This is a genomic window from Nocardia anaemiae NBRC 100462 (genome assembly GCF_001612725.1).
GTDB lineage: Bacteria > Actinomycetota > Actinomycetes > Mycobacteriales > Mycobacteriaceae > Nocardia > Nocardia anaemiae.
Window position 1 is genome coordinate 1 of the sequence record NZ_BDAZ01000020.1, and the last position, 57,192, is coordinate 57,192.

Annotated in this window: 53 protein-coding genes and 1 pseudogene (1 of these 54 only partly in view); 25 read left to right on the forward strand and 29 right to left on the reverse strand. The window is 66.4% G+C overall.

Annotated features, from left to right (window positions below; all coding sequences use genetic code 11):
* A partial coding sequence (locus NA5_RS13935; protein WP_174555232.1) for a hypothetical protein occupies positions 1–1,073 on the reverse strand: 1,073 nt, incomplete at its 3' end.
* The gene (locus NA5_RS13940; protein ID WP_062985810.1) at positions 1,070–1,426 is read right to left on the reverse strand and encodes a hypothetical protein; all 357 of its coding nucleotides are present in this window, start codon (positions 1,424–1,426) and stop codon (positions 1,070–1,072) included. The genes NA5_RS13935 and NA5_RS13940, both read right to left, overlap by 4 nt.
* Before the next feature lie 290 nt (positions 1,427–1,716).
* On the opposite strand from NA5_RS13940, the gene NA5_RS13945 reads away from it, so the two are divergent.
* The gene (locus tag NA5_RS13945; RefSeq protein WP_062985815.1) at positions 1,717–2,235 is read left to right on the forward strand and encodes a L,D-transpeptidase; all 519 of its coding nucleotides are present in this window, start codon (positions 1,717–1,719) and stop codon (positions 2,233–2,235) included.
* Positions 2,236–2,296: 61 nt separating this feature from the next.
* Here NA5_RS13945 and NA5_RS13950 read toward each other — a convergent pair whose 3' ends face one another.
* Both NA5_RS13950 and NA5_RS13955 read right to left on the reverse strand, forming a co-directional pair.
* Positions 2,297–3,892 carry an MDR family MFS transporter gene (locus tag NA5_RS13950; protein ID WP_062985819.1) on the reverse strand — a complete coding sequence of 532 codons (1,596 nt, stop codon included), beginning with the start codon at positions 3,890–3,892 and terminating at the stop codon, positions 2,297–2,299.
* Positions 3,889–4,521, reverse strand: a complete 633-nt coding sequence (locus NA5_RS13955; RefSeq protein WP_157110397.1) for a TetR/AcrR family transcriptional regulator — start codon at positions 4,519–4,521, stop codon at positions 3,889–3,891. Before NA5_RS13955 ends, NA5_RS13950 begins: the two co-directional genes overlap by 4 nt.
* Before the next feature lie 371 nt (positions 4,522–4,892).
* On the opposite strand from NA5_RS13955, the gene NA5_RS13960 reads away from it, so the two are divergent.
* Positions 4,893–5,738: an AfsR/SARP family transcriptional regulator gene (locus NA5_RS13960; protein ID WP_169811297.1), complete on the forward strand. Its 846-nt coding sequence runs from the start codon at positions 4,893–4,895 to the stop codon at positions 5,736–5,738.
* On the opposite strand, the gene accC is transcribed toward NA5_RS13960, so the two are convergent.
* Positions 5,735–7,084: an acetyl-CoA carboxylase biotin carboxylase subunit gene (accC, locus tag NA5_RS13965; RefSeq protein ID WP_062985825.1), complete on the reverse strand. Its 1,350-nt coding sequence runs from the start codon at positions 7,082–7,084 to the stop codon at positions 5,735–5,737. The two genes, NA5_RS13960 and accC, sit on opposite strands and share 4 nt — an antisense overlap.
* A 15-nt stretch (positions 7,085–7,099) precedes the next feature.
* On the reverse strand, positions 7,100–8,791 hold the full coding sequence (gene accA / locus NA5_RS13970; protein ID WP_062985827.1) for an acetyl-CoA carboxylase carboxyl transferase subunit alpha: 1,692 nt from the start codon (positions 8,789–8,791) through the stop codon (positions 7,100–7,102).
* Positions 8,792–8,957: 166 nt separating this feature from the next.
* Here accA and NA5_RS13975 point away from each other — a divergent pair, with 166 nt between their 5' ends.
* From NA5_RS13975 to NA5_RS14005, 7 genes are read left to right on the forward strand one after another with little or no spacing between them, the layout of a single operon-like run.
* Positions 8,958–10,226, forward strand: a complete 1,269-nt coding sequence (locus tag NA5_RS13975; protein ID WP_062985829.1) for a beta-ketoacyl-[acyl-carrier-protein] synthase family protein — start codon at positions 8,958–8,960, stop codon at positions 10,224–10,226.
* Positions 10,223–11,440 (forward strand): ketosynthase chain-length factor, encoded by a 1,218-nt coding sequence (locus NA5_RS13980; protein WP_062985831.1) that lies wholly within the window; start codon positions 10,223–10,225, stop codon positions 11,438–11,440. The genes NA5_RS13975 and NA5_RS13980 overlap by 4 nt, the downstream gene beginning before the upstream one ends.
* A 10-nt stretch (positions 11,441–11,450) precedes the next feature.
* Positions 11,451–11,696, forward strand: coding sequence for an acyl carrier protein (locus NA5_RS13985; RefSeq protein WP_218020094.1), 246 nt, complete (start codon positions 11,451–11,453; stop codon positions 11,694–11,696).
* Entirely contained in the window at positions 11,693–12,631 is a 939-nt protein-coding gene (locus NA5_RS13990; RefSeq protein WP_062985833.1) for an aromatase/cyclase, read from the forward strand. The genes NA5_RS13985 and NA5_RS13990 overlap by 4 nt, the downstream gene beginning before the upstream one ends.
* Positions 12,628–13,563, forward strand: coding sequence for an MBL fold metallo-hydrolase (locus NA5_RS13995; protein WP_062985945.1), 936 nt, complete (start codon positions 12,628–12,630; stop codon positions 13,561–13,563). The genes NA5_RS13990 and NA5_RS13995 overlap by 4 nt, the downstream gene beginning before the upstream one ends.
* Complete coding sequence (locus NA5_RS14000; RefSeq protein ID WP_062985835.1) at positions 13,551–14,810, forward strand: FAD-dependent oxidoreductase; 1,260 nt, start codon at positions 13,551–13,553, stop codon at positions 14,808–14,810. Before NA5_RS13995 ends, NA5_RS14000 begins: the two co-directional genes overlap by 13 nt.
* Positions 14,811–14,812: 2 nt before the next feature.
* Positions 14,813–15,571 carry an alpha/beta fold hydrolase gene (locus NA5_RS14005; protein WP_062985837.1) on the forward strand — a complete coding sequence of 253 codons (759 nt, stop codon included), beginning with the start codon at positions 14,813–14,815 and terminating at the stop codon, positions 15,569–15,571.
* A 21-nt stretch (positions 15,572–15,592) separates the two neighbouring features.
* Here NA5_RS14005 and NA5_RS14010 read toward each other — a convergent pair whose 3' ends face one another.
* Positions 15,593–15,949: a winged helix-turn-helix transcriptional regulator gene (locus tag NA5_RS14010; protein ID WP_062985839.1), complete on the reverse strand. Its 357-nt coding sequence runs from the start codon at positions 15,947–15,949 to the stop codon at positions 15,593–15,595.
* A gap of 134 nt (positions 15,950–16,083) precedes the next feature.
* On the opposite strand from NA5_RS14010, the gene NA5_RS14015 reads away from it, so the two are divergent.
* The gene (locus NA5_RS14015) at positions 16,084–16,578 is read left to right on the forward strand and encodes a luciferase domain-containing protein (protein WP_062985842.1); all 495 of its coding nucleotides are present in this window, start codon (positions 16,084–16,086) and stop codon (positions 16,576–16,578) included.
* 29 nt (positions 16,579–16,607) lie between these two features.
* Entirely contained in the window at positions 16,608–16,997 is a 390-nt protein-coding gene (locus NA5_RS14020) for a lipocalin-like domain-containing protein (RefSeq protein ID WP_062985844.1), read from the forward strand.
* Positions 16,998–17,006: 9 nt separating this feature from the next.
* Here NA5_RS14020 and NA5_RS14025 read toward each other — a convergent pair whose 3' ends face one another.
* Together NA5_RS14025 and NA5_RS14030 are read right to left on the reverse strand one after the other, a co-directional pair.
* The gene (locus tag NA5_RS14025) at positions 17,007–17,477 is read right to left on the reverse strand and encodes an acetyl-CoA carboxylase biotin carboxyl carrier protein (protein ID WP_062985846.1); all 471 of its coding nucleotides are present in this window, start codon (positions 17,475–17,477) and stop codon (positions 17,007–17,009) included.
* 12 nt (positions 17,478–17,489) lie between these two features.
* Positions 17,490–18,272, reverse strand: coding sequence for an SDR family NAD(P)-dependent oxidoreductase (locus tag NA5_RS14030; RefSeq protein ID WP_062985949.1), 783 nt, complete (start codon positions 18,270–18,272; stop codon positions 17,490–17,492).
* Positions 18,273–18,431: 159 nt separating this feature from the next.
* Here NA5_RS14030 and NA5_RS14035 point away from each other — a divergent pair, with 159 nt between their 5' ends.
* The 3 genes from NA5_RS14035 to NA5_RS14045 all read left to right on the forward strand — a co-directional run bounded on the left by NA5_RS14035 (position 18,432) and on the right by NA5_RS14045 (position 20,334).
* Entirely contained in the window at positions 18,432–18,851 is a 420-nt protein-coding gene (locus NA5_RS14035; protein WP_062985848.1) for a nuclear transport factor 2 family protein, read from the forward strand.
* Between the two features lie 36 nt (positions 18,852–18,887).
* The gene (locus tag NA5_RS14040) at positions 18,888–19,499 is read left to right on the forward strand and encodes a malonic semialdehyde reductase (RefSeq protein ID WP_062985850.1); all 612 of its coding nucleotides are present in this window, start codon (positions 18,888–18,890) and stop codon (positions 19,497–19,499) included.
* Positions 19,500–19,629: 130 nt separating this feature from the next.
* Positions 19,630–20,334, forward strand: a complete 705-nt coding sequence (locus NA5_RS14045; protein ID WP_062985852.1) for a class I SAM-dependent methyltransferase — start codon at positions 19,630–19,632, stop codon at positions 20,332–20,334.
* A 55-nt stretch (positions 20,335–20,389) separates the two neighbouring features.
* Here NA5_RS14045 and NA5_RS14050 read toward each other — a convergent pair whose 3' ends face one another.
* Complete coding sequence (locus tag NA5_RS14050; protein ID WP_062985854.1) at positions 20,390–21,613, reverse strand: aminotransferase family protein; 1,224 nt, start codon at positions 21,611–21,613, stop codon at positions 20,390–20,392.
* A gap of 382 nt (positions 21,614–21,995) precedes the next feature.
* Between NA5_RS14050 and hrpA the strand changes: the two genes are divergently transcribed.
* Positions 21,996–26,234, forward strand: a complete 4,239-nt coding sequence (gene hrpA, locus NA5_RS14055; RefSeq protein WP_063813364.1) for an ATP-dependent RNA helicase HrpA — start codon at positions 21,996–21,998, stop codon at positions 26,232–26,234.
* 413 nt (positions 26,235–26,647) lie between these two features.
* Here the strand turns inward: hrpA and nrdR are convergent, their stop codons facing one another.
* The 3 genes from nrdR to NA5_RS14070 all read right to left on the reverse strand — a co-directional run bounded on the left by nrdR (position 26,648) and on the right by NA5_RS14070 (position 29,143).
* Positions 26,648–27,124, reverse strand: a complete 477-nt coding sequence (nrdR, locus tag NA5_RS14060) for a transcriptional regulator NrdR (protein WP_062985856.1) — start codon at positions 27,122–27,124, stop codon at positions 26,648–26,650.
* A 172-nt stretch (positions 27,125–27,296) separates the two neighbouring features.
* A complete protein-coding gene (locus NA5_RS14065; protein ID WP_062985858.1) occupies positions 27,297–28,550 on the reverse strand; it encodes a hypothetical protein in 1,254 nt (417 codons plus the stop codon).
* Between the two features lie 152 nt (positions 28,551–28,702).
* Positions 28,703–29,143, reverse strand: a complete 441-nt coding sequence (locus tag NA5_RS14070) for a hypothetical protein (RefSeq protein WP_157110398.1) — start codon at positions 29,141–29,143, stop codon at positions 28,703–28,705.
* A 228-nt stretch (positions 29,144–29,371) separates the two neighbouring features.
* On the opposite strand from NA5_RS14070, the gene lexA reads away from it, so the two are divergent.
* A complete protein-coding gene (gene lexA, locus NA5_RS14075) occupies positions 29,372–30,082 on the forward strand; it encodes a transcriptional repressor LexA (RefSeq protein WP_062985862.1) in 711 nt (236 codons plus the stop codon).
* Between the two features lie 15 nt (positions 30,083–30,097).
* Here the strand turns inward: lexA and NA5_RS14080 are convergent, their stop codons facing one another.
* Positions 30,098–31,735, reverse strand: a complete 1,638-nt coding sequence (locus NA5_RS14080) for a carboxylesterase/lipase family protein (RefSeq protein WP_157110399.1) — start codon at positions 31,733–31,735, stop codon at positions 30,098–30,100.
* 143 nt (positions 31,736–31,878) lie between these two features.
* On the opposite strand from NA5_RS14080, the gene NA5_RS14085 reads away from it, so the two are divergent.
* The 5 genes from NA5_RS14085 to NA5_RS14105 are packed head-to-tail and all read left to right on the forward strand — an operon-like array spanning position 31,879 to position 37,206.
* On the forward strand, positions 31,879–33,237 hold the full coding sequence (locus NA5_RS14085; RefSeq protein ID WP_062985866.1) for a cytochrome P450: 1,359 nt from the start codon (positions 31,879–31,881) through the stop codon (positions 33,235–33,237).
* A gap of 22 nt (positions 33,238–33,259) precedes the next feature.
* A complete protein-coding gene (locus tag NA5_RS14090; protein WP_245672225.1) occupies positions 33,260–34,168 on the forward strand; it encodes an alpha/beta fold hydrolase in 909 nt (302 codons plus the stop codon).
* Positions 34,152–35,009, forward strand: coding sequence for an SDR family NAD(P)-dependent oxidoreductase (locus NA5_RS14095; RefSeq protein ID WP_062985870.1), 858 nt, complete (start codon positions 34,152–34,154; stop codon positions 35,007–35,009). The genes NA5_RS14090 and NA5_RS14095 overlap by 17 nt, the downstream gene beginning before the upstream one ends.
* Entirely contained in the window at positions 35,006–36,541 is a 1,536-nt protein-coding gene (locus NA5_RS14100; protein ID WP_062985872.1) for a flavin-containing monooxygenase, read from the forward strand. Before NA5_RS14095 ends, NA5_RS14100 begins: the two co-directional genes overlap by 4 nt.
* A 35-nt stretch (positions 36,542–36,576) precedes the next feature.
* Positions 36,577–37,206 carry a TetR/AcrR family transcriptional regulator gene (locus NA5_RS14105; protein ID WP_245672226.1) on the forward strand — a complete coding sequence of 210 codons (630 nt, stop codon included), beginning with the start codon at positions 36,577–36,579 and terminating at the stop codon, positions 37,204–37,206.
* Here NA5_RS14105 and NA5_RS14110 read toward each other — a convergent pair.
* Positions 37,203–37,868 (reverse strand): class I SAM-dependent methyltransferase, encoded by a 666-nt coding sequence (locus NA5_RS14110; RefSeq protein ID WP_063813366.1) that lies wholly within the window; start codon positions 37,866–37,868, stop codon positions 37,203–37,205. The genes NA5_RS14105 and NA5_RS14110 overlap by 4 nt on opposite strands.
* 247 nt (positions 37,869–38,115) lie before the next feature.
* On the opposite strand from NA5_RS14110, the gene NA5_RS14115 reads away from it, so the two are divergent.
* A complete protein-coding gene (locus NA5_RS14115) occupies positions 38,116–38,790 on the forward strand; it encodes a formylglycine-generating enzyme family protein (protein WP_084484110.1) in 675 nt (224 codons plus the stop codon).
* Here the strand turns inward: NA5_RS14115 and NA5_RS14120 are convergent.
* Positions 38,770–40,314 (reverse strand): aldehyde dehydrogenase family protein, encoded by a 1,545-nt coding sequence (locus NA5_RS14120; protein ID WP_062985878.1) that lies wholly within the window; start codon positions 40,312–40,314, stop codon positions 38,770–38,772. The two genes, NA5_RS14115 and NA5_RS14120, sit on opposite strands and share 21 nt — an antisense overlap.
* A 143-nt stretch (positions 40,315–40,457) precedes the next feature.
* Here NA5_RS14120 and NA5_RS14125 point away from each other — a divergent pair, with 143 nt between their 5' ends.
* Entirely contained in the window at positions 40,458–41,486 is a 1,029-nt protein-coding gene (locus NA5_RS14125) for an AraC family transcriptional regulator (RefSeq protein ID WP_062985881.1), read from the forward strand.
* 49 nt (positions 41,487–41,535) lie between these two features.
* Here NA5_RS14125 and NA5_RS14130 read toward each other — a convergent pair whose 3' ends face one another.
* Together NA5_RS14130 and NA5_RS14135 are read right to left on the reverse strand one after the other, a co-directional pair.
* Positions 41,536–42,336 carry a MerR family transcriptional regulator gene (locus NA5_RS14130; protein ID WP_062985883.1) on the reverse strand — a complete coding sequence of 267 codons (801 nt, stop codon included), beginning with the start codon at positions 42,334–42,336 and terminating at the stop codon, positions 41,536–41,538.
* Entirely contained in the window at positions 42,333–42,839 is a 507-nt protein-coding gene (locus NA5_RS14135; RefSeq protein ID WP_062985955.1) for a VOC family protein, read from the reverse strand. Before NA5_RS14135 ends, NA5_RS14130 begins: the two co-directional genes overlap by 4 nt.
* A gap of 124 nt (positions 42,840–42,963) precedes the next feature.
* On the opposite strand from NA5_RS14135, the gene NA5_RS14140 reads away from it, so the two are divergent.
* Positions 42,964–43,587 (forward strand): hypothetical protein, encoded by a 624-nt coding sequence (locus NA5_RS14140; protein ID WP_062985885.1) that lies wholly within the window; start codon positions 42,964–42,966, stop codon positions 43,585–43,587.
* A 6-nt stretch (positions 43,588–43,593) separates the two neighbouring features.
* Here NA5_RS14140 and NA5_RS14145 read toward each other — a convergent pair.
* The 9 genes and pseudogenes from NA5_RS14145 to NA5_RS14180 all read right to left on the reverse strand — a co-directional run bounded on the left by NA5_RS14145 (position 43,594) and on the right by NA5_RS14180 (position 52,384).
* Positions 43,594–44,374 (reverse strand): annotated as a pseudogene (locus NA5_RS14145) (alpha/beta fold hydrolase).
* A gap of 224 nt (positions 44,375–44,598) precedes the next feature.
* A complete protein-coding gene (locus NA5_RS14150; RefSeq protein WP_062985887.1) occupies positions 44,599–45,744 on the reverse strand; it encodes an acyl-CoA dehydrogenase family protein in 1,146 nt (381 codons plus the stop codon).
* Between the two features lie 182 nt (positions 45,745–45,926).
* Complete coding sequence (locus NA5_RS40335; RefSeq protein WP_157110400.1) at positions 45,927–46,070, reverse strand: hypothetical protein; 144 nt, start codon at positions 46,068–46,070, stop codon at positions 45,927–45,929.
* Positions 46,071–46,149: 79 nt separating this feature from the next.
* Entirely contained in the window at positions 46,150–47,049 is a 900-nt protein-coding gene (locus tag NA5_RS14155; protein ID WP_062985889.1) for a lysophospholipid acyltransferase family protein, read from the reverse strand.
* Between the two features lie 110 nt (positions 47,050–47,159).
* Positions 47,160–48,623, reverse strand: coding sequence for a GTPase HflX (hflX, locus tag NA5_RS14160; protein ID WP_062985957.1), 1,464 nt, complete (start codon positions 48,621–48,623; stop codon positions 47,160–47,162).
* A gap of 214 nt (positions 48,624–48,837) precedes the next feature.
* A complete protein-coding gene (gene dapF / locus NA5_RS14165) occupies positions 48,838–49,731 on the reverse strand; it encodes a diaminopimelate epimerase (protein WP_062985959.1) in 894 nt (297 codons plus the stop codon).
* Between the two features lie 27 nt (positions 49,732–49,758).
* Positions 49,759–50,604: a TrmH family RNA methyltransferase gene (locus NA5_RS14170; RefSeq protein WP_084484111.1), complete on the reverse strand. Its 846-nt coding sequence runs from the start codon at positions 50,602–50,604 to the stop codon at positions 49,759–49,761.
* Positions 50,601–51,518, reverse strand: coding sequence for a tRNA (adenosine(37)-N6)-dimethylallyltransferase MiaA (miaA, locus tag NA5_RS14175; protein WP_062985893.1), 918 nt, complete (start codon positions 51,516–51,518; stop codon positions 50,601–50,603). The genes NA5_RS14170 and miaA overlap by 4 nt, the downstream gene beginning before the upstream one ends.
* Complete coding sequence (locus NA5_RS14180) at positions 51,512–52,384, reverse strand: class III extradiol ring-cleavage dioxygenase family protein (RefSeq protein WP_443093737.1); 873 nt, start codon at positions 52,382–52,384, stop codon at positions 51,512–51,514. Before NA5_RS14180 ends, miaA begins: the two co-directional genes overlap by 7 nt.
* Positions 52,385–52,561: 177 nt before the next feature.
* Here NA5_RS14180 and NA5_RS14185 point away from each other — a divergent pair, with 177 nt between their 5' ends.
* Positions 52,562–53,992, forward strand: a complete 1,431-nt coding sequence (locus NA5_RS14185) for a DUF349 domain-containing protein (protein ID WP_062985895.1) — start codon at positions 52,562–52,564, stop codon at positions 53,990–53,992.
* 606 nt (positions 53,993–54,598) lie between these two features.
* Here NA5_RS14185 and NA5_RS14190 read toward each other — a convergent pair.
* Complete coding sequence (locus tag NA5_RS14190; protein WP_245672231.1) at positions 54,599–55,222, reverse strand: Rv2732c family membrane protein; 624 nt, start codon at positions 55,220–55,222, stop codon at positions 54,599–54,601.
* Between the two features lie 533 nt (positions 55,223–55,755).
* Positions 55,756–57,192 carry the 3' portion of a tRNA (N6-isopentenyl adenosine(37)-C2)-methylthiotransferase MiaB gene (gene miaB / locus NA5_RS14195; protein ID WP_174555233.1) on the reverse strand. Its footprint extends 120 nt past the window's final position, so the window shows 1,437 of its 1,557 coding nt (coding positions 121–1,557); its start codon lies beyond the right edge, outside the window; its stop codon occupies positions 55,756–55,758.

Genomic DNA, 57,192 nt, shown 5'->3' on the forward strand with positions numbered 1-57,192 from the left:
GGCGCGGGCGCCGGGGTCGGCGCGGGCGCGGGTTTCGTCGCGGTCGAGCCGCCGAGCGGGAACGCCGAGTTGGTTCCGGTATTCGGCATGGGCTTCGACTGCCCCGATCCGCCACCGAAATCGATGACATTCGAGGGCTTGCCTGGGCTGTCACCACCGGTGGGCGAATTCGTGGTGCTGCCGGGATGGATGAGTTCGGGTATCGCCTTGTCGATGGCCTTGTCCGCGGACGCGGCCGCGGTATCCATGGCGTGCATGCCCACTTCGGCGATCTTATCGATGAGGTGGGTGCCGATATTGACCCCGGCATCGATGGCGGCGGTGCCGACCGAAACGCCCGCGTTGATCAGATACTGCTGCAACTGGAGTTGGGCAGCCTGCACTGGATCCAGTGGCGTTGTCGTCGTCACGCCCGTTGTGGTCGTGCCGTTCGTCGTACCCGGCACGACGGTTTGCTGGGTGGTGCCGACACCCTGCGGTGTGGTCACCGTGAGCGGTCCCATCGCATCCAGCCGGGCGGTGTGGCCATCCATTTCCGACTGCGCCGTGCTGACCGCGGTGACCGCGTCGCGTAGCGCCTGGGTCGCCCGCGCGATCACCGCGTCGGTATCGGAGGACGCGCTCGCGGTGCTCATGATCTGCTTCGCGTCGCGACGGAAGTCCGCGATGATCTGGTCCACCTTTTGCGCGGCCCGGGCGCTGGTGGCATGGGCGTCCCCGAGCACCGACAGGTACTCGGGTCCGCGATCGGAGATATCACCGATCTGAGTTTGTGTGGTGCGCAGCGCCGGAACGGCATCGTCCGCGGCGCGGGAGGTCCAGGTCGATTCGAGGGCGTGCAGGCCCTCGCGGTGCGGGCCCTCGGCATCTGCCGCCTGCGTGGACGCCGCGGACAGCGCGTCGACGACGGACCGGTCCGGAGTCGCGACGCCGCTACCGAGCGAGGCGCGCAATTGCAGCATCGGTTCGACCAGCGCCGCCACGATCGGCGGATCCACATGCGGATCGATAGGCGTGCTTGCGGGGGTATCGGTGGCGTTGTTCGCGGGGCGCCGTCGAAGCAGTCGTCTCATGCCCGCGCCTCGCTGACGCTCTGCTCCGGCATGTGCAGTGCCTCTTCTTGCCGGGCAAGTGCGCCCGCGGAATCGACATCGATACCCTGCATGTTCGCGCTGTAGTCGCCCAGCACCTGCCCGTAGGCGGCGACCAATTGTCCCGCGGTCGAGAGCGCCTGCACGTGTTCGTTCACCTTCTCGGTGAACCGGGCCACGAATCCGGCGCCGACCTGACCGAGGTCGGCGACCAGCCGCTCGGGATTCACCGCGCCACCCGCGACCGCCGATGCCGAGGCCAGCTGTTGTGACACCGTATTCGCGATCGCGGTGTAGGCGGCCATCGCCGCCGGGTCGAGCTTCAGCGCGTCCACTGTTCCCCCTTAATACGGAAACCAATCTGTCGCGTCACATTTCGACACTCCGAGCGTACTTGGGACCCGGGCAATGCGCGCGCGGATCCCTTCGTTCCGGTGGAGTCTATGCCGCCGGATCCATCGCTTATGCGGCGCCGGTCCGGTTCCGCAGAGGCCCGAGGTACGAAAACGGAAATGATCACTTTCACCCCGCGCCGGTTCTATGCTTGTCGCGACGAGGTTGGTCCCATCTCCACCCTGGCGACCAACGCCCAGGGTGCCGCCACCGGTTAAAAGGGGTCAGAAGCGTGAAGAACAGCAGACGTTTTCGAGAGTTGTCGGTCAGATCCGCGGTGCTTGTCGGTGCCGTTTCCGCCGGGCTCCTGATGGCGGGAACGGCACAGGCCGAACCGTTGTGGCCGGGTGGACCGGATATCGGCACACCGGCGATCATCCCGCCGATTCCGCCCGCCCCGGTCTACGCACCATGCGGCGAGACCGCGCGTATGTGCATGCGGCTGTCGACGAACGAGGCCTGGCTGATGGACAACGGCAAGGTCACCTATGGTCCGACCCCGATCTCGCACGGGCGGCCCGGATATGAGACGCCGCCCGGCGTCTTCAAGGTCGCCTTCAAGCGCGAAGACTTCTGGAGCACCATGCACAACGCTCCGATGAAGTGGGCGGTCTTCTTCAACGGCGATATCGCCACCCATATCGGCCCCATCGAGGAGCAGTCACACGGCTGCATCCGCATGACCCCGGAGGGTGCCGAAGCGACCTACCGCTATCTCAACCCCGGTGACGTCGTCGAAGTCGTTCGCTGACACCGGATTCGCGGATGCGAAGGGGCCCGGGCGGATTCCGCCCGGGCCCCTTCGCATACCGTCAGTGTTCGCCGACGAGCTGTCGATCCACGTCTTCGGCCATGACCGCCTCGCCGCGCGCGACCATTCCTGCCTCATCGGCGAGTTTCAGATGGGGGATGAACAGGGCGAGCACGAAAGCGATTACCGCGCCCGGGATCAGGTACCAGAAGCCGGGGACCAACGCGTCCACGTAGGCGCCGACAATGGCATCGTGTAGGCCGTCGGGAAGATGCCTAACCACCGAGGGCACCAGCGCGCCCGGATCCAGCTTCGCGGCAGCGGCTTCCGGGCCGTGGGAGACGAAGACATCGGTGAGGCCCTCGGTCAGGCGGTTGGTGAAGATGGAGCCGAAAATCGCCACACCGAGTGCGCCGCCCATTTCGCGGAAATAGTTGTTGGCGCTGGTGGCGGTGCCGATTTGGTCGGGGGCAACGGCATTCTGGACGACCAGGACGATGATCTGCATGATCAGACCCAGGCCCGCCCCCATGACGAACAGCATGGCGGAGACGACCCACATAGCAGTGTCCGCGTCCAACCGGGTCAACCACAGCAGATCCGCGAACATCAGGACCGCGCCGAGCGGTGGATAGAGCTTGTAGCGGCCGGTTTTGGTGATCATCGTCATGGAGGCGACCAAGGCGATCATCAGACCGACCATCATCGGAATCAGCAGCAGACCCGATACCGAAGCCGAAGCGCCCGTTGCCATTTGCAGATAGGTCGGGATGAAGGCGAGGGCGGCGAACATCACCAGGCCGACCACGAAGCCGATCGCGGAGGTCAGCACGAAGGTGCGATTGCGGAACAACCACAGCGGCAGCATCGGCTCTTCCGCGCGCGCCTCCGCGAGTACGAACGCGGCGACCACCACGATGAACGCCGCGATCATCGTGACCATAACCATTGAGCCCCAAGCGTATTGCTTGCCACCCCAGTCGGTGATCAGGATCAGCAGCGTGGTCGCAGCCGACATCAACACCACACCGAGATAGTCGGGCCGGGTCTTGGGCCGATGGCTGGGGATGCTCAGGTAGCGAAAGGCGATGAACAGCGCGGCGATTCCGACCGGCACATTGATCCAGAAGCACCAGCGCCAGCCCAGCTGGTCGGCGAAGAAGCCGCCGAGCAGCGGACCCGCGACCGAGGTGATGCCGAAGACCGCACCCATCGGGGCCATGTACTTGCCCCGGTCCTTGGCGGGCACTACATCGGCGATGATGGCCTGCGCCAGAATCATCAGTCCGCCACCGCCGACGCCCTGCAGGCCGCGGAAGGTGATGAACTCCCAGAAACTCGTCGACGCGGCGGCGCCGACGGAGGCCACGGTGAAGATGGTGATGGCGAACAGGAACGGCCAGCGCCGCCCGAACAGATCACCGAATTTGCCGTAGATCGGCATCATGATGGTGGTCGCGAGCAGATATGACGTTGCGGTCCAAGCCATATGGGAGATGCCGCCCAGATCGCCGACAATGGTCGGCATCGCGGTGCCGACGATGGTCTGGTCCAGGCTCGCCAGGAACATCCCCGCGATCAGCGCGCCGAAGATGAGCCAGATCCGCTTCTGGGTCAGGACAATCGGCGCAGGTGGCGATTCAGCCGTGATGGTCATCTCTCGCGTCTCTCTTTCTTGCCGTCGTGCTGTTCGAACAGCCGCGCCGCCATTGCGCAGTGTTCGCGTACTGCCGCCGCCAGCGATGCGGTCGGATCTCCGACCGTGGTCATCGCTGCCCGCGTGGTGATGTTTGTCACGAATCCCGCTGCCAGACCGGCGAATTCGGGAGAAACCGGACTGCCGAGCCGAGCAGCGAGCAGGTCCGCGAATACGCTCTGCAAGCGGGCACCCGAGGCGACGAAGGCCGCGAGCACTCGCGGCTCGGTCTTGATGATCTCGGTAACCAGCGCGATGCCCTCGCGCACCTCGCTTTCGGATTCGAATCCGTGCACGAACAACCAGGTGAGGTCGTCCATCAGCACGCCGCTCGGCCCGCCCGCGATGAACTGCTCGCGCAACTGCGGAGTGCCGATCTCGCCGATCGGCCCGACTACCGCGTCCATTTTCGTCTCGTAGTAGTTGAAGAACGTGCGGGGCGAGACCCCGACCGCTCTCGCGATGTCCTCGACGGTCGTCGCGTCCAGCCCACGCTCGACCGCGAGCCGTCGTGCGGCAAGACAGAGATCGAGCTCGGTCTGGCGCTTCTTCTGCTCCCGCAATCCGATCGGGCGCTCGTCGTTGGACATGCCGCCAAAGTAGCACAGACTGCAATTTTTCAGAAACTGCAAGTTCAGCGAGGCGGCCACGCGGCTGCGCGGCCCAGCCGGACGGCTCCGAGTGCGAAATCCATTCGGAGGCGAATCGCCAGCTACGCGCAACCCGGAGCCAGCGCCATCCCCAATTGTCCTGATGCGCGAATCTGCTTGGTAGAACGGAGAATTAGCGTATCCTCCCAGCCGAGTTAACTCGGATATAACTCAAGATTCATCGACTTGATACGTGATTTTCGATAGTGTTGATATCGCCTACAGCGAGGTGGGATTTCGAGAACTCACGTCGGTCGGGGGGCATAACGCCCGTAGGAGAACTCCAAGTGAAATACCCAGTGTGCGCTCGCGTGTTAGGTCCATTGACGCTTGCTCTCAATAATCACAACGCAACGCCGACAGCGCAGAAACAACGCCAGCTGCTCGCCTTACTACTCGTCAGACACGACACCGTCGTTCCGGTGACCACACTGGTCGAAGAGTTGTGGAACGACGATCCGCCGCGCAGCGCCGTCACCGTCGTGCAAACCTATGTGCTGGGAATTCGAAAGAAGATGGCCGAGCAGCTCGGCATCGGACAGGCGGAGGTGGCCGAACGATTTCTCCGGACACGCAGTAAAGGGTATTCGTTCGACGTCAAGGACTGCGTCTTCGATTTGCGCGACTACCAGAGCATGTCCGAGGCCGCGCGCTGTGCCGCCAAGGCGGGCGACGACTATCGGGCGGTGGATCTGTTCACCGCCGCGGAGGCGCTGTGGACCGGTCCGGCGCTGGTCGATGTGGAGGGCGGCATTCCGCTCGCCGCGGAGATCTCGCATCTGGATCACCTCCGGCTGACCAATATCGAGTTGCGCGTCGAGGCCGAGCTGCGGCTCGGCCGATATCGCGAAGCCTGCCCCGACCTGGCTCGACTCACCATGCAGCACCCGCTGCACGAGCGGCTGCAGGCGTATTACATGTTCGCGCTGAGCCGGGCGGGGCAGCGCGCCCGCGCACTGGAGTCCTACCAGCGGTTCAGTAGGTCGATGCAGCGCGAACTCGGGCTGGATCCGTGCCAGAAGCTGCAGAAATTGCATCAGGATATCCTCGCCGCCTCCGATGTATCGGTCAGTGCCATGCTCAACAGTCGACACGCGGGATACCTCATCGGCTGGTACTCCCCCGAATTCCGCTCGGCTCGAGCAAAACCGGCCTAGTCCGCCCGCAACATCTCGTCCACCAGTGCGGTCGAATGCGTCGCCGACCGCATGGCCGGGTGGTCGAGTACTTCCCGCAGAAAATCCCGGGTCGTCGCCACGCGCGCACCCGAAATCCGGAATTCGGCCAGGGCTCGTCGCATGCGTGCGAGCGCCTGGTCCCGGTCCGGCGCCCAGACGATCAGTTTGGCGAGCAGCGAATCATAGTGCGGCGGGATCGAATATCCGGCATGCACATGTGTATCGACGCGCACGAACGGACCGCCGGGCGGTGTGAATTCGGCCACGATTCCGGGTGCCGGTGAGAATTGGGCCGCCGGGTCCTCGGCATTGATCCGGCATTCAATTGCCGCACCGTTGAGGGAAATATTGCACTGTTCGATGCTGAGCGGTTGCCCGGATGCGATATGGATCTGCTCGGCGATCAAATCGATTCCAGTAACCATTTCGGTCACCGGATGTTCGACCTGTATTCGACAGTTCACCTCCATAAAATAGTAATTCCCTTGCGGATCCACCAGAAATTCAACGGTTCCGGCCCCGACGTACCCGGCCTCCAATACCCCGTCCACCGCGGATTTGCCCATCCGCGCCGCGAGACCCTCCGGCAGCCGCGGCGCGGGCGACTCCTCGATGAGCTTCTGATGTCTGCGCTGCACCGAGCAGTCGCGCTCACCGAGGTGCACACCGTTGCCGTAGCCATCGCACAGCACCTGCACCTCGACATGCCTGGCGCCCTCGAGGTACTTCTCCAGATAGACTCGACTGTCCCCGAACAACATTCGCGCGGTTGCCCGCGTCTCCTGGTACGCGTGTCGAAATGCGCGACTCTCGCGCACCACCTGCATGCCTCGTCCGCCGCCACCCGCGGCGGCCTTGATGATCACCGGGTAGCCGATCGAGTCGGCCAAGGTGTGCGCCTGCTCGGGTTCGAGCGGATCCAGACTGCCCGGCAGCAACGGTAGCCCGGCCTTGGCCATCAGGGTGCGTGCCGACTGCTTATCACCGAGTTGGGCCATCACATCCGCGGGCGGACCGATCAGGGTGATCCCCGCCGCGCGGCAGGCATCCGCGAAATCCGGTGACTCCGAAAGGAATCCGTATCCGGGATGGATCGCATCGGCGCCGGTCGTCTCGGCCGCAGCGAGTACGGCGGCGGCATTGAGATAGCTGCGCTTGGCCGCGGCGGGCCCGATCTGCACCGATTCGTCGGCGAACCGCACGACGGCCGACTCGGCGTCGGCGACCGAATGCACCGCGACCGTGCGCACTCCCAGCTCCTGGCAGGTGCGCGCGACCCGGAGCGCGATCTCGCCGCGATTGGCAATGAGAATCTTGTCGAACATGGTTTCCCGCACTCTCTACGCGACCGACCGAACCGGAACCTGCTGCCGCGCACCGAACCGGCGGAACCTGGCGCGCCGCTCGGCGGCGAGGTCTTCGCCGCCGCGGCCGGTCAATTCGCGCAGGCTCGCCGCCAGTGCACTTCGCAGTTGATTCGCCGCCGCCAGCGGTGCGGCGCCGACATCGTCGCCGGGTTCGGGCAGCACCGCATCGACGACACCCAGCCGCAGCAGGTCCGCGGAGGTAAGTGACAGCGCGGCAGCGGCTTTCGGTGCCGCGGCTGGATCATTCCAGACGATGGCTGCACACCCTTCCGGGCTGATCACCGAGTATGTCCCGTTAGCGAACATCAGCACTCGATTGGCGACGCCGAGCGCCAACGCACCACCGCTGCCGCCCTCCCCGATCACCACGCTGATCACCGGAACCCGCAGCGCCGACATCAGCCGGATATTCTCCGCGATCACTACCGCCTGTCCCTGCTCTTCGGCGGTCGCGCCCGGGTAAGCGCCAGGGGTGTCGATCAACGTGATCACGGGCAGCCCCAGTTTTTCGGCGAAACGCATGAGCCGTGCGGACTTTCGATATCCCGCCGGTGTCGGCATGCCGAAGTTGCGCGCCATCAGCTCCTTCGGCTCATGGCCTTTCTGGTGTCCGATGACCACGACCGGCTGGTCACCGAGCCACGCGGTACCGCCGACAATGGCCGGGCAGTCCCCCGAGATGCGGTCACCGCGCAACTCCTGGAAGCCATCGAAGGCCAGGGCGAAGTAATCGAGCGCGGTCGGCCTGCTCGGTGTGCGTGCCCGGCGAACCTGCGCCCAGGGCTCGTTCTCGGGAACCCGAGCCGGGTCGGTGATGGTTCCCGCGTCCAGTTCGGTCACCGCATCGCCGGTCGGCTCGACCGGACCGGCCACGCGCAACAGAGAACCGAGCGCCTGCCGCAAACCGGCACGCGGCACGATCAAATCGATCAGACCACGCTCCAACAGGAATTCGGCGGTCTGGAACTTCGGCGGCAACTCCTGCCGGATAGTCTGCTCGATCACCCGGCGACCCGCGAAACCCAGCCGCGCCCCTGGTTCGGCGATCAGCACATCCGACAGCGTGGCGAACGATGCCGCCACCCCACCGTAGGTCGGGTCGGTGATCAGCGTGATGGTGAGGATGCCCGCGCGGTCCAGCTGTTCCAGCGCGGCACTGGTTTTCGCCATCTGCATCAGCGACAGCGGCCCCTCCTGCATCCGCGCACCACCCGAGGCGGTGACGATGAGCAACGGAATACGTTCGGCGAGTGCGGTTTCCGCGGCGGCGGTGATCATCTCGCCGACCGCGGTGCCCAAACTGCCACCGAGGAAGCGGAAGTCCATGGCCGCGATGAGCACCGGATTGCCGTCGATCGCCGCGTATGCGCACAGCACGGCATCGTGCATGCCGGTGCGTGCCCGTGCCGCGGCGAGTCGGTCCGGATAGGGCTTGGTATCGATGAAGGTCAGCGGATCGTCGTCGGTGGGGATGACGGCGAGTGGTTCGAACCTGCCCTCGTCGGCGAGCTGGGTGATGCGCTGCTCGGCGGTGACCGGAGTATGTCTACCGCATTCGCCGCAGACGCCGAGGTCGCGGGCGAACCGCTTGGCGTACAGCGGAATCAGACAGGCCGGGCAGAGCACCCAGTCCGCGGCACCGTCCAGGCCGTGTGCTGACTTCATCACGCATGTCTCCTGTGCTGGGGGAAGGTGCGCTCAGCCTGCGCGCACCCGCTAGAGAACAGCTCGACTCCGCCGCTCGAGTCAGGTTCGAGGACGGCCTTCGATGCTTGACCCCACGATCGAAGGGAGATAACGCCATGAACCCCAACGCATCCGGTGGTGCGGTATGAGCCGCCGCGTTGTCGTCACCGGACTCGGTGTCCGCGCGCCCGGCGGTTCGGGCAAGGACGAGTTCTGGAAGCTGCTGTCCGAGGGCCGCACCGCGACGCGCCGGATTTCATTCTTCGACCCCGCGCCCTATCGGTCCCAGGTCGCGGGTGAGGCCGATTTCGACCCGATTCAGGAAGGCCTGTCGCCCAGAGAAATTCGGCGCATGGACCGGGCGGTGCAGTTCGCCGTGGTCTGCGGACGGGACGCGGTGGCCGACAGCGGAATCGATATCGGGTCGCTGGATCCGCACCGGCTCGGCGTCAGCCTCGGCAGCGCGGTTGCCGCGGCGACCAGCCTGGAACAGGAATATCTGGTGCTGTCCGATTCCGGTAAAAACTGGCTGGTCGACCAGACCTACCTCTCCCCGCACATGTTCGACTACATGGTGCCCAGCGTGATGCCCGCCGAGGTGGCCTGGAGTGTGGGCGCCGAGGGGCCGGTCGCCATGGTCTCCAACGGCTGCACCTCCGGGTTGGATTCGGTCGGCCACGCCGTGCAGCTGATTCGCGAGGGCTCGGCCGATGTGATGCTGGCCGGTGCCGCGGATACCCCGATCACCCCGATCGTGGTGGCCTGCTTCGATGCGATCAAGGCCACCACCTCTCGCAATGACGATGCCGAACACGCCTCCCGGCCGTTCGACAACTCGCGCAACGGCTTCGTGCTCGCCGAGGGCGCGGCGATGTTCGTGCTGGAGGAGTACGAGAGCGCGCAAAAGCGTGGCGCGCATATCTACGCGGAGATCACCGGTTACGCCACGCGCTGCAATGCCTACCATATGACCGGGCTCAAGGCCGACGGCCGGGAGATGGCCGAGGCGATCCGAGTCGCATTGGACGAATCACGCATCGACCCCACCGGCGTCGACTACATCAATGCGCACGGCTCGGGCACCAGGCAGAACGACCGGCACGAAACCGCCGCCGTGAAGCGCAGTCTCGGCCAGCACGCCTACGCGACACCGATGAGTTCCATCAAATCGATGGTCGGCCACTCGCTGGGAGCCATCGGCTCGGTCGAGATCGCGGCCTCCCTGCTCGCGCTGGAGTACCAAGTGGTGCCGCCGACGGCGAATTTGCACGAACCCGATCCGGAATGCGATCTGGACTATGTGCCGCTCACCGCGCGCGGGCACCGGATGGACACTGTGCTCACCGTCGGCAGCGGATTCGGCGGGTTCCAGAGCGCGATGGTGCTGCGTAAGCCCGAGGCGGTGGCGGCATGATCCTGGTGACCGGCATGGGCGTGCTCGCGCCGAACGGACTCGGTGTCGAACGCTTCTGGGATGCGGTATTGGACGGGCGGGGCGGTATCGCACCGCTGACCCGGTTCGATACCAGCCGCAGCACCGCGCGATTGGCCGGACAGGTCGCTGATTTCGATGCGGCCGAACATCTGCCGAGCCGATTGCTGCCGCAGACCGATATATCGACGCGGATGGCATTGGTGGCCGCGCAGTGGGCCCTGGACGATGCCAAGGTCGATACGGCGGCACTGACCGATTACGACATGGGTGTAGTCACCGGAAATGCCTCCGGCGGTTTCGAATTCACCCATCGCGAGTTCAATAAGCTGTGGTCGCTCGGTTCCGAGCATGTGAGTGTGTACGAATCGTTCGCCTGGTTCTACGCGGTGAATACCGGGCAGATCTCTATCCGGCACGGTATGCGGGGGCCGAGCAGCGCGCTGGTCGCAGAGCAGGCGGGCGGTTTGGACGCGGTCGGGCACGCGCGGCGCACGGTCAACCGCGGCACCCCGCTGGTGGTCACCGGCGGGGTGGACTCCGCGCTCGATCCCTGGGGCTGGGCCTCGCATCTGGCCAGCGGCGAGGTCAGCGGCTCGGACGCCCCGGAGCGAGCCTATCTACCGTTCGATACCGCGGCCGCCGGATATGTGCCCGGTGAGGGTGGTGCGATGCTGGTGGTCGAGGACGCCGCGGCGGCCCGCGCTCGCGGCGTGCCGAAGGTGCACGGCGAAATCGCCGGGTACGCATCGACATTCGATCCGGCACCGAAGACCGGGAGGCCCTCGGGTTTGCGGCGCGCAGCGGAACTCGCACTCGCCGATGCCGGTCTCGGGCCGGGTGATATCGATATCGTCTTTGCCGACGCGGCGGGCGTGCCCGACCGTGACCGGGACGAGGCCGCGGCCATCGAGGCCGTCTTCGGTGCCGACGGCGTGCCGGTCACGGCGTCGAAACCCCTGACCGGACGGTTGTTCTCGGGCGCGGGCCCGCTCGACATCGTGACCGCCCTGCTGTCCATTCGCGATTCGGTGATTCCGCCGACCGCCTACACCACCACCCTCGCCGAGGACTACCGGATCGATCTGGTTCTCGGTGCACCGCGGCCCGCCACCGTCGGCGCCGCCCTCGTCCTGGCCCGTGGCCGTTGGGGTTTCAACTCCGCGGTCGTCGTGCGCGCTGTCGACCAAACCTAGGGAGCCGATCATGACCATGACCATCACCGAATTGCGCCGGATCCTCGTGGACTGCGCGGGCGGCGACGATATCGCCGAAGACATCGCCGGACTCGACTTCGAACAGCTCGGCTACGACTCGCTGGCGCTCATCGAAACGGCCGCGCGGATCCAACGCGATTTCGGCGTGCTGATCCCGGAGGAACAGCTCATCGATGTCAAGACGCCGCAGGAGCTGGTCGATATCGTCAATAGCCAATTGCAGGGTGCGGCATGAATACCCAGGTGATGAGCCACACCAAGGTGGTACAGGCGCCGCCCCAGGTCGTCTACGACCTGGTGGCCGATGTCACCAAATGGCCGGTGATCTTCGCGCCGAGCGTGCTGGTGCGCCATCTGCACCGCGGACCCGATGAGGAGCGGTTCCGATTGTGGGCCACCGTCAACGGCGAGGTGAAGAACTGGACCTCGCGGCGAGTGCTCGATGCGGCGCAGCAGCGGATCGTGTTCGAACAGGAGCGCAGTCAAGCGCCGATCGCGTCCATGGGCGGCGGTTGGTCCTTCCGCGAAATCGAGCCCGGTACCACGAAGGTCACCCTCGATCATCGCTTCACCGTCGTGGACGGTGCCGATCCGGATCTGGTCGCGGGTGCGGTGGATCGCAATAGCAAAACCGAGTTGGCGGCGCTGGCTCGCATCGCGGAGGCGGGCCATCCGGTCGACGAGGTCGTGCACACCTTCGAAGACGCTGTAGCGCTGGATATTTCGGCGGCCGAGGCGTACGACTTCATCTACCACAGTGAGCGCTGGCCCGAACACGTCCCGCATGTCGGCCGGATCGAACTCGACGAAGACGGCGATGGCGTACAGCTGATGGAGATGGATACCGTCACAGCGGGTGGCATTGCGCACACCACCAAGTCTGTGCGCGTGTGCTTCACCAACGAGCGCATCGATTACAAGCAGCTGCTGCCGCCTGCCATGCTCTTCGGGCACAGCGGCGCTTGGGAATTCGCGGACGGTCCGGACGGTGCGGTGGTGACGGCACGGCACACCGTCGCGATCAATCCGGTCGCCGCCCGCGAAATCCTCGGGGCCGATACCGATCTCGCCGACGCGCGCGCATATCTCACCGAGGCGCTGTCGACCAACAGTCGCAATACGCTGCTGTGCGCGGTGCGGTATGCCGAATCCGTGAAGTCACCGACATGACCGCCACCAACCTACCGCGGGTGGCCGCAGGTCCGGTCGTGCGCGAAATCGCCGATCGGGTCTACGCGTACACACACAGTCGAGGCGGCTGGTGTGTCAGCAATGCGGGTGTGCTGGCAGGTCCGGACGGCGCGGTGGTGATCGATACACTGGCGACCGAGCGGCGCACTCGCGCGCTGGTCGAATTCGTCGACGGACTCGACACCGGCCCGGCCAGAACGATTGTCAACACCCACCACCACGGCGACCACAATTTCGGCAATCACCTCTTCGGCCCCACCGCGGTCGTCATCGGCCATGATCGGATCCGACCGGAGATGATCGAGACCGGACTCGCGTTGACCGAACTGTGGCCGCAGGTGCAGTGGGGCGATGTGCGGGTCACCCTGCCCAGCGTCACCTTCAGCAGTCAGCTGACCCTGCATGTCGGCGAACGCCGCGTCGAACTCATCCACCTCGGACCGGCCGCACACACCACCAACGATGTGGTGGCGTGGTTGCCCGAGGAGAAGGTGCTCTTCGCCGGGGATCTGGTGATGTCGGGCGCGGCACCGTTCTGTCTGATGGGCTCAGTGCGGGGGTCGATCGACGCGATCAACAGGCTCGCCGAACTGGGCGCGGAAACGGTGGTGTCCGGACACGGTCCGGTGACCGGACCGGAGACCTTCGATCGGACACTGCGATATCTGCGCTGGGTGCAGGAGCTGGCCGCCGAGGGCCGCTCCCTCGGGCTCACCCCGCTGGCCATCGCGCTCGATGCCGATCACGGTGAATTCGCCGATCTGGTCGATGAAGAGCGCATCGTCGGCAATCTGTACCGCGCCGATGCGGAGTGGGCGGGCGGTCCGCTCGGCGAAGCGCTGGATGTGCTGTCGATTTTCGACGAGATGATCGTGTACAACCACGGGCAGGTGCCGACATGTCTGGCGTAACAAGCCGATCGGTGCAGGTCTGCGTGGTCGGCGGCGGACCGGCAGGACTGATGACCGGTCTGCTGCTGGCCCGATCGGGCGTGGAAGTGCTTGTGCTGGAAAAGCATCCGGACTTCCTGCGCGACTTCCGCGGCGACACCGTGCATCCGTCCACACTGCGTGCGATGGACGAACTCGGCCTCGCCACCGAATTCCTCGCGCTCCCGCACGTCGAGCTGCCGCAGCTACCGATGGCCACCGCGAGCGGACCGGTGATATTCGCCGACTTCCGTTCTCTGCCAGGCGGTTTCCCCTTCGTGGCATTCATGCCGCAGTGGGATGTGCTGAATTTCCTGGCCGAGGCGGGTGCGCGATATCCGGGCTTCCGACTGATCCAGCGGGCTGAGGTCACCGAACTCATCCTGGAGCACGACACCGTGGTCGGCGCGCGGGTACGCACACCCGAGGGGCCGCTGGAGGTCCGGTCCCAACTGGTGATCGCCGCGGATGGACGCAATTCGATTGTGCGCGGCGGCCTGCTGGAGGTCGCGGCCAGCGCGGCGCCGATGGATGTGCTGTGGTTCCGGGTCAGCAAACCCGACGGCGAGCGGCTGCCTACCGTGCGCAGCGGCAATGGGTTCTTCATCGTCTGCATCGACCGCGGTGACTACCTACAGGTCGCATACATGATCCCGAAGGGTGGATTCGCGACCGTCAGGGCCGCCGGACTCGCCGACTTCCGCGCCGACCTCGCCGCGATCTATCCCAGCCTCGCCGAGCATCTGGCGGCCGAGATCCGCACTTGGGATGACGTGAAACCCCTTGATGTTCGGGTGGATCGGCTGCGCCGCTGGTACCGACCCGGTCTGCTCGCGATCGGCGATGCGGCCCATGCCATGTCGCCCGCGGGCGGAGTCGGCATCAATCTCGCGGTACAGGACGCGATCGCGGCCGCCCGGCTGCTCGCGCCCATCCTCGTCGCGGGTGCTCGACCGAGCGTCGGGCAATTGCGTGCCGTGCAGACTCGGCGTGAATTCCCCATGCGGGTAGTCCAATTCGCGCAACTGCGGCTGCTGTCGGATCTCTATCCGAATGCCGGACGGCCGGGCACGGATAAACCACTGCTGGTGCGTATGCTGCGGCGTTTTCCCCGCCTACCCCGTTTGGTCGCCCGGGTGATCGGGCTCGGCATCCGGCCCGAACACGTACCACCGGCGGCCGATATCGCCGGAACCGTCACTGCCCTAACAGAATTCAGGGAGAACTGATCGTGTCGACATATCTGCTCGTCCACGGCGCATTCCACGGCGGCTGGGCCTGGCAGCGGGTGGTGCCGCTGCTCGAGGACGCCGGACACCGCGTGCTGGCCCCGTCCCTGGTCGGCCTCGGCGATCGCGCCGATCTCTTGACCCCCGAGGTCGGCCTGGATACCCACGTCGAGGACCTGGTCGGACTGCTCATCTCCGAAGATCTCACCGACGTCATCCTGGTCGGCCACAGCTACGCGAGCATCGTAGTGACCGCGCTGGCCGACGCCGTCCCCGACCGCATCGCCGAACTCGTCTACATCGACACCTTCGTCCCGCGCGACGGTGAGGCGGTCGCCGACATCATGCCCGGTATGGTCGACGCCTTCGCCGCCGCGGCCGCCGAATACGGTGACGGCTGGCGCGTTCCGCCGCAGACCGAGCCAATGGGCGACGGCGGTCTGTATGGCATAACCCAGGAGCCCGATCTGAGCTGGGCGGCCTCGATGATGACCGCCCAGTCACTGGAGACCTTCCAGCAGCGCATGCTGCTCACGAATCCCGTTGCGCTGGCGGATATTCCGGTCACGCATGTGTACTGCAGCGAGGGCGGCGAGGCCTACCGGGCCATGCGTGCCGCCATGCCGCGCACGCTGCCGCCCGCCGACCTGCCGCCCGGCCGCCTGCACGTGCTGCCGACCGGACACGACTGCATGATCACCATGCCGCGCGAATTGGCCGGGCACCTGCTGACATTGGCACCGCGGACCAGTCTCGCCTGATCCCGCCCACGCCGGGGCGGATCAGGATTCGGCCGCGTCGTAGGCGGCGCGGGCGGCGAGCACTTCGCTGAGATGTGCGCTCGACCAGTCCACGATGCTCGCGAAGACCGGGGTAAGGGTGACCGCGAGCGGGGTTGCCTCATACTCGACGCGCGGTGGCACCTCGGCGTGGTAGGTGCGCGAGACCAGTCCGTCGCGTTCGAGCTGACGCAGGCGCTGGGTCAGCACCTTGGGGGTGAGGCCGGGAATGCGCTGCTCGAGTTCGGTGAAGCGCAGGCGACCGTCATGGGTCAGCACCCAGAGCACCTGGGTGGACCAGCGGCCGAAAACCAGGTCGATCACCGGAGTGATCGGGCACGGATCCACGGTGGTTGTCATTGGTCCTCACTTTCCACTTGGTAAGTACTATACTTTGGAAAGTACTGTGAAACCAGGGTCCGTGAGCGAGCGCGGTGAGCGAGCAATAGCCGCAGCCGCGCAGCACCGCGATCGAAAACCGAAGGGACACAGTCATGACAACGACATCCGTGGACGGACGCATCGATCTGCCGCGCCGCTCCGGCGACCGGCCACGCACCCGGGCACACAATCCACATCAGCAGCTCAGCCAGCTGGCGCCACCGGATCTACAGGAAACCCTGTGGTCGCGGATGACCGCGCTGAACGGCGTACTACTCGGCCACAGCGGTGTCTCGCTGCCCGATACCCGTGCGCTGCATCTGCGCCCGACCATTGCCAAGGGACCGGGCGAGGCCTATCTGGCCGGCACCGAATTCGCCCATCTGCACGGATACGATGACGGCAGCCTGCACATGTGTCTGCCGAAAGACATTGCGGCCGAGGCCATCGCGCAGGGATGGGCGGAATTGCATCCCATGGCGCGTCAGCGTTTTCTGCCGCAGACACTGGTAATGGTCTACGGGCCACGCGATCTCGACGAACTCGAGGTGGTCTGGCGGCTGGTGCGGATCAGCCACGGATTCGCGCGCGGGGCGGCTACAGCGTGATTAGAGCGGCGGCCGCCATCGTGGGGGTCATGAACGCGACCGATCTCGTCGGAACTTGGGAATTGCTGTCCTACTTCGATATCGACGAACACGATGCCACCAGCACCGGGCCACTGGGTGACGCACCCCGCGGCCTGCTGATCTACGGCGCGCACGGCTATATGTCGGTGAGCATGATGCGCACCGACGCGGCGACGGGCACGCCGCCTTTCATGGGCTATGCGGGAACCTGGCGCAGGTGCGGCACGGAGATGGTGCACGCGATCACCGTGTGCTCGAACCCGGCCTGGGCCGATACCGAACAGGTGCGCCAGATGTCACTGAGCGGCGACATTCTCACGCTGATCGGGGCCGCCCAGGTCGGCGGGCGGATGCAGCGCCGGGTGCTGACCTGGCGCCGCTGCGGCCCGCCCGCCTGAAATCCCTTGCTATTCCGGTGAATACGAAAATAGGGGGTCATCGAATTGGACCGGTTCATTGTCTTGCGCGAGTATCCCGGTGATCACACCGCTGGCCTGCGCGGTCACCGGGATCATCAACTTCATCGCCTCCACGATGGCGATCTGCTGTCCGGCCCTGACGCGGTCGCCCACCTCGACGAAGGGATCGGCACCGGGTTCCGGACTTCGGTAGAAGACCCCGACACTGGGTGCGCGGAAGACCGCTCCGAGCGGCGGTTCAACCTGTGTTACAACGGCTTCCACTGTCGCGGGCGCGGCGGTAACCGGTGCCGCCGAAACCTGCCATTCGGCCTCGATGGTCACCTCGCCTACCTGGACCCGCAGCGCGCTCGGCTGCTGCGGGAAGCCCGCGAGCAGTTGCAGCGCGCCGGTCTGAATGGCTTCGAGCACTCGCAAGTACTCCTCGTGCCCGGTTGTGTTCTCCTCCACTGCGGTCATTGCCCAGGCCTCTCAGTAATTGCCGAGTCCGCCACAGACATTCAGCGCCTGTGCGGTGACCGCGCCCGCACCCGGGCCGATCAGATAGTCGACCATCGCCGCGACCTCGAACGGCTGCACATAGCGTCCGATCGGCACGCGCGCGCTCACCCTGGCGTGCACCTCGTCGGTATCCACACCCCACAGACCGGAGTACACCTCTCGAACCCGTTCTGCCATCGGGGTTTCCACGAAGCCGGGGCATACCGCGTTGACCGTGATCCCGGTCTTGGCCAGTTCCAGTCCGAGTGCCTTGGTGAAGCCAACCACGCCGTGTTTGGAGGCCGAATACGGCGCACCGTGTACGACACCCTGTTTGCCGCCGGTGGAGGCGATATTCACGATGCGGCCGCTGCCGCGCTCGAGCATGCCGCCCGCAGTCAGCACCGCCTTGGTCATCAGGAAGACGCTGTTGAGGTTGGTATTGATCACGTCGAACCACAGTTCGTCGGTGACCTGTGCGGTGACGCCGCCGCCGCTGCGGCCCGCGTTGTTGACCAGGATGTCGATCGGTCCGTAACGCCGCACGCCCGCGTCGACATAATCCCGGATCTGCGCGGCGTCGACGACATCGCAGACCGTGCCGTCGACCTCGTGACCGTCGTCCTGCAGGCTCTTGACCGTATCGGTCACCTGCTGCTGATCGCGAGCGCAGATGAACACCGCGATACCCTGGGCGGCAAGGCTTTTGGTGATCTCCAGGCCCATACCGCTGGTCGCTCCGGTGACCAGCGCGACGCGCTGAGTTTCCGCCATGACTCCTCCATCGGTCTTTCCGTACTCGCCGGGCATATCGACCTCAAGACTCGTCCCGGGTCCTATAGCCCCGGTCAACCCGTGCGCGGCTCGAGCCAGCCTCTAGCGGCATCGGCGAGCGTTGCGTGCAGCCGCGCCCCGCCGCACCGAGGAGCCACCATGACCACCGTCGCAAGCCGCACCGAGTTGTACGCCGAGGTCCAGCAGTTCTACGCCGATCAGATGCAGCGGCTGGACAACCGCGATATTCCCGGCTATGCCGAAACCTTCACCGAGGACGCGGAATTCGAACACACACCGGGTCGGCCACCGGCCCGGACCAGGGCGGGCATCGTCTCGGACCTGGTCGAATTCCACCAGCGCTTCGAGGCCGATCCGATGCAGCGCAGGCACTGGTTCAACATGATCAACCTGCAGCCGCAGGACGACGGAACCATCGTCTCCACCGCCTACTGCCTCGTGGTCAAGATCCGGCCGAACAGCAAGCCCGAAATCGCGCCGAGCTGCGTCGTGCACGACGTGCTCGTCCGCGTGGATGGCAACCTGCTGACCCGGTCGCGGCGCGTCGCCCATGACTGAATCCGCTGTCCCCGACCATCTTTCGAGGAGAACCACGTGAACACCGCGCAGCCAGAAACCCTGCTGACCCTTGCCGCCGAAGCCCAGAACCTGTTGTTCAGGGAGGCGCGCACCGCGAACACCTTCAGCGACGCACCGGTCACCGACGACCAGATCCGCGATATCTACGAACTGATCAAGTACGGCCCCACATCGATGAATCAGCAGCCGCTGCGCATCGTCCTGGTTCGTAGCCCCGAGGCACGGGCCCGCCTGGTCAACCACATGATCGACAACAACAAGCCAAAGACCGCGGCCGCGCCGCTCACCGCGATCCTGGCCGCCGACTTGAACTTCCACGAGAACCTGCCGAAGGTGTTCCCGCACGCCCCCGAAGCCAAGGACTACTTCGCCGACCCCGGCTATCGGGCCGAATCGGCCCGCTTCAACGCCCTCATCCAAACCGGCTACTTCATCCTCGGCATCCGTGCCGCGGGCTTGGCCGCGGGCCCGATGAACGGATTCGACGCCGAGGGGCTGGACAAGGACTTCTTCCCCGAGGGCACGCACAGCGCACTGGTCGTCGTCAATATCGGCACTCCCGGCGTGGACGCCTGGTTCCCCCGCTCCCCCCGCCTGACCTACGACGAGGTTGTCACCACGGTATAGCCGCGATGCCGACGAGTGGCAGTGCTCGTTCGCCACTCGTCGGCATCGACCGACAGCCCACCGCGTGCTCATCCGGATCGTGGCCGTGTGGCTGACGACAATTTCAGCGCTGCCGTGATACTCATGAGCTATGACTGCGTCGGATGATTTCGATTTCGAAGCCATCTATCGAGGCACGGGCGGCCCGTTCGGGCCGGGCGTCAAACCGCCGTGGAGCATCGGGGAACCCCAACCCGAACTCGCCGCGCTGATCGAGCAGGGCAAATTCCATGGCGATGTGCTCGACGTCGGATGCGGGGAGGCGGCGATCTCCTTGTATCTGGCCGAGCGGGGCTACACCACGGTAGGGCTGGATCTATCGGCGACCGCGATCGAGCTGGCCCGCGCCGAGGCCGCCAGGCGTGGCCTGGTCAACGCCTCCTTCGAGGTCGCCGACATCACCTCCTTCACTGGTTACGACGGCCGCTTCGGCACCATCGTCGACAGCACGCTGTTCCATTCGATCCCGGTCGAGTCGCGCGAGGGATACCAGCAGTCGATCGTGCGCGCCGCCGCGCCGGGTGCCTCGTATTTCGCGCTCGTTTTCGACCGGGCGGCCCTGCCCGAAGTGCCCGGGCCCGGACCAGCACCGGTCACCTCCGACGAACTCCGTGCGGCGGTGCAGAAGTACTGGACGATCGATGAGATCAGGCCCGCACGAATCCATGGCAATCTGCCAACGGGCGACATCGAGTCGCCCGCGGGCGGCCCGACGTTCCGGTTCGAGGGCATCCGCGACGAACCCGGTGGCCGCAAGTCGGTTCCAGCCTGGCTGCTGTGCGCCCGGCTGGGCTGATCCTCCACAAGCCATTTCGCGGACTGTCGCGGCCCACGCGTCATCGCATCGAGGCTCAGCCCAGAGCGCGGTTGAATCCCTCGACGAGTTCGTCGACCTGGTCGTCGGTCATCACGAACGGCGGCGAGATCTGCATTGCGCCCTGGCCCGCCGCACGTCCTGAGATGCCGTGCTCCCGTAGGGTTTTCACGAGCGGTAGCCCCTCGGAGGGGTCGACGAGCTGGATCGCGGCGACCGCGCCGAGACCGCTGCGGACCTCGGCTACTCGGGGGTGGTCCGCGAGCGCGGCGAGTTTGGTGTGCAGGGTCGATTCCAGGCGCTTCGCCTCGTCGAGTAGGCCCTCGCGTTCGACGATGGCGAGGTTGGCCAGGGCCGCGGCGGCGGCTCCGGCGTGACCGCCGTAGGTGTAACCGTGGCGCCACCAGACGCCGCCGCGGAAGAAGGGCTCGGCGATGTGCGCGGCGATGAAGACAGCACCCATCGGGACATAGCCGGAAGTGAGGCCCTTGGCGGTGGTCATGAGGTCGGGTTCGAGCTCGAAACGGGTTGCGGCGAACCAGGATCCGCCGATGCGGCCGAAGCCGGTGACGACCTCGTCGACGACGAAGAGAATGTCGTGATCGCGGCAGATGCGGCGGACCTCGGTGAGGTAGCCGTCCGGCGGTAGGTAGATTCCGCCCGCGCCGATGATGGGTTCGCAGAAGAAGGCCGCGATGCGCTCCGCGCCGATCTCCTCGATGAGCGCGAGCAGTGCCTTCGCATCGTCCCATTCGACGGTGCGGGCATCGGGCATCAGCTCGCCATAGCCCTCGCGATTGACCGGGATACCCGCCAAAGCCGTTCCGGCGACATGCATTCCGTGATACGCGCGCTGCCTGCCGATCACGATTGTCTTATCCGGCCGACCCAGCTCATGCCAGTAGCGGCGGGCGAACTTGGCCGCGGTATCCACCGAATCCGAGCCACCGGAGGTGAAAAAGATCTTGCTGCCCGGCACCGGTGCGATGCTCGCCAACTTCTCCGCCAACTCCTGGGTGGCGGGCTCGGCGAAATCACCGAAGTTCGAATAGTGCGCGACCGTGCGCAGTTGTGCGGCGACCGCATCGGCGATCTCGGCGCGCCCGTGCCCGACATTGGTGAACCACAGCCCGGCCGTCGCGTCCAGATACCTGGTACCCGCCCGGTCGTAGATATAAGCACCCTCGCCACGCGCGACGACGAACGCGCCGTCGCGTTCCACGGCACCCATATCGGCGAACCCATGCCATAGCGCGCCCATCTCAACCACCTCTACTCGACAACCACGTCACTTCGTCGCTCCACTGGTTCGTCCGCACCGCGCCGACGGCCGCCCAGCGCGAATCCGATCACCCGGACCACGAGGCCCATCATGGCCAGCCCGCGATCAGCCGCCGGAAATACACCAGCACGACCGGCGCCAGCACCCGGTCCACGATCATCACGATAGGCATGACGCACTGCAGCACGTCATCCACCCACCCTGCTCACTCGCACGGAGATGGGCGCCAGTAGTACCGCGTAGACGACGCCGGTGATCAGCAGGTAGAGGGTGTCGGCGGCGCGGATCACCGGCCAGCGCCGGTCGCGAGAGTCGCCCGACTCGGATTCGACGCGCTGGTTTCGCTACCCTGGTGAACACAATGACCAGGACAGCCGACGCGAATCTCCGCGAGCTTCGGACCCGCCTGGCCGCCGTAACCCTCCGCGATGAACACCGGTTGCGCCGCAACCTGGACCGGTCGCGCGGCGGCGATCTCACCGGCATCACGGCCGAGATCGCGGCGGCCGAGCGGCGCGTCGAGGCCCGCCGCGCCGCGGTACCCGAAATCCGCTATCCGGAGCAGCTACCGGTCTCCGCGCGCCGCGAGGATATCGCCAAGGCGATCATGGAAAACCAGGTCGTCATCGTCGCCGGTGAGACCGGTTCGGGTAAAACCACCCAGATTCCGAAGATCTGCCTGGAACTCGGCCGTGGCATCCGCGGCACCATCGGGCACACCCAGCCGCGTCGGCTGGCCGCGCGCACCGTCGCCGAGCGCATCGCCGAGGAGTTGGGCACCGAACTGGGCGATGTCGTCGGCTACACCGTGCGTTTCACCGATCAGGCCTCCGATCGCACCCTCGTCAAGCTGATGACCGACGGCATCCTGCTCGCCGAAATCCAGCGCGACCGGCTGCTGCGCCGCTACGACACGATCATCATCGACGAGGCACACGAACGCAGCCTCAATATCGACTTCCTGCTCGGCTACCTGAAGCAATTGCTGCCGCGCCGACCGGATCTCAAGGTCGTCATCACCTCCGCGACAATCGACCCCGAATTGTTCGCCGAACACTTCGCCGACGAAACAGGCACTCCCGCACCCATTGTCGAGGTATCCGGCCGTTCCTATCCGGTCGAAATCCGGTACCGGCCGCTATCGCTGGAGCTACCCGTCGCCACCGATGACGACGACGAGGACACCAGGATCGTGGACCGCGACCCGGTGGACGCCATCGGCGAGGCGGTGCGCGAACTCTTCGCCGAGGGCGACGGTGACGTGCTGGTCTTCCTATCCGGTGAACGCGAGATCCGCGATGCCGCGGATGCGTTGCGCGACTTGCAGATTCCGCGCACCGAGATCCTGCCGCTCTACGCCCGCCTGTCGACGGCCGAACAGCATCGTGTCTTCGCTCCGCATCCGGGGCGACGAGTCGTGCTGGCCACCAATGTCGCCGAGACCTCGCTGACCGTCCCCGGCATCCGCTACGTCATCGATCCCGGCACCGCCCGCATCTCGCGCTATTCGATGCGCACCAAGGTGCAGCGCCTGCCCATCGAAGAGGTCTCGCAGGCCTCGGCACGCCAGCGCGCGGGACGCTGCGGCCGCGTCGCCGACGGCATCTGCATCCGCCTGTATTCCGAACAGGACTTCGAATCCCGGCCCGCCTTCACCGAACCGGAGATCCTGCGGACCAATCTGGCCGCCGTCATCCTGCAGATGACGGCGCTCGGACTCGGCGATATCGAGAATTTCCCCTTCGTGGAGGCGCCCGATCGCAGGGCCATTCGCGACGGTATCGCGCTGCTGGAGGAATTGGGCGCGCTCGCTCCACGCGCCACCGCGAAACCCGCTCGGCGGCAAGCTGATTCGCAAGAGGTCCAGGACCGAACGAGCAGCACTTCGGCCGAAAGGATCCCAGCGGAACAGACATCCGATGCGACGCTGACGCTGACCCCCACCGGGCGCGAAATGGCACAGATACCGGTGGATCCGCGAATGGCGCGGATGCTGGTCGAAGCCCACCGCACCGGCGTGCTGGCGGATGTGCTGATCATCGTCGCGGCGCTGTCCATCCAGGATGTGCGCGAACGTCCAGCGGACCATCAGCAAGCCGCGGACACCAAACACGCCCGCTTCGTGGTCGAGGGCTCGGATTTCCTGGCCTACCTGCGGCTGTGGGAGTACCTGACCGAACAGCGGAAGTCACTGTCGTCCAATCAGTTCCGGCGCATGTGCCGTGACGAGTTCCTGCACTATCTGCGGATCCGGGAGTGGCAGGACCTGCACGGACAGCTGCGGACCATCACGCGGGGGCTCGGATGGTCTACGCACGCCGACGGCCCGGACGGCACCGAAAGCGGTTCGCGCCGTGGGCGCCCCGCTGCGGACGGCCGTGATTCGAACGGTGGGCAGCGCAAGAGGCGTGAGGCCGATTCACCGCGCGCCAACTCGGACCGCGCGGACTCGTCTCACCCGAAGGCGAACCGCCGTGGCCGTGCGCGCGACAACACCGCCGCTTCGCGACAACAGGCCGCCGAGGCACTCGAAAACGATGGCACCCCGTGGGATTCGACCGCCATCCACCAGGCACTGCTGGCGGGCATGCTCTCCCACATCGGCGTCCGCGAGGCCGAGACCCGCGAATTCCTCGGTGCCCGCAATGCCAAATTCATGATCTTCCCCGGATCCTCGCTGGCGAAGAAGCCGCCCCGCTGGGTGATGGCGGCCGAACTGGTCGAGACCTCCCGGCTCTGGGGCCGGATGGCGGCCCGGGTGGAGCCGGAGTGGGCCGAGCGGCTGGCCGGTGATCTGGTGAAGCGCACCTACTCCGAACCGCATTGGTCCTCCAAGCGTGGTTCCGCGCGCGCGTACGAGCGGGTCACGCTGTACGGCGTACCGCTGGTGGTCAGCCGCGCCGTCGATTACGGCCGAATCGATCCGGAACTGTCGCGAGAGCTGTTCATCCGGCATGCCCTCGTACAGGGCGAGTGGCAGACCCGCCACGAGTTCTTCCACCGCAATCGTGAACTGATCGACGATGTCGCCGATCTGGAGCACCGCGCCCGCCGCCGCGACATTCTCGTCGACGACGAGGTGCTGTTCGAGTTCTACGACAAGCGCATCCCGGCCGATATCGTTTCGGTGCGCCATTTCGACAGCTGGTGGCGCGGCGCGAAGCGCAAAGACCCTGCGCTGCTGGACTTCTCGACCGATACCGTGGTCAACGCGGCTGCGGCGACCCTCGACCCGACCGACTTCCCGGATGCCTGGCGGCAAGGCGAGTTGAGCTTTCCGCTCACCTACCAATTCGAGCCCGGCAATGACGACGACGGTGTCACCGTGCGGATCCCGGTCGAGCAACTGGCGCATGTTCGTGCCGTCGGCTTCGACTGGCTGGTGCCCGGTATGCGCGAAGAGTTGGCCACCGCGCTGATCAAGACGCTGCCGAAGGCGCTGCGCCGCACTGTCGTTCCCGCACCGGACTTCGCCGCGGCCGCACTCGCCGCGCTCACACCGCGCGCCGAACCTCTGCGCATCGGGCTGGCCAGGGAGCTGTCACGGCTCGGTTCGGTCAGCATCGCACCGAGCGATCTCGATCCCGCCGCGCTGCCGGACCATCTGCGCATGACCTTCGCCGCGATCGACGCCAGCGGCCGGGTACTGGCGCGTGGGAAGAGTCTGGCCAAGTTGAAAACCGATCTGTCCGAGCAGGTTTCGGCCTCCGTCGCGCGCGCCACCGCGGGTGCGGAACGTGCGCCCGCCACCGTGTGGACCTCGGAATCGCTGGGGACGGTCCAGCCGACCGTGCGCAGCGAGGTGGCCGGACAGACCGTCACCGGTTATCCGGCGCTGGTCCCCGAGGGCGACGGTGTCGCGGTGCGTGTGCTGAGCTCCCCCGCCGAACAGGCCGCCGCCATGCGGGCGGGCACGCGCACACTGGTTCTGTGCGCCATTCCCACCTCGGTCCGCACCGCCACCGCGAGTCTGCCACCGCGAGATCGGCTCGCGCTGAGCCAGAATCCGTACGGTTCGCTCGACGCGCTCATCGACGACTGCCGTGCCGCCGCCGCGGATGAACTGATCGCCGCCGCCGGTGGACCGGTGCGCAGCCCGAGCCAGTTCGACGCTGTGGTCGCGAGGATCCGCCCCGACTTCGTCTCCGCCGTGGCCCGCATCGTGCGCCTGGTAGTGCCGGTTTTGGCTAAGGCGCACCAGGTTTCGTCCGCGCTCGCCGATACCGCCGAACGCGATATCGCCGACGATGTCCGCCACCAGCTCGACGACCTGATCTTCCCCGGTTTCATTTCGGAGTGGGGCGGCGCTCGCCTGCGCGAACTCCCCCGCTATCTGGAGGCCGCCCGCATCCGCCTGGAGTCGCTACCCGGCTCCGCGGTCCGCGACCGACAGGGCATGGTCGAAATCGACCGCGTCCTCGCCGCCTACGACCGCCTCGTCAACGCGCTGCCCGAAACCCGCAAGCACGCCACCGAGGTCACCGAAATCTGGTGGATGATCGAGGAATTCCGCGTCAGCCTCTTTGCCCAGAAACTGGGCACCCCCTATCCGGTCTCGCTCAAACGCATCGAAAGGGCCATCGCCGCCATGCGCCGCTGAGGCGGACAGCGTGCCCGATCGGGCGCTGGCTGAACTCGCAACGATAGTTCTGGGGGCGCGACCGAGGCGAGATCTGGCGATACAGTCGCCGGACATGATGGCGCGCAAGAACATTGTGGCCGCTGACAGTACGGAACCGCGTCGGTTCGGCAGTCCGACGTGACTATCGAAAGAGGTGTTCGCCCATGCGGAAATTCCTCGCGCCGATCCTCGCCGGCCGGTGCCGTCGTGCTCGCCCCAACGGCTTGGGCGGATGCGCAGGCGCCTCAGCCCGCGCCGGTACGTGCCGACAGCGATGTGCTGCGGCAGTTGGTTCGGCTGCTCGATACCGGTTCGGTCAGCATCTGTCCCGGGCAGGCGATGGGCAGCTTCGGCTGCTCGTGCCCGCCAGGGATTTGTCTCTGACCGCTGGATCAGTCGGCGGCGGCGGTGACCGTCGCTTCCTCGCGGTGCTTGCGCAGGTCGGCGATTTCGCGTTCGAAGTCGTCGGCGGAGGTGAAGGAGCGGTAGACCGAGGCGAAACGCAGGTAGGCCACCTCGTCCAGATCGCGCAGCGGACCGAGGATGGCCAGGCCGACCTCGTGGCTGGGCACCTCGGGGGACCCCTTGGCGCGCACCGCGTCCTCTACCTGCTGGGCCAGCAGGTTCAGTGCGTCTTCGGCGACCTCGCGGCCCTGGCAGGCGCGGCGCACACCGCGGATGACCTTCTCCCGGGAGAACGGTTCGGTGACGCCGCTGCGCTTGACCACCGATAGGATCGCGGTCTCCACGGTGGTGAATCGTCTCCCACACTGCGGGCAGGAACGCCGACGGCGGATGGCCGCGCCTTCCTCGGCCTCACGCGAGTCGACGACCCGCGAGTCGGGGTGTCGGCAGTAGGGGCAATGCATCCGAGAGATCCTTCGTCGATGCGCGCGCCCGCGTCCGAATCGGCTCGGTTCGCCAGTCCCGATCCGGCGAGCACGTGTACAGGGGTCTAGACCGATACGTCCATATCAGGTCCAGGATACCCGGGAGGGGGCATCAACTGTCTCACACGTCCCAACTACCCCGTCGAAACGCTCAGCCGAGTTGCCACTGCGTCGTCAGATCGGCGATCAGATCCGGGATGCGCGCGATCATCCGGCCGTGCGCGAGCTTGCTCCAGAACGATTCACCGAGCACCGCCTCGGCGAACGGTCGATTGCTTTCCATATCGATGTGTCGCAGCACCAGATCGCCTGTGATATAGGTCCAGCGGGTATCGCGGTCGGCCCAGTTGAAGTCCGGCAACGGGGTCCGTAGCGAAATGGTGCGTCCCGCGATATCCGCGCTCACGGTGGCAGGTGCGAAGACACCTGGTGCGCGGACGCCAGGGACCGCGGGCTTACCGGCCACCGTGCTGACATAGGTCATGACCCGGCCCATCGAGCCGCGGCCCGCCGAGGTGACATCCCACTGGTCGGCGATGACGCGATTCTGCTCACGATCGGTCATGCGGATGAGCGCGTCCACATATCCGTCGCGGGTATGGGAATCGATCGACTGCCAGGCGGTGCGGATATCGGCATCGATCACCCCGGCCGCATACATTTCGTCGATTCCGGCCATCCCCAGTGCGGCATAGGCCTCGTGCATCGGGACCAGATCGGTGAAGATGTGCTTCTGCATGATCATCAGCCGGGTCTGGTACCAGACAACATCCTCGGCGCTCAGGCGCGAACCCTCGGTGGCGAGCAGCCGGATGTCGGCGGGCACCTCGGCCACCAATTCCGGTGGGGTGCCGCGCAACAGGTCGGCGACCGCATCGCCGAGCTGATGGATGCCCGGCACATCGAGCACCAGCCCGACATCGCCGAGATCGAAGAAGCCGGAGGCGAAGGAGCCGCCCGCGATTCCGGCCAGGCCCGCCCACCAGTACTCCTGATGTTGATTGGCCAGCCGGAAGTAGTTGACGTACACCTGACTGAAGGTGCGCTGGTTGGCACGCACACCGAGCGCAGGAACCCAGGCCGCGAGGTCGATATCCGCATTGCGGGTCGAGACCACCAGCCAATACTGGTGCAGCAGTGTGGCATAGCGGCTCGGTGCCACCCCGTCGGCCCTGGCCTGGTCGAGCGCCGCACGCAAGGTCGATTCATCCAGGGGCAGTGCGGGATTCAGTCCACCGCCACCGGCACCGTCCCCGTTGAGCGCGGGCAGATCCAGGTACGGCTGGTATGCGGGTGCCGCCTGTGCGGCCGGAATCATGGTGAGCCCGAAGATAAGACAGGCCAGCAGCCCGGCGATCCGGGCAAGCAGACGGACGGCGTGTGCAGCGGTGGAGCGATGCGTCATTGCGTGGTGTCCCGAAATCGTTCGTCGGCAAGAGTTGCCTAGGTCACGTTTTCAGGCACAGTAGCAACATGTTCTAGTTTGCAATCGACAATTTCGGCCACGCTTCCTGGCGGATCGGCCGGTCCCCATCCGCCACAACCGCTTTCGACCAGCTACCGCGGCACACCGACTCCCACACCGTCCGGAACCGACTGCCGCTCGACCACGGCGGGCGCCATCGTCGGAGTGTCGCCGCCGAAAGTTCCGGCGCGCCAATGCGCCAACCCGATCAATGCCGTCACCACCAGCGCGCTCAACAACGCGGCAACGGCGAGCACCGCGTAGCCGACCTGCGCCTGTTCGACCCGCTCCATCGGATACGGCCCCCGCGCCCGAGGTGATGCGGGCGTTCGAACGGAACCGCGGTCGTACCGCACCACCGCACCACCGGGCCGACTGTCGCGCGGACGCCGATCCGTCGTGGCGCGCGTGACCTCCAGGGCGCGCACACCACCGCGATGCGGGCGCTGCACGCGCGGAACGGATTCGAAGCCGAGATCGACGTCGGCCCCGTCCTCGAGGTCGGTGCTCATGGCGCTGATCGCTGTGCTCATCGGACAAACCTCCGTGAAGGGGTGTATTGGGTGCTCAGGTATGTCGCGAGACGATGTGGGGTAGCTGTTCGATCAAATGTTCGAAGAACTTGTGTTCGATTTCTACCACGCTGCACCGACAAAGTCAGCAGAAAACGCCGACATGCCTCGAACAGATGTTTGATACATCGGCGTGACCGGACTAGATTCGTAGAACGAAATCAATGGGGACATAGAAGGGCGGTTGCGGTGAGCCACACAGACGACACGGGCGACGAGAGCGGAGTCGGCAACGATCCGTCCGGTACCGGGGCGGATCTCACCGTGCGTCAGCGCAAGGTCCTGGAAGTCATCCGCACCTCGGTGAGCGAGCGCGGCTACCCGCCGAGCATCCGCGAGATCGGCGATGCGGTCGGACTCACCTCCACCTCGTCGGTCGCACATCAGCTGCGCACCCTGGAACGCAAGGGCTATCTGCGCCGCGACCCGAATCGCCCACGCGCCGTAGACGTTCGGGGCCTCGACGAGGCGGTGCGCGCGGTGACCAACCTGCCGACCACCGAGGACGCCGAGACCGGACGGCCCGTTCCGACCTTCGTGCCCGTGCTGGGGCGGATCGCCGCCGGTGGTCCGATCCTGGCCGAGCAGGCAGTGGAGGATGTCTTCCCGCTGCCGCGCGAACTGGTCGGCGACGGCTCGCTGTTCCTGCTCAAGGTCGTCGGTGAATCAATGGTCGACGCCGCGATCTGCGATGGCGACTGGGTGGTCGTGCGCCAGCAGAATGTCGCCGATAACGGCGATATCGTGGCCGCGATGATCGAGGGCGAGGCGACGGTGAAGACGTTCAAGCGCACCGGTAAGGATGTCTGGCTCATGCCGCACAATCCGCTGTTCGAACCGATTCCCGGTAATGACGCGCGGATCCTCGGCAAGGTCGTCACGGTCATCCGCAAGATCTGACCCCGGTCGAACGGTTCAGAGCGGCGGCAGCATGGGCGCCCAGAAGTCGGCTCGGTGGTCGGCGGCATAGGTGTCGATGAGCCGATTTCCGCTGGGCCGGAAGGACATGACGAGCGGCGCGGCCGGATCGTAGGCTGGTATCGGTTCGAGACCGGCCGGATCCGGTCGCGCAGCAATGGTGAATCGGGCCCAGTACCTTCGCATTTCGGCGGCGAGGCGCTGCTGGTCCGGTGTCTGCACGGCGCCGTAGAGCCAGCCGAGGTCGCGCAGGCTCCACAGTGATGCCAGTTCGCTGGCGTGGTATGCGCCCAGCGGGAAGATATTCGGTGGGCCGAGCGGCGCCGGATCGTCGAAGGAATAGGTGTAGGTGGGCGTGCGCGGACCGAGCCCGTCGTATTCGACCACCAGCATGGTGAGGATGCGGTCGGTCCAGGCGCGCGACAGTGCGAGTGCGGGCTCCGGATAGGCGGCGACCGGATAGGTCTGTTCGACGCGGTCGAGTTGTTCCGACGTCAGGTCGGGCATGGCGGCGGCCAGTGCGTCGCGGTATCCGGCGGCAGTCAGCGGTTTACCAAGGGGCACACCGTATTTCATGTACACCCAGAGCGACATCTCGTCGTTGTTCGCACCGACGAGCGTGGGCACGTCGGCGAAGGCACCGTCGCGCACGGCCGCCCGTGGTCCGGACGGCAGGAACTGGCCCCCGAATACCGTTGCGGTGATGGAATCATTCACCAACGTGTCCACCGGCAGCGCGCGCAGGCACGCCGCGGTGCCGGGTCCGGCGCATCCGAGCCGTGCGGCGTATGCGTCACCATCGGCCACCGCCGTCGAGGCAGGCACACCGGCGCTGCACGGTCCGCTCTCCATGATCGCGGCCCGGAACAGCCCGCGCGAGCTCGGTGCGGCCAGCTGAGTGCATACCGATGTCGCACCCGCCGACTCCCCCGCCAGCGTCACGCGGTCCGGATCACCACCGAATGCCGCGATATTGCGCCGGACCCAGCGCAAAGCGGCCTGCTGATCCAGATATCCGTAATTGCCGGGACCGGAACCGTCGTCGAGCGCCGAGGCGGCGAGATAGCCGAGCGTGCCGAGCCGGTAGTTGATCGTGACCACGATCAGGTCACCGTCACCGTGCGCGATCAGCGGCTCGGCGCCGTAAACGTCACCCGAGCCGGTGACGAAACTGCCGCCGTGGATCCACACCAGCACCGGTAGTCCAGCACCGTCGATGGGCAGCTCGCGCGGCGTCGAAACGTTCAGATACAGGCAGTCTTCCGACTTCGTCGGGTTGGCACCGACCACCCCGAAAAAGTCGTTGTCCTGCGGGCAGCTCGGCCCGGCCACGGTCGCATCCCGAATGCCGGGCCACGGTGCGGCCGGAGCCGGTGGCCGCCAGCGCAACTCGCCGACCGGCGGGGCCGCGTAGGGGATGCCCGCGAACAACCGATGCTCGGCGGCCACCGTGCCGCGCAACTGACCGGTCTCGACGATGACGAGATCGGCGGCGACCGGCTGGGCGGGAGTCGGTCCGGCAACGCCGATCAGCACGATGACCGACGCCAGGATCGCGACCCAGCCCCGTGCTGCCATCCGATCAGGCAATCCGCGCAGCTCATACGGGCCGCGTACCCGGCGTCCCGTTGTCATCCAACGATGCTTGCGCACGCGCTCACGCTAACCATCCGCATCGCTGAAGTGGGCGGCAATTCCGAAAGTGACCCTTGCCACACCTCGGTACATGCGCGTACCGTACTGGTGGTACACGGATGTACCACGCTGGGAGGTGCCGCATGACCACGGTGGAATTGCCCGACGGGCCTACAACTCCGGCCTTCGTACAGGCCATCGAGGTGTTGGCGGGCCGCACCCGCGCATGGCGCAGATTGCACCGGCGCTACGGCTCGGCGTTCACGGTCTATCTACCGCGCTTCGGGCGGATGGTGGTGCTATCCGAACCGGCCGAGGTGAAGGCGCTGTTCACCGCCAGCTCCGATGTGGCCGACAACATCGATGTCAATCTCGGCCAGTTCCTCGGTCCCGGCTCACTGTTCTCGCTGCGCGGCGCCGAACACCGCAAGCAGCGCAAATTGCTGACTCCGCCGTTCCACGGTCGTCGCCTCGCGGTCTACGAGACGCTGATCGAGGAGGAGACGGTGCGCGAACTGGCCACCTGGCCGCAGGGCCGGGAGTTCGCGACGATGGATTCGATGATGCGGATCACCCTGAATGTGATCCTGCGCGCCGTATTCGGCGCCGAAGGCAAGGAATTCGACGAACTGCGCGAGCTGCTACCGAAACTGGTGCTGGTCGGGTCGGCGCTCGCGGCACTGCCGGTGCCGCGAAAGTTCTTGGGGCAGTATGGCCCATGGGCCCGCTTCGCCACACACCGCCGCAACTACGACGAAATCGTCGGCAGACTCATCGACCGCGCCGCCGCCGACGAGCACCTCGCCGACCGCGACGATGTGCTGGCAATGATGTTGCAGGCCCGCTACGACGACGGCACCGCGATGACCCGCAGCGAGATCGCCGACGAACTGCTCACCCTGCTCACCGCGGGCCACGAGACCACGGCGACCACACTGTCGTGGACCATCGAGCGTTTGCGCAGACATCCGGAAGTGTTGCGGCGCTTGGTCGCCGAGGTGGACGAGGGCGGTTCGGCACTGCGCGAGGCCACCCTGCTGGAGGTGCAGCGGGTGCGTCCGGTCATCGATTCGACGGTCCGCAAGATCCGTGCGGAGTCGATGCAGTTGGGTCGGTGGACCCTGCCCGAGGGACAGAATGTGCTGATCAGCATTCGCCTCATGCACGACAATGAGGAACTGTTCCCGAACGCCCGCACCTTCGATCCGGATCGTTTCGTCGGTGTCCGGCCGGGCACCTTCAGCTGGATTCCATTCGGCGGCGGGGCCCGGCGCTGCATCGGCGCGGCCTTCGCCACCATGGAGATGAACGTCGTATTGCGCACGCTGCTACGGGATTTCACGCTCGAACCGACCGCCGCCCCGGATGAGCGCACGCACTTCCGCGGTGTCGCGCTGGTGCCCGCGAAGAAGGGCCGCGCCGTGGTGTATCGCCGCGCGCCCCGGCCCATTACGGCCGAGGCCAGAGCCGAACAGGTAACCGATGAGCACAGCATCGCATAGCGATTCGATGAGGGGTGGTCAGGTGACGGGCGGGCGCGAGCAATTCGCCGATGTCGGGCACGGCGTCACACTCGCCTACGAGCGCCTGGGGGAAGGCGGCACTCCGCTGCTGCTCGTCGCCGGACTCGGGCAACAACTGCACGACTGGCCCGACGGTCTCTGTGAACTCCTCGTCGCACGCGGCTACGAAGTCATTCGCTTCGACAACCGCGATGTCGGCAAGTCGACGCACTTCGGCTTCCCGCCGCCTGGTCCGCTCGATTTCCTGCGAAAGCGTTGGCTCACAGCGCAATACGACATCTCGGATATGGCCGCCGACACCGTGGGGCTACTCGATGCGCTGGAGCTGAGCTGCGCGCATGTGGTCGGGATGTCGCTCGGCGGGATGATCGCGCAGACCGTCGCTGCCCGCTATCCGGCCCGGGTCGCCTCGCTGACCTCGATCATGTCGACCACGGGTGCGGCGCGGGTCGGGCGTCCTGCGCTGTCGACGTGGCGGTTGATGTTCGGCCGACCGGCCCGAACGCGTGCCGAACACATCGAACACTCGGTGCGCATGTACCGCCACATCTGCTCGCACGGCTATCCGTTCGACGAGGAGGCGGTGCGCGCCGCGGCCGCGACAACCTGGGACCGCGATCCCCATCCGGCACCGGGCGTCGGGCGCCAGCTCGCGGGCGTCCTCAAATCCGGTGACCGCACAGCGGAACTCGCCGCGGTCATCGCCCCCACGCTGATTCTGCACGGTGACCGCGATCTGATGGTGAATCCGACCGGCGGCACCGTCACGGCGAGCGCCATTGCGGGTGCGCGCCTGCACATCCTGCCCGGCATGGGCCATGACCTGCCCATCGGCGTCCGGCCGACACTCACCGATCTCATCGACACCCATATCCGCACCGCCAGGAGCACCGATGCCCCGCACCGCTAGGCCGCTGTCCGGCCATCCCGTCATGATCACCGGCGCCGCCTCCGGCATCGGCCGCAGTCTCGCCCAATTACTTTCCCGCCGTGGGTCGCCCGTGGCCATCGCCGATATCGACGAGGTCGGCTTGAAGCAGACGGCCGCCACACTCACCGGCCCGGTGCTCGTCCGGGTGCTCGATGTGCGCGACGCCGCCGATCAACTCGCCTTCGCCGCCGAGGTCGAGGACTGGCTGACCGAGCCGTTGGCGGCGGTATTCAACAATGCCGGTGTGGCGGTGAGCTCGTCTGTGCTCGACGCGGTTCCGGAAGACGATGAATGGTTGCGGCAGATCAACTTCGACGGTGTGGTCAATGGCACCCGTGCGTTTCTGCCCATCCTGGTCGAACAGAACCAGGGCACCATCGTGAATACCTCCAGCGTATTCGGACTGCTCGGCATGCCAAATCAAAGTGCCTACTGCGCCGCGAAATTCGCGGTGCGCGGCTTCACCGACGCACTGCGCCAGGAACTTCGGGGCACGGGAGTGTCCGCGGTGAATGTGCACCCCGGCGGTATCACCACCAACATCGCGCGCAATGCTCGGGTGCGCAAGGATCCCGAGGGGCGCGGCCGCTCGCACGAGCAGATGGCGGCGGAATTCGAGGCGATCACGATGACCTCACCGGACAAGGCGGCCGAAATCATCTGTCGCGGCGTCGAGCGCGGGAAGTCTCGCATCCTGGTCGGGCCGGACGCCTACGTCTTCGATGCGCTCGCACGCGTCGCGCCGACGCACTACTACGACATATTCTCGGTACTGGAGCGACGGCTGCGCGCCCGCGCGAACGCGGGAGTGACAGCATGAGCGCATCGCGCGACGATTCGACGACGGGTGGCCGCCGAGAGACAGGTGGGTCCGAGCATTTCGATGTGCTGATCGTCGGCGCCGGCCTGTCCGGCATCGGCGCGGCACACCATCTGCAGACGGCCTTCCCGAAGCGCAGCTACGCAATTCTGGAGGCGCGCACGGCAATCGGCGGCACCTGGGATCTGTTCCGCTATCCGGGGGTGCGTTCGGATTCCGATATGCATACCCTCGGTTACCGTTTCCGCCCGTGGACACAGGCCGCGGCAATCGCCGACGGGCCATCGATCCTCGACTACATCCGTGACACGGCGGCCGACGCTGGTATCGATCGACGAATTCGATTCGGGCACAAGGTCATCGGGGCGTCCTGGTCGACCGAAGCAGCGCAATGGACGGTGACGGCCGAACACGATGGTGCCACCTCGACATTCACCTGCGGCTTCCTGTATGTATGCAGCGGCTACTACCGCTACGACCAGGGCTATACCCCAGAATTCGCCGGAATCGAAGATTTCCGTGGCCAACTCGTGCATCCGCAGCAGTGGCCCGCCGACCTGGACTATGCGGGTAAGCGAGTCGTCGTGATCGGCAGCGGTGCCACCGCGGTGACGCTGGTTCCGGCCATGGCCGAGACGGCTGCGCGGGTGACCATGCTGCAGCGCTCCCCCACCTACATCATGTCCGTGCCGACCGAGGACGCGGTGGCGATCCGCCTGCGCGAACGGCTCGGGCCCCGCCGGGCCTATACGATCACCCGCTGGAAGAACGTGCTGATCGGCACGCTCATCTACCAACTCAGCCAGCGACGTCCCCGCATGATGCGCGAGTTCATCCGCAAGCAGACGGCCGCTCAACTGCCGACCGGATACGAGGTGGACGTCCACTTCAAACCGACCTACAACCCCTGGGACCAACGACTCTGTCTGGTGCCGGACGGGGATCTGTTCCAGGCGATCCAGAGCGGGCGCGCCGCCGTCGTGACCGACCGGATCGAGAAGTTCACCGCCGACGGCCTGCGGCTGGCCTCGGGCACCGACCTTCCCGCCGATATCGTGGTGACGGCCACCGGCCTGCAATTGCTCGCCTTCGGCGGAATCGAATTCAGTGTCGACGGCCGTGCTGTACCACTGCCCGACACCATGGCCTATAAGGGGATGATGCTGAGCGGCGTCCCCAATTTCGCCTTCACCATCGGCTACACCAATGCGTCCTGGACATTGAAGGCCGATCTGGTGGGCGAATTCGTGTGCCGGTTGCTGCGGCATATGGACGACAACGGCTACGACCAGTGCACGCCGTGGCCGGATCCGAGCATCGCCACCGAGCCGCTGCTGAATTTCCAATCCGGCTACGTCCAGCGTTCCATCGACCACTTTCCCAGGGCCGGGTCGCGACGGCCGTGGCGATTGGGTATGAACTATGCCCACGATGTGCTCGCACTGCGCCACGGGCGGATCGAGGACGGCACCATCCGGTTCGCGAGCCGGGCTGCCGCACCCGACCATGTTCCAGTGCGTGTGAGGTCATGATCGCGGTGGCGGCGGGGCGAACTAACCTGATTCTCGTGACCCGTGCCGAGCCCGCCGCCAGTACCGCCACCGAGGGCACGCCGGAATCCGCATTCCGGCGTCGGCTCCTCGATGCGATGGCCGAGTCGGTGCGCGATCGCGGTTATCGCGAAACGACGGTGGCCGATGTGGTGCGCAACGCGCGCACCTCTCGCCGCACGTTCTACGAACATTTCGAGAGCAAACAGGACTGCTTCATCGCGCTGCTCTCCGAGCGGAACAGTGAGACGATCCAGCAGATCTACGACGCCGTCGACCCGGCCGCGCCGTGGCGCACCCAGGTCCGGCAGGCCATCGAGGCCTGGATCCACGCATCCGATCAGGACACCACGATCACCCTGGCCTGGATTCGGGACACCCCCGCGCTCGGCGAGGCCGCTCGCCAGGTCTACCACGACGCGGCCGAGGCCTTCGTCGATCTGATCCAAAGCCTCACCGCCACACCGGAGTTCGAGGCGCCCGGGCTGCATCCGCCGACTCGTCAGATGGCGACCATCCTTTACGGCGGGTTCCGCGAGCTGATCGCCTCCACGGTGGAAGAGGGCAAGGATATCCGCGACATCATCGACGTCGCGGTCGATACCGCCATCGCTCTTGTCGGCCCGCGCTACGAGCAGGGACGCTAGTCCTTCACGGCCGTGAACTGCGCCAGCGCGCCATTGCGCACCAGCTCGATCTCGCGCAGACCCGCCGCGGCGATCCAGCCGGACAGCTCGGCCGCGGTACCGGACGGTCCGAATACGCCCATCGTCCGCATCACCCGCATGTGCAGGTCGAAACGCGGCCGCACCCCGCGCACCACGCAACTGCCGACCAGCCGTCCACCCGGTGCGAGCACGCGGGCGAGCGAGCCGACCGCGGCGGCCGGATCCGGCATACAGTGCAGGCCGGCGAAACTCACCACCAGATCGAATTCGCCGGTTGCGAACGGCAGATCGACCACATCCGCGCGCACATAGTCGATATCGGACAGACCGGCGCGCTCGGCCGCGCGACGCGCCGCCGCCAACTGGTCATCGGAAATATCCACCGCTACATAGCGGAGCTTGCGACCGGGTTCGAGCCGACGCAGGGTTACGCCACCGCCGACCGGCAGGTCCAGCAGTGCGGAACCTTCCGGCAGCTGATTGACCACCTGCATCGCCGCATACATCCGGCGGGTATCGCAGCCCCACATCACCTGTCCGGCGGGCCTGGCAAGCCGCGGATGGTCGAGCACGAAGTCGTACACCGGCGCCCCGAGATTCCCCCAGGCTCGGCTCTGCCACACTTCACGGACGTCGGGCACGGTGGTCTCCTCTTCGCGCGGTGGGAGTCCAGGCTAGGCCGGAGGTCATCGGCGCGCCAAGACTTTCGCCGACACGCTCCGTTTCGTCGGTGCGGCGGCGTGGCGGATGCCACTGATGCACGTCAACGGTGTTGGGCGACACCGCTTCCCACGACGACGGCCGACTCCGGCACACCGCGACGGCGCCGGATAACGCGCGGCGATACCCATGCATTACCATCGGCTAGCTGTGCCTGCGGAAATCGAGATGGTCGCGCTGCCCGCGGGGCGGGTGACGCTGTCGGATCGGCGGACCCAGCGCAGTTGGGTGGTCGAGGTGGCGGCGTTTCGGTTGGCTTCGTTTTCGATTACTCAGTCGCAGTATGAGCAGGTCACCGGTACCGTGCCGAGTGCGGCTCGGGGTGATCGGCTGCCGGTCGAGGGTGTCTCGTGGTTCGATGCGGTCCGGTTCTGCAATGGCTTGTCACTGAATGCGGGTTTGCCGCCCGCGTATCGCGTGCACGACGACGAGGTCGAGTGGGATGCCGACAGCGACGGGTATCGGCTGCCGACCGAGGCCGAGTGGGAGTACGCGTGCCGGGCGGGCACTTCGGGACCGCGATACGGTGAGCTCGACGAAATCGCCTGGTATCGCGGGAATTCCGCGGAGCATGTGCACGAGGTCGGTGGCAAGCTTCCCAACGCATGGGGCCTGTACGACATGCTCGGCAATGTATGGGATTGGTGCTGGGACATCTACGACGCCGAGGTGTACGACTCGTATCGGGTGCTGCGCGGCGGCGGCTGGTCCGATGAGAAGTGGAGTTGCCGTGCCTCGGTGCGACGGCGCAGCCATCCGACCTACCGGATCGACGATGTCGGATTCCGTGTCGCGCGTTCGATTTCCGGTTCGGCCGATGCCTTATCGCCTGCCGCCCAATAACTTCGGCAACTTGCGCCTGCCGCGAGCGTCGAGCGCGCGCATCAATCCGGCGACCACCCGCACGCGCGCACGTGAGGCCGGATACCAGGTCAACTCGCGCTTCATCGCCGGTCCACGCGGCACCGTAATCGCTTGCTGGCGACAGTATTTCCGGATTCCGGCGGCACCGCCCCAGCGCGCACCGACCCCGGAATCCTTCCACCCGCCCATCGGCAGTGCGAAGCTGAACAGATTCGCGAAGGCGTCGTTGATATTGACCGCACCCGCTTCCAGCCGCCGCGCCACTCGCTCGCCGCGCTTGCGGTCTCCGGTCCACACCGTGGCCGAGAGACCGTAGACCGAATCGTTGGCCAGGCGCACCGCCTCGTCCTCGTCGGCGACCTTCAGCACCGGAATCGTCGGACCGAATGTCTCCTCGGTGATGCAAGCCATCGAATGGTCCACATCCACCAGCACGGTCGGTTCGAAGAAGGTGCCAACCCCGGTCGCCTTGCCGCCGGTGGTGATCCGCGCGCCCGCGGCCACCGCCTCTTCGACGTGACGTGCCACGATATCGCGCTGCGCCGCGGTCGCCATCGCGCCGATATCGAAGCCGAATCCGCGCCCATCGTGGCCCTGCCGCAACGCGCGCACCTTTTCGGTCAGGCTGGTTATGAACTCGTCGTAGACCGGCGCCTCGACATACACTCGCTCGATCGACACACAGACCTGCCCGGAATTGAACAACCCGCCATAGGCGATGCCCGCCGCTGCCCGCTCGATATCGGCGTCCCCGAGCACGATCGCCGGATCCTTGCCGCCGAGTTCCAGACTGTACGGGGTCAGGGTCGCGCCGCAGGCGGCGGCGATCGCCTTACCGGTCTTGGTCGACCCGGTGAACTGCACATAATCGACCGCCTCGACCACCGCGCGTCCGGTATCGCCGCGCCCGGTCGCGACCGCGAAGATCGGCGGCGCACCGATCTCGGCCCACCCTCGCGCCAGCGCGACCGCACTCAACGGCGTGACCTCCGACGGCTTGACCAGCACGGCGGCCCCGGCCATCAGCGCGGGCAGCGCGTCGAAGCACACGTTGAGCAGCGGAAAGTTCCACGGCGTAATGATCCCGACAACCGGATGCGGCCGATAGGTCTTGATCAGTCGCTTGGTCCGGCCGAGCGGACTGTGCGGAGCCGGGTGCTCGTCGAGCAGGAATTTCGCCGCATTGCGCGCCCAGTATTTGATCAGGTTGACCGCGGCGGGCACCTCTATCTCCGCGTCGTAGCGGGTCTTGCCGGTTTCGGACTGGACCACATCGGTGAGCTCGTCGGCATTATCGATCAGCCAATCCTGCAGCCGAAACAGCCATTCGGCGCGCCTATTCGGACCAATCGCCTCCCATTCCGGCTGGAACAGTCGCAATTCGCGCACCGTCGCGGCCACCGCCGCACTCGATTCTTCGGGTACCCGGCCGGTCACGCTACCGTCGGCCGGATTGTGTACCTCGATCTCGACCCGCTGTTGCGCCGTACTCACCCGGCTCACCTCCTGTGCTGTGCCTCGCCCTCCAGCGTGGCATTTCCGCCGCCGTGGCACCGGGTGTTCCGATTTTCCTGCGATGGGGAAGAAATGATTGATACGTTCCGCCAATAGCAAGACGGGACCGGCTTCGACGAGGATGCAGTTCAGTGTTCGATTGGGATCTACTGCGAACTACCTCCAGCGTGCATGTGCTGATGCAATTGGCGCAGGAACGCGGCATGTCGCCGGAAGCCTGTCTCGCGGGCACGAGACTGGTACCCGATGCGGTGCGCGATCCCGATGCCGAGGTGACGGCACGTCAAGAGGTGCGCGTCATGCGGAATCTGCTCGCGCGATTCGGCGCTGAACCGGGACTGGGTGTCGAGGCCGGGAACCGATATCGCTTATCGCTGTACGGGCCGTGGGGGCTGGCGCTGCTGAGCAGTCGTACGGTGCGCGAGGTGATCGAGGTTTCACTGCGCTATGTCGATCTGGCCTTGGTCTTCGGCCGGTTGATCTTCGATGAGGGACCGGCCGAGTCGCGGCTCATCTTCGACGATTCGGAGATACCGGAGGATGTGCGCGCCTTTCTGACCGAGCGCGTCATCACCGGTATCCAGTCCATCGGCCGGGAGCGGTTCTCCGCTGGTGTGCCCGTCACCCGGATCAGCTTCCGCCATCGGGCTCCGGCGGATACGACCCGCTACCGCAACGTCTTCGGTGTCGAGCCGGAATTCGACGCGGCGGTCAACGAATTGGCCTTCGACAGTGCCTATCTCGATGTCGCGCTGCCGCAGGCCAACGAATGGGCGCGCGGGACATGCGAACAACTGTGCCGCGATCTGCTCACCGCGCGCCGCGCCCGCAGCGGTGTCGCCGGTGCGGTGCGTGACCTGCTGGTCCGCAATCCCGGTGAGATTCCGGACCAAATCGCCGTCGCCGCAGCGCTTTTCATCAGCCCGCGCACGCTGTCTCGCCGCCTGCGCGATGAGGGCACCTCCTTCCGCAACCTGCTCGACGAAGTCCGCCAGATGATGTCGGAGGAACTGCTCAGCCATACCGATATGACCACCGAACAGGTCGCCGCCCGCCTCGGCTACGCCGAGGCCGCATCCTTCATCCGCGCATTCCGCCGCTGGCAAGGCTGCCCACCCCAGGAATTCCGAGCCCGCACCCCCCTCGTGGGAACCAGGTGATCCCCTCGATCATGCGCTGGTGGCGGCGAACGTCGAGAGCGGACTTACCTCAGTGCATTCTCGCCTCGGCGTTGGCGTGGATGATGGCGCAGAGCCAGGGGGTCAGGCCGGGGGCGAGAGTGTTGTAGAAGGTGGTGTAGGCGGGGTTGGTCACGTAGGTGTTGGCTATGCAGAGGTGCATGGCGGGGGTGCAATCGAAGTAGGTGTTGATGGAGGCTCGGTGGCGTTCGGCGAGGGCGTTGGCATCGGCGCTGCCCGGGAGTACTCCGGCGCGGTAGGCGGCGGCCAGGTCGGTGTTGAGTGCGTCGACGGTGGCGGCGATCTGTTGCCAGTCCTCGGCGGTTCTTTGCGCGGCGCGTTCGGCGTACTGGGCCCACTGGGCGGTGTCACCCCAACGGTCGTGGGCTTCCGCGGTCCAATTGGGTTGCCAGTGCTCCCCGAAGATCTCGACCTGTTCCTCCGCGGAGAGCAGGATTCCGGACTCTCTGGCTTCGATCATGCGGTCCATGCCATCGGCCATCTGTTGCAGGCGGGCGGCGCGCTCGCGGAGCTCGTCGCGCTGGCGGCGCAGCGACGAGGTCGCATCGGCAGGTGCGTCCAGGACCGTCTTGATCTCATCGAGGGGTACGCCCAGCTCACGGTAGAGGAGCACGCGCTGGATGCGGGCGAGGTCCGCGCTCGTATAGAGCCGGTACCCCGCCTCGGTGCGCTCGGTCGGGCACACGAGTCCGATCGCGTCCCAGTGATGAAGCGTTCGGATCGTGACACCCATTTGCGCGGCGGCCGCCCCGACGGTGCGACCGGCATCGGCCTGATCGGTCACACCGTCCAGTTTGACAGGCACGCTCATGCTCGCGGCGCCTCGATCCCGATGGACCGCAAGTGCTCGGCCTCGGGACTGTTCGGATCGTACGGTCGCGCCGCGGTCATGATCACCCGTGTGTTGTCCGGCGTGCGGACCTCCAGATCCACCGTAGTCCACGGCATCGGCCGCGGCCCCGACGTGCAACCGGGCAGCAGTTGCTCACACGCGGCCGCGATCTCGTCGAGCTGGCCCAGCACGCAAGCGAAGCTCACGCTCAACTCGGTTGCCGCCGCGGCCTGGTCAGCGGTTACGAGCAGGACATCCTGGAATGCCCAGCGCCGCAGGTGGGTGATTCGACCGGGGACGGAGAACAGGTCGAAGAAGCCGAGACCGCGCGTCCAGAAGTCCACCGACGCGGCCAGATCGGCCGTCGGCACCGTGACGAACATCGGCATCCCGTAGATGCCGCGGAAAAGCTCCGGCGGCACGGCGTCGGGGCCCGGTACGGGAACCGGACTGATATCGAATGCTGGGTAATTTTCGCTCACCGGCACATCGTCGAGCCTGACGTAACGTCAGGGTCAAATCACGGCCCGGTGGACCTAGCCGTGGCATGCTCGTCTTATCGGCGATTTCCGACCGGAAGGCGGGTGCGATGCCCGGACCAGCGCCATGACCGAGACCGTCTGGTACGCGTCATACGGCTCGAATATGCATTCGAGCCGCTTGCGCTGCTATCTCGCCGGTGGCACACCCGACGGCGGCGCGATCACGCTCCCCGGCTGTCGCCACGGGGCCGAACCGCTGCGCTCGGTACCGCTCACGCTCCCCGGCCTGCAATATTTCGCCACCGAATCGCTGACCTGGACCGGCGGCCGCGCCTTCTACGATCCCGACGCCGCCGGTGAAACCGCCGCCCGCGCCCACCTGGTCACCATCGAGCAGTTCTGCGATATCGCCGCCCAGGAGATGTACCGGACGCCCGGCACCGACCTGGAAGTGTGCGAGGCGATCACTCACGGCCGACTGACGCTCGGTCCCGGTCGCTATGAAACACTGGTCTGCACAGGGACTTTCGAAGGACATCCGGTCCTCACCATTACCGCGCCTTGGCGCTATACCGACCTCCCGGGAAACCCACCGTCGGCGGCTTACATCCGCCACCTCGCCGCGGGCCTGACCGAATCCCACGCCTGGACCGTAGAAGAGATCGCCATCTACATCGCGACCCGTCCCGGCGCGGACCTCGGCTGGACCGCCGCGGCCATCGCCACCCTGCTGGGTGCGGCCACGTGACCGGACCTAGCGAACGTTATCCACGATGCGCAGGATTTCGTCGACGATCAGATCGGGTTCGGTGAACATGACGAGGTGACCCGAGCGCCCGGCCTCGACCAGTCGGCCCTTGGGGAAAGCGGCGGCGGTGGGCGGCGGTCAGCCTGGTGCGGGTGGTCTTGTCGAGACGAGGGAGTTTCGTGCCGGTGATGACGCTGACATCCACGGCACCGAGTTCGTGCGGCTGGTCGCGGAGATTTCGCAGACCGGCGCTGAACTGGTCCTGTTCGGCGATCATGGTGCGCGCGGCACGCGGGGTGAAATCCTCGGCACGGTGGTCGGCGGCTACATCGGCGGGCTGCCTACCGCCGATCCGGCTGCCGAGCAGACGGTAGCGGCCGCAGCGGGCGAGCTTGGGCAACAGGACGCGGGTCATCGCGTACCGCTTCTGCGCCGAAGGCAGGAAATACAATTCGCAATTCTCGTCGCTCTGATCGACCAGCACGATTCCCTGGACGCGGGTCGGATTCGCGGTCGCGGCGACACGGACGATGGGGCCGCCCCAGCTGTGGCCGACAAGAATGAAGGGGCCCTCCCCCAATTCCGCCAACACCGCGGCAAGGTCGTCGGCCATCCGGGCGAGGGTGCGTGGGTTCGGATCGTCATCGCTGCGACCGGTCCCGGCGCGGTCGTAGACAACGGCGCGTACGCGCTCGGCGACAACCGGCTGCACCAGTCCCCAGATCGACCGGGAGAAACCCATCCCCGATTCGAAAACGACGGTCGGCCCACCACTTCCGCGCACCATGTAGTGCAGTCGACGGCCATCGGATGTGGTCGCGAATGCGCTCGTACCGAAGGTGTGCTCCTGCCCGAGGGCCTGCTCCGTCACTGTGCCCAACCTACCTTCTCCTCGCCCTACGAACCGCGCTGGCCGATAACAGGACTAGACAACTTCGGGCGGTGGCGCAACAGGCTCGATCCCCCCGCCGCAGACCGGAGCCAGCGGCGGGGCAGCGAAAGCCATTGGTATCAGCTGAGTTTCAGCGAACGACCGATGATTTCCTTCATGATTTCGGTGGTGCCGCCGTAGATGGTCTGCACGCGGGCGTCCATGTAGGCCTTGGCGATCGGGAATTCCTTCATGTAGCCGTAGCCGCCGTGCAGCTGCAGGCAGCGGTCGATGAGATCGAGTTGCTCCTCGGTGCTCCACCACTTGGCCATGGCCGCGTCCTCGACCGACAGCTTGCCCGCGTTGAGGTCTTCGATGAAGCGGTCGACCAGGACGCGGACGGCGGTGGTCTTGGTGGCCAGTTCGGCCAGCACGAAACGGGTGTTCTGCAGGGCGCCGATCGGCTTGCCGAAGGCCTTGCGGTCGCGCACGTACTGGATGGTCATCTCCAGGCAGGCTTCCATGGCCGCGGCCGCCATGACGGCGATCGACATGCGCTCCTGCGGCAGATTGTTCATCAGGTGGATGAAGCCCATGCCCTCGGTGCCGAGCAGGTTCTTTCCCGGGACGCGGACATCGGTGAAGCTCAGCTCGGCGGTGTCCTGCGCCTTGAGACCGAGCTTGTCGAGGTTGCGGCCGCGTTCGAAGCCGGGCATACCGCGCTCCACGACGAGCAGGCTGAAGCCCATCGCGCCCTTGTCCGGATCGGTCTGGGCGACCACGATGACGATATCGGAATTGATGCCGTTGGTGATAAAGGTCTTGGCGCCGTTGAGGATCCAGTCGTCGCCGTCGCGGACCGCGCGGGTCTTGATGCCCTGGAGGTCGGAGCCGGTGCCCGGTTCGGTCATCGCGATCGCGGTGATGATCTCGCCGGAACAGAATCCGGGCAGCCAGCGCTGCTTCTGCTCATCGTTGGCGAGTTCGAGCAGATAAGGGGCGATCACATCGTTGTGCAGGGCGAAGCCGAGACCGGAGTACTGACCGCGCACCGACTCCTCGGCGACGATCGCGTTGTAGCGGAAGTCCTTGACCCCACCGCCGCCGTACTCCTCCGGCATGGCCATGCCGAGGAATCCCTGTTTACCGGCCTCGAGCCAGACCTCACGGTCGACAATGCCCTGCTCTTCCCACTTCGCATGATTCGGCGCGACGTGCTGATCGAGAAACTTGCGGAACGACTCCCGGAACAGCTCGTGTTCGGGCTCGAACAGTGTGCGCTCCACGCCAACCTCCTAATAACCCCACGGCCGGTCCACACCGACCCGTCGTTGCCCCCTACGTTACCCGCAACAAGAACCCCCGTTCACTTCCCACCCCAAAACCCCACCACCCAGGGCGCACGCAACGGCGAGAATGCGCTCATGGAGATTCGCTCTCGACGATTGCCCGCACCGTTGAATGGTGATCAATCGTCCAGTCGCGTCGACAGGCCGAGGCCCTTGGCGAGGACGGGCCAGGTGGCGGCGGCTTCGAGTGCGCCGCCGATGGCGACCTGATCGGCGAGGCCGCCGACGCTGGGCAGGGCATGCTGGCCGCTGAAGGTTCCCATCGGCCGGGGATGCCGTTACAGGATCAGTCGCGGGATGGAGGTATCGACGGGACGCCGCACCTGGATCTCGAGAACGGCCTCAGAACAGACTGCGCAGGCGACCGAACAGGGTGCGACCCGGATCACGGTCACGCTCGCTGAACAGGAACTTCAGTTCCTCCTCCAACTCCTTACGCACCACATCGCGCAATTCCACTGCGGCAGCGTGCTTATCGGGTGCATCGCGCCACGGCGTCGGGTCGATGGGCGCACCGGCGGAGAAGTAGAAGCGCTCCGGACGCGGGATACCGGTCGGGCCGACGCCGCGGATCAGCGGCGGGGTCAGGTCCCGGTTCAAGCCCAGCGCCTCGACGGCCCAGCGCAGCGGTCGCATGACCGGGTGGTCGCCGTCGAAAACGATGTCGTAGGCGTCATCGACGCCGATCATCGCCACCGGCACGATCGGCGCGCCCGCCTCGATCGCCATATGCGCGAACCCGGAGCGGCCCTCCCATTTGAGGACGTACTTCTCGTTCTTGCGACGCACCGCTTCTCGACCGCCGCCCGGGAATACGATGACGGCCTCGCCGCGGGCCAGCAGCGCCAGACAATTGCGCCGGTTGCCGCGCACCGTGCCGAAGTGGTGCAGCAACTGACGGATGCCGGGCACATTGATGAGCACATTTTCGGCCAGCCCGCGGATCAGTCGACCGCGCCTGCGCAGCACTTCGGGTAGCAACAGCGGGGCGTCGATACCGCCCATCAGATTGTGATTGCCGACCAGCAGCACCGGCCCCTGCGCCGGAATGTTCTCCAATCCGTAGAACCGCGGACTCGTCCACGCGCGCAGCGGCGCGAGCAGGGTGTCGAGCACTCGAATATCGGTGTCGGTGAGCGAAACCGACAGTGGCGCACCGTCACTCAGTACCGGGGCGGCGAGCGACGAATCACCGGAGCGCCGATCACCCGAATCGGCCGAACCGGAGTGGTCATGCGACATTTAACCCTCCTGATGTCGATTCGATGACGATAGCGCAACGAATTCGCCTGTGTTGCACCGGATGTGCCGGACATGCGCTAGCGACCGGCCGGTTCGCGAACGGATCGGGATTATGCGAAACCATTGGCTTCGGGCGAACCCGTGCCGCTCGTCTCGGACGAACCACCGGCATGCGCATACTGCGACAGCGCCGCCGCCAGCGCGTGCGGAACGCGGGCGTGCACCCGGGTGCCGCCCTCCTCGTGCTCGGAGGAGGTGATACGACCGTCCGCATGGATGCGGGCGAGCAGATCGCCACGGGTGTAGGGCAGCAGCACACTGATCTCGACGTCGAGGCCGCCGAGCACTTCGGCGAGGCGCTCACGCAGTTCGGTGATGCCGGTCCCCTTGTGCGCGGACACGTAGGAGGCATCGGGCAGCATCGCGCGCAGCCGAGTCAGCTCGACCGGGTCGACCGCGTCGATCTTGTTGACCACCAACAGCTCCGGCGGCGCCGGTGCCCCCGATTGCTTGATCACATCGGTGATCACCTCACGGACCGCCTTGATCTGTTCGGCGGGCAGCGCGTCGGAACCGTCCACGACGTGCAGCAGCAGATCCGCGCCGGTGACCTCCTCCAAGGTGGACCGGAAGGCCTCGACCAACTGAGTCGGCAGATGTCGAACGAATCCGACGGTATCGGTGAAGACGACCTCGCGGCCGTCGTCCAGTTCGGCGCGGCGGGTGGTCGGATCCAGGGTCGCGAACAGTGCGTCCTGGACCAGCAGACCCGCACCGGTCAGCGCGTTCATCAGGCTGGATTTGCCCGCATTGGTGTAGCCGACGATGGCGACCGCCGGGATACCGCTGGAGGTGCGGCGGGCCCGCTTGGTATCGCGCGCGGTCTTCATTTCCCGAATCTCACGGCGCAACTTGGCCATTCGCTCCCGAATGCGGCGGCGATCGGTTTCGATCTTGGTCTCACCGGGACCACGCAGACCCACACCGCCGCCGTTGCCGCCCGCGCGACCACCGGCCTGCCGGGACATGGACTCACCCCAACCGCGCAGCCGCGGCAGCATGTATTCCATCTGGGCCAGCGATACCTGGGCCTTGCCCTCGCTGGAGGTGGCGTGCTGGGCGAAGATATCCAGGATCAGTGCGGTCCGGTCGATCACCTTGACCTTGACGACCTTCTCCAGCGCGGTCAGCTGCGCCGGGGTGAGTTCACCGTCGCAGATCACCGTATCGGCGCCGGATTCGAGTACCACCGCGCGCAGTTCGTCGGCCTTGCCGGAACCGATATAGGTGGCCGGATCCGGCTTGTCGCGCCGCTGGATCAGCCCCTCGAGCACCTCCGAACCCGCGGTCTCGGCGAGTGCGGCCAGTTCGGCCATGCTCGCCTCGGCCTGAGTCGCGGTGCCCGTGGTCCAGACGCCGACCAGCACGACCCGCTCCAGTCGCAGCTGCCGGTACTCGACCTCGGTGATATCGGTGAGCTCGGTCGACAGACCAGCGACGCGCCGCAGCGAGGAGCGCTCGTCGAGCTGCATCTCGCCGACCGTTGGATCGGCGGTCCACCCGGACCGCCGCATCCGCGCGGCGTGCTCGGCGACTACATCGCCGGTGTCTTCCGTCGTGTCCTCGACGGCCTCGACGCGGTCATTGTCGTCGGCGGCCGGAGTGAATTCAAAAGTCTTCGATTTCGTCATACACCATCCATGCTGCCACGAGTGCTCACCGATGTGCATTCGGTTATCCCTGGACACGGTGCACACCGGTCATCACGGCGTGCACCTTCGAGGGGTATCAGCACTCAGCTCGCGAATGCGACGACCACCAGTTTTCGGCGATCCGCCCCGTCGCGACCAGCACCGACGGTCCGCGCAACCAGGCCGCGCCCGCGGCGAGGCGGACGGTGACCTCGCCACCGAGCACCCGCACGCGCACCTCGCCGGTATCGCTGGCGATGTGGAAACCGTCGGCGGCCAAGGCGGCCGCCGCGGCGGCCACGGTTCCGGTTCCGCAGGAACGCGTTTCGCCGACACCGCGCTCGTAGACGCGCATGTCCACCGCGCCGTCCGCCAGTCCGGTCAGGATCTCGACATTCACGCCCTGCGGGAACAGGTCCGGGTCGAAGCCGGGAGCGACGTTGAGATCGAGTTTGGCGAGCGCGTCCGCCGACATGCTCGCATCGACGCAGGCCAGGTGCGGATTGCCGACATCGATGCCGATGCCGGGCAGCGCCCAGCCGCCGATGGTCGCGGTCGAGGAACCGAGCTCGCGAACGATGCCCATCCCCACGGTGACCTCGCCATCGGCCGGGCCTCCAGAATGCACCGTGACCGGACGCGCCCCGGCGCGACTACCGACGACGTACTCCGTACGCGATTCCAGCCCCACAGCCGCCAGGTAGTGCGCGAAAACCCGCACCCCGTTGCCGCACATCTCGGCGATCGAGCCGTCGGCGTTGCGGTAGTCCATGAACCAGTCGGTTTCGGCGATGTCCTGGGGAATCTCGGCGAGCACACCCGCGTCCCGCAGCGCACCCGCTCGCGCCACCCGCAGTACACCGTCCGCGCCGAGTCCGCGGCGACGATCGCACAGCGCGGCGACCCGTTCCGGCGTCAGGTCCAGCCGGACCTCCGGATCGGGCAGCACCACGAAGTCGTTCTCGGTGCCGTGGCCCTTGGTGAACTCGATATCCGACACGTCGCGCATTCTCCCTGCTTATCGTCCTCGAACCAACGTACGGCGCTGCCGCGAAATTTCGTACAGCGCGACCGCGGCGGCCGAGGGCGCACCGAGCGAGCTTGCGGTGCCGCCCATCGGGATATAGACCATATCGTCACAGGCCTGCTGCCACGCCGCGCTCATACCGCTGGTCTCATTGCCGACGACCAGAATGGTGGCTTCGGCGAAGTCGTAGTCGAAGACCGCGTCCGCGCCGTTCTCATCGGTACCGACAATGCGAGTAGGGATGCCGCGCTGGACCTGCCGGTCCCGGAATTCGAGCACCTGCGCGGGCCCGGCGGCGCGGAAGACCGGCATGGCGAACAGCGAACCCGTTGATGCGCGGACCGCCTGCGGATCGTATTGATCGGCACCATGACCGGTCACGATGATTCCGCTGGCGCCGAACGCGTCGGCCGAGCGGATGAGCGTGCCGAGATTACCCGGCGAGTTGGGGCGATCGAAAACCACCACGACCGGTGGCGCGGCAGCACCGGGTTCACCGGGTTCGAAGGTGTCGAGCTCGGATTGCCTGGATATCGCGACCGCAACCAATTCCGGTATGCCGCTGGCCTTTTCGCCGAGTTCAGCCATCAGTTCCGGCACCAGGCCGACCTGCGGCACGCCGCTGGTCTCCAATAGTTCGCGCGCCCAACTCGACAGTTCCGGCGCGCCGAGACGGTAGAGCATCGTCTCCAGCGGCCAGTCGTTGGCGATCGCCTGGGTGATCGGGCGCACGCCCTGCACCAGGAAGCGGCCGTCGCGGTGGCGCTTGGTCCGGTTGTTCAGATACGCCTGCCACACCTGGACCGAGGCATTGCGGGTGCTCACACGACGTGTCACTGCGGGATCCGTTCCTTCTCGAGCAGGGACAACGCGGTCGCGACCAGATCGGGATCGGCGCCGTCCACCCACCGCACCCTGGGATCGCGGCGGAACCACGAGCGCTGCCGCCGGACATAGCGCCGGGTGCCGATCAGGGTGCGTTCCTGCGCGTGGTTCAGGTCGTATTCGTTGTCCAGGTACGCCAGGACTTGTGCGTAGCCGATCGCCCGGCGCGCCGTGACGCCCTCGCGCAGACCCTTATCGATCAGTCCGCGCACCTCGTCGACCAGACCGGCCTCGAACATCAGCGCGGTGCGCCGTTCGATGCGTGCGTCGAGTTCGGCGGTGTCACGGTCCACACCGATGATCGCGGTGTCCCAGCGCGGTTTTCCGATGACCGGAGCCGAGGCCGCGAACGGACGGCCGGTGAGCTCCACGACCTCGAGCGCGCGCACCATGCGACGGCCATCGGTAGGCAGAATGGTCGCCGCGGCAGCCGGATCGGCCGCTTTCAAAGCCTCGTGCACGGCACCGACGCCACGCTCGGCCAACAGCGCCTCCCAGCGTGCGCGGACGGTCGGATCGGTGGCCGGGAATTCCCAATCATCGAGCAGCGCTTGGACATACATCATCGAGCCGCCGACGATGATCGGCGTGCGACCACGCGCCAAGATCTCGCGCACGTTCACGCTCGCCGCGGCCTGATAGGCGGCGACGGTGGCGGTTTCGGTCACCTCGAGCACATCGAGTTGGTGGTGCGGGATGCCCCGGCGTTCGGCAGGCAGGAGTTTCGCGGTGCCGACGTCCATACCGCGGTACAGCTGCATCGCATCGATATTCACGATCTCGCCGCCGAGTCGTTCGGCGAGGTCGAGGCCGAGATCAGATTTGCCGGTGGCGGTGGGACCGACGACGGCGATCGGCTTCAGCACCGATCACCTCCCGATGCGCGCCAGACGCTCACCTGATAGCCGACGCCGAATGGTGCGTCGCTGTACAGGGTTTCGACGGATGGGGCGATCGAATCGGCGGCGAACAGTCCGGCGAGAACCTGATAGGCCGCCCGACCGGACAGCACGAGTTCGGCACACAAGTCGGGATCCAGGGCGAGCAGTCCAGCGGTATCGCCTTCGGCCAGAGCACGATCCAGTTCGCGCTGCACGTCGGGGGCGCGCTCGTCGAGGAATCCCGGCGCCTTGCGGGTCAGGGTCGCCGCGCCGTCCGCGACAACGAGAACGCCCGCCTGCTCGGGCACATCGTCCAGTGCGGTGCGCAACTGCGCGCCCATTCGGGCGCATTCGTCGGCGGGGGTTTCGGCGGCGACGATGGTCGTCGCGGCCACTGCCTCAGGTGCGACCCGACCGCGCAACCACCCGGCGATCAGAGCGGGCAGCGGCTGCTGCGGATCCGCTGCGCCGGGGGTGTGGCGCGAGCGAGACAAGGCGTCCGCTGAAAGCCCGACCTGCACGTCCGCACCGAAACCACGGAAGGTGCCGACCGCATCCGGTCCGAGCACCTGCCCGGCCGGGCCCACACCGACGACGGTCCAGTGCCGAGTCGTCGCGGCCAGCGCACCGACCGCGGTGAGTGCGGCCGCGCGCAACACCGCCGTCGCGTCATCGGAATCCGACCCGGCCGCGTTCGCGACAGCGCCGCAGAGCTCGGGCACCAGGATCGGCGGCGACGGGACCAGGGCCGCAATGGAGAACACGCCGTAACCGTAGTCGTTCGCCGAATGCGCGATCCACAGCACCGCCGCGGCGTCCGCAACCTCGAGGTTCGAGTGTCTCTGCCGCAAACTGGGCCGAGATTGATAGTGTTCGAGGTGCTACAACCCAGGTCATCACGGGTTGATTTCCCTGGGAATCATCAGTCGGAGGGCATTGATCGATGGTTTACAGGGCTCGGACCGGGTTCAATGGAGTGAGCTAGGGCGTAACCAGGCAGCCGTGACGCGCGGCAGGGACGAGGAGCAATGAGCGAGAGCAACGGAACGGCGAAAGCGACCCCCGGCAGCACGCCGCGCCCCTCGGATTCCCCGAAGGCCGCCGTGCCTAAACCTTCCGCCGCCCCGAAACCAGCCGCGACTCCCAAACCGGGTGGGTCGGCGGGTCATCCCAAGCCACATGCGGTCAAACCCGCCCCGGGGCCCGCCGCGCAGCAGCATCCGCATCCCGTCGTCGTCCCGACCGTCAGCGACCCGAGTGCGTGGGGTCGCGTCGATGACGACGGCACCGCGTGGGTGAAGACCGCCGAGGGTGAGCGCGTCGTCGGATCCTGGCAGGCCGGTGACGCCGCCGAAGGCCTAGCCCATTTCGGCCGACGGTTCGACGATCTGGCCACCGAGGTGGCGCTGCTCGAGGCGCGGCTGGCGGCCGGGGCGGATGCCCGCAAGACCAAGGCGGCAGCGGTCGCCATCGCCGAATCGCTGCCAACCGCGGCGGTCATCGGCGATGTCGAAGGGCTGGCGCGGCGACTGCAGGCCATTGCCGAACACTCCGAAGAGGCGGCGGCACACGCCAAGGAGGAGAAGGAAAAGGCCAGGCACGAGCACACCGAGCGCAAGGAAGCGCTGTGCGCCGAGGCCGAGAAGATCGCCACCGAATCCACCCAGTGGAAGGCCGCGGGCGATCGGCTGCGCGAAATCCTGGACGAGTGGAAGTCCATCCGCGGCGTTGACCGCAAGGTCGACGACGCACTGTGGAAGCGCTACTCCAAGGCGCGTGAGGCGTTCAACCGCCGTCGTGGCGCACACTTCGCCGAACTCGATCGCGAGCGCGCCGCGGCGAAGTCGCGCAAGGAAGAACTCTGCGTGCGCGCCGAGGAGCTGTCCGGCTCCACCGACTGGGTCGGCACGGCCGGTGTGTTCCGGGATCTGCTCGCGGAATGGAAGGCCGCGGGCCGGGCGCCGCGTGAGGCCGACGAGGCTCTGTGGCGGCGTTTCAAGAGCGCCCAGGATGTCTTCTTCGCCGCACGCAATGCCGCCGTCTCCGAGCGCGACGCCGAATTCGAGCACAACGCCGCCGCCAAGGAAGAACTGCTCCGCGCCTACGAACACATCGATCCGGCCGCCGGTCTGGACGCCGCCCGCGCTGCCCTGCGCGAACTCCAGGACAAGTGGGACGCGATCGGCAAGGTCCCGCGCGAACGCATCCAGGAACTCGAAGGCAAACTCCGCACCATCGAAAAGCGCGTCCGCGACGCGGTCGACGCCCAGTGGCGCCGCACCGATCCGGAGGCCATGGCCCGCGCCGCCCAATTCCGCGAGCGCGTCGCCCAATTCGAAGAGCAGGCCGCCAAGGCAACCGCCGCAGGCAAAAAGCGCGATGCGGAGAAAGCGTTGGAGCAGGCCAAGCAGTGGCGCGAGTGGGCCGAAGCCGCAGAGGGTGCGGTCAGCAACCGCTGATCCAGTAGCGCCCTGCGCGGGTACGCCCCACACCGATGGGTCACAGAGCTCGTTGGCGAACTCGGGTGCGACCCGTCTGGACGTCGATGGAACTCGCCCTCTCGGAGGCGAGACGATGTGCCTTAGGCCCGGGAGAGGCCAGCACCACGGGGCTCGAGCACGGCAAGCGCCTCGGGGTCGATCAACGTGAAGCGTCCAATGGACAACCGGTCTGATGTTCGGCACCGGTACGGCCGCATCACCCGTGTGGCCCTCCACGCTGGCTGGCAGCGCCGCAGCACTGATGTAGCGGCATCCGCGTGGGCGCTCGAGCACCTTAGGCACGGACACTGTGAGCTCGGAGGCCGATCACCACGAATCGTCCAGCCGCAACGGATCTGGTGCGCGGCACGGGCGCGCTCCGTCCCGTGCTGCCGGGATAGCCATACTCTCGGGAAAATTCATGCTGAGGCGCCGTCCACCAGCGGGCATTCACTGCAACGGTGCGTAGGAAAGTCAGGAAGCGTCGAGCAAACCCCGTCAAGCGAATGTTCTGCCGAATCGGGTCCTTTCAGCCGCGTAGTCGCGAAAGGTGCACGCTCAGCGTAGGTCTGCTCGCTGGCCGGGTCAGGAGTCGCCGGTGAGGCGGCGGCGGTCGCGTTCTTCGGCGGCGGCCGCGGCGTTGCGGCGCTGTTCCTCGGCGGCGAGTTGCAGGGCGGTTCGGCTCCAAACGACGCGGATCCAGTGGAAGGTCAGGACGATGATGGCGATGGCGCCGAGGATGAGGCCGATGCCGGGGCCCGCGCCGTGGTAGTTGCCCAGGCCAGGGGTCTGACGGTGCCAGATCGAGAAGACACCGAAGACGCTGCCGATGGCGGAACCGGCGACCGCGATCCAGGCGAGCACCCAGCGGCGAGTCATCAGCGCGAGCAGCGAGAAGCCGATGCCGAAGAGCACGGCGAACCAGACGAAGATCCGCGACGGCAGACCGATGTGCTCGGCCCGCGCGGCATCGGTACCGAGCAGCACATCGAACCCGCGGGCACTACCCGCATGCGATAACACCAGCGAAAACAGCAGCAGGAAAATCGCACCGGCGACCACCATCGCGCGCACCCCGGGGTCGATCTCCCCCGCGATGCGCCGCTCGACGGCATCGAGTTCGTCCTTGAACTGCTCGAAGTCATTACTGCTCTCGACGGAGTTCACTGCGCCCTCGTCTCCTTCGGCTGATCCCTGCTTCGCTGCCATACCCGCGTCCACTGTGCCATCACCACCCCCATCCACCGCATCCGCCCCACTACGTCCGGTAGTACTCGCAACGCCCGCACCCGATCGCGAGTCCACGCCGCCCTCGCCCACATCCGAGGAACTATCGGGATCGCCCGCACGCGCCCCGCCGCCCTGCGAATCCGCCTCGGGCGAGCTCGGCGCGACCTCGCTGCGTTCACCGCTCATCGCGGCGCTCGCGTCTGCACGCTCCCGGCGATCAGCCTGCGAGCCGCCCGAATCCGGCTCGCGCGAACTCGCCCCGGAGTCGCGATCCGCTACCCCGTCAGCACGCGTCCCACCATCGGCTTGCACACCAACCGAATCCGATTCCGGCGTACTGCTGCCAGACACATCGGACGCACGCCCGGATTCGAAATCCGTTCCCTCGGCAGCACGCACCCGCCGATCCGCTTCAGCACCAGCCGAATCCGGCTCTGAGGATGCTCTAGACGCACCGGGTGCCGAACCCGCTCCGCCAGCGCGCGTCAGGTCGTCGTCACCCGGCCGGGTATTCATGCGCCGCAGCCGGTTGAGCAGCCTGCAGCGACCGGTTCGGGGGCGGGGGCACCGATACGGGGCAGGCCGAGGCCGACGCCGATGGGCTCGGTTTTTGGGGTGATGCCGCGCTCGTGGGCATCCCCCGCGCGAGTGCGGCGGTGGGTTTTGACCGGGGCGTCGGCAATCAGGTGGTGCGGGGCCGCGTCGGTGATATCGACAGTGATGACGTCGCCGGGGCGGATCTTCTCCGCCGCGCCCTCGGGGCGGAAGTGCACGAGTCGACCGTCGCGGGCGCGGCCGCTCATCCGGGCGGTCGCGGCGTTCTTCTTGCCCGCGCCCTCGGCGACCAGCAATTCCACCTCGGTGCCGATGAGCGCCTTGTTCGCGTCGAGGGAGATCTGCTCCTGCAGCGCGATAAGCCGGTCGTAGCGCTCCTGCACCACCGCCTTGGGCAGTTGGTCGGGCATATCCGCGGCGGGCGTGCCGGGCCGCTTGGAGTACTGGAAGGTGTAGGCGCTGGTGAATCGCGCCTGCCGCACCACGTCCAGGGTCTGCTGGAAATCCTCCTCGGTCTCGCCGGGGAAGCCGACGATGATGTCGGTGGTGATCGCGGCATGCGGCATCGCGGCCCGCACCTTCTCGATGATGCCGAGGTAGCGCGCCTTCCGGTAGGACCGGCGCATCGCTTTCAGCACCCGGTCCGAACCGGACTGCAGGGGCATATGCAGCTGGGGGCAGACATTCGGCGTCTCGGCCATCGCCTCGATCACGTCATCGGTGAATTCGGCCGGATGCGGCGAGGTGAAGCGCACTCGCTCCAGCCCATCGATGCGCCCGGCCGCGCGCAGCAGTTTGGCGAAGGCACCGCGGTCGCGCGCCTCGTCGGGATCGGCGAAGGACGCACCGTAGGAGTTCACGTTCTGCCCGAGCAGCGTGACTTCCAGCACGCCCTGATCGACCAGCGCCTGCACCTCGGCGAGCACGTCGCCCGGACGGCGGTCGACCTCCTTGCCGCGCAGTGACGGGACGATGCAGAACGTGCAGGTGTTATTGCAGCCGACCGAGATCGAAACCCAACCGGCATAGGCGGATTCGCGCTTGGCGGGCAGGCTCGACGGGAACGCCTCCAACGATTCCAGGATCTCGACCTGCGCCTCGGCATTGTGCCGCGCGCGTTCCAGCAGCACCGGCAGCGATCCGATGTTGTGCGTGCCGAAGACCACATCGACCCACGGCGCCTTGCGCACGACGGTGTCGCGGTCCTTCTGCGCCAGGCAGCCGCCGACGGCGATCTGCATGCCCGGCCGGTCGGCCTTGATCGGGGCGAGGTGGCCGAGGGTGCCGTAAAGCTTGTTGTCGGCGTTCTCGCGCACCGCGCAGGTATTGAAGACGACGAGATCGGCCGTCGCACCCGGCGCGGCCTTCACATAACCCGCATCCTCGAGCAGGCC

What these genes read in the sequence shown, in the direction of transcription:
- NA5_RS13950 (WP_062985819.1), bottom strand. Translation starts at nt 3,892, where the DNA reads ATGACCATCACGGCTGAATCGCCACCTGCGCCGATTGTCCTGACCCAG.
- NA5_RS13955 (WP_157110397.1), bottom strand. Translation starts at nt 4,521, where the DNA reads ATGTCCAACGACGAGCGCCCGATCGGATTGCGGGAGCAGAAGAAGCGC.
- accC (WP_062985825.1), bottom strand. Translation starts at nt 7,084, where the DNA reads ATGTTCGACAAGATTCTCATTGCCAATCGCGGCGAGATCGCGCTCCGG.
- accA (WP_062985827.1), bottom strand. Translation starts at nt 8,791, where the DNA reads ATGAAGTCAGCACACGGCCTGGACGGTGCCGCGGACTGGGTGCTCTGC.
- NA5_RS13975 (WP_062985829.1), top strand. Translation starts at nt 8,958, where the DNA reads ATGAGCCGCCGCGTTGTCGTCACCGGACTCGGTGTCCGCGCGCCCGGC.
- NA5_RS13980 (WP_062985831.1), top strand. Translation starts at nt 10,223, where the DNA reads ATGATCCTGGTGACCGGCATGGGCGTGCTCGCGCCGAACGGACTCGGT.
- NA5_RS13985 (WP_218020094.1), top strand. Translation starts at nt 11,451, where the DNA reads ATGACCATGACCATCACCGAATTGCGCCGGATCCTCGTGGACTGCGCG.
- NA5_RS13990 (WP_062985833.1), top strand. Translation starts at nt 11,693, where the DNA reads ATGAATACCCAGGTGATGAGCCACACCAAGGTGGTACAGGCGCCGCCC.
- NA5_RS13995 (WP_062985945.1), top strand. Translation starts at nt 12,628, where the DNA reads ATGACCGCCACCAACCTACCGCGGGTGGCCGCAGGTCCGGTCGTGCGC.
- NA5_RS14000 (WP_062985835.1), top strand. Translation starts at nt 13,551, where the DNA reads ATGTCTGGCGTAACAAGCCGATCGGTGCAGGTCTGCGTGGTCGGCGGC.
- NA5_RS14010 (WP_062985839.1), bottom strand. Translation starts at nt 15,949, where the DNA reads ATGACAACCACCGTGGATCCGTGCCCGATCACTCCGGTGATCGACCTG.
- NA5_RS14015 (WP_062985842.1), top strand. Translation starts at nt 16,084, where the DNA reads ATGACAACGACATCCGTGGACGGACGCATCGATCTGCCGCGCCGCTCC.
- NA5_RS14020 (WP_062985844.1), top strand. Translation starts at nt 16,608, where the DNA reads ATGAACGCGACCGATCTCGTCGGAACTTGGGAATTGCTGTCCTACTTC.
- NA5_RS14025 (WP_062985846.1), bottom strand. Translation starts at nt 17,477, where the DNA reads ATGACCGCAGTGGAGGAGAACACAACCGGGCACGAGGAGTACTTGCGA.
- NA5_RS14030 (WP_062985949.1), bottom strand. Translation starts at nt 18,272, where the DNA reads ATGGCGGAAACTCAGCGCGTCGCGCTGGTCACCGGAGCGACCAGCGGT.
- NA5_RS14035 (WP_062985848.1), top strand. Translation starts at nt 18,432, where the DNA reads ATGACCACCGTCGCAAGCCGCACCGAGTTGTACGCCGAGGTCCAGCAG.
- NA5_RS14045 (WP_062985852.1), top strand. Translation starts at nt 19,630, where the DNA reads ATGACTGCGTCGGATGATTTCGATTTCGAAGCCATCTATCGAGGCACG.
- NA5_RS14050 (WP_062985854.1), bottom strand. Translation starts at nt 21,613, where the DNA reads ATGGGCGCGCTATGGCATGGGTTCGCCGATATGGGTGCCGTGGAACGC.
- hrpA (WP_063813364.1), top strand. Translation starts at nt 21,996, where the DNA reads ATGACCAGGACAGCCGACGCGAATCTCCGCGAGCTTCGGACCCGCCTG.
- nrdR (WP_062985856.1), bottom strand. Translation starts at nt 27,124, where the DNA reads ATGCATTGCCCCTACTGCCGACACCCCGACTCGCGGGTCGTCGACTCG.
- NA5_RS14065 (WP_062985858.1), bottom strand. Translation starts at nt 28,550, where the DNA reads ATGACGCATCGCTCCACCGCTGCACACGCCGTCCGTCTGCTTGCCCGG.
- NA5_RS14070 (WP_157110398.1), bottom strand. Translation starts at nt 29,143, where the DNA reads ATGAGCACAGCGATCAGCGCCATGAGCACCGACCTCGAGGACGGGGCC.
- NA5_RS14080 (WP_157110399.1), bottom strand. Translation starts at nt 31,735, where the DNA reads ATGACAACGGGACGCCGGGTACGCGGCCCGTATGAGCTGCGCGGATTG.
- NA5_RS14085 (WP_062985866.1), top strand. Translation starts at nt 31,879, where the DNA reads ATGACCACGGTGGAATTGCCCGACGGGCCTACAACTCCGGCCTTCGTA.
- NA5_RS14095 (WP_062985870.1), top strand. Translation starts at nt 34,152, where the DNA reads ATGCCCCGCACCGCTAGGCCGCTGTCCGGCCATCCCGTCATGATCACC.
- NA5_RS14100 (WP_062985872.1), top strand. Translation starts at nt 35,006, where the DNA reads ATGAGCGCATCGCGCGACGATTCGACGACGGGTGGCCGCCGAGAGACA.
- NA5_RS14115 (WP_084484110.1), top strand. Translation starts at nt 38,116, where the DNA reads ATGGTCGCGCTGCCCGCGGGGCGGGTGACGCTGTCGGATCGGCGGACC.
- NA5_RS14130 (WP_062985883.1), bottom strand. Translation starts at nt 42,336, where the DNA reads ATGAGCGTGCCTGTCAAACTGGACGGTGTGACCGATCAGGCCGATGCC.
- NA5_RS14140 (WP_062985885.1), top strand. Translation starts at nt 42,964, where the DNA reads ATGACCGAGACCGTCTGGTACGCGTCATACGGCTCGAATATGCATTCG.
- NA5_RS40335 (WP_157110400.1), bottom strand. Translation starts at nt 46,070, where the DNA reads ATGGGAACCTTCAGCGGCCAGCATGCCCTGCCCAGCGTCGGCGGCCTC.
- NA5_RS14155 (WP_062985889.1), bottom strand. Translation starts at nt 47,049, where the DNA reads ATGTCGCATGACCACTCCGGTTCGGCCGATTCGGGTGATCGGCGCTCC.
- hflX (WP_062985957.1), bottom strand. Translation starts at nt 48,623, where the DNA reads ATGCGGCGGTCCGGGTGGACCGCCGATCCAACGGTCGGCGAGATGCAG.
- NA5_RS14185 (WP_062985895.1), top strand. Translation starts at nt 52,562, where the DNA reads ATGAGCGAGAGCAACGGAACGGCGAAAGCGACCCCCGGCAGCACGCCG.
- NA5_RS14190 (WP_245672231.1), bottom strand. Translation starts at nt 55,222, where the DNA reads ATGGCAGCGAAGCAGGGATCAGCCGAAGGAGACGAGGGCGCAGTGAAC.